General features: G+C 56.9%; 48 protein-coding genes and 1 riboswitch (2 of these 49 running past the window's edge). Of the genes, 34 read left to right on the forward strand and 14 right to left on the reverse strand.

Going from position 1 to position 57,671, the window contains the following annotated elements:
• A protein-coding gene (locus LCM31_RS14330) for a leucyl aminopeptidase (RefSeq protein ID WP_224871177.1) crosses the window boundary here: on the reverse strand, window positions 1-1,064 show its 5' portion. The gene continues 406 nt to the left of window position 1, outside the view; the window shows 1,064 of its 1,470 coding nt (coding positions 1-1,064); the start codon lies at window positions 1,062-1,064; the stop codon falls past the left edge of the window.
• Window positions 1,065-1,365: 301 nt separating this feature from the next.
• Between LCM31_RS14330 and lptF the strand changes: the two genes are divergently transcribed.
• Together lptF and lptG are read left to right on the forward strand one after the other, a co-directional pair.
• Entirely contained in the window at window positions 1,366-2,511 is a 1,146-nt protein-coding gene (gene lptF / locus LCM31_RS14335) for an LPS export ABC transporter permease LptF (protein ID WP_224871179.1), read from the forward strand.
• On the forward strand, window positions 2,498-3,559 hold the full coding sequence (lptG, locus tag LCM31_RS14340) for an LPS export ABC transporter permease LptG (protein WP_224871181.1): 1,062 nt from the start codon (window positions 2,498-2,500) through the stop codon (window positions 3,557-3,559). The genes lptF and lptG overlap by 14 nt, the downstream gene beginning before the upstream one ends.
• Window positions 3,560-3,599: 40 nt before the next feature.
• Here lptG and LCM31_RS14345 read toward each other — a convergent pair whose 3' ends face one another.
• Both LCM31_RS14345 and LCM31_RS14350 read right to left on the reverse strand, forming a co-directional pair.
• Window positions 3,600-4,106, reverse strand: a complete 507-nt coding sequence (locus LCM31_RS14345) for an RDD family protein (RefSeq protein WP_222231801.1) — start codon at window positions 4,104-4,106, stop codon at window positions 3,600-3,602.
• Between the two features lie 84 nt (window positions 4,107-4,190).
• Entirely contained in the window at window positions 4,191-4,691 is a 501-nt protein-coding gene (locus tag LCM31_RS14350; RefSeq protein WP_224871183.1) for a hypothetical protein, read from the reverse strand.
• Window positions 4,692-5,223: 532 nt separating this feature from the next.
• Here LCM31_RS14350 and LCM31_RS14355 point away from each other — a divergent pair.
• From LCM31_RS14355 to LCM31_RS14375, 5 genes are all read left to right on the forward strand, one after another.
• Window positions 5,224-7,938: a family 20 glycosylhydrolase gene (locus LCM31_RS14355; RefSeq protein ID WP_224871185.1), complete on the forward strand. Its 2,715-nt coding sequence runs from the start codon at window positions 5,224-5,226 to the stop codon at window positions 7,936-7,938.
• Between the two features lie 296 nt (window positions 7,939-8,234).
• On the forward strand, window positions 8,235-9,863 hold the full coding sequence (locus LCM31_RS14360) for a GMC family oxidoreductase (RefSeq protein WP_224871187.1): 1,629 nt from the start codon (window positions 8,235-8,237) through the stop codon (window positions 9,861-9,863).
• On the forward strand, window positions 9,860-10,678 hold the full coding sequence (locus tag LCM31_RS14365) for a putative RNA methyltransferase (RefSeq protein ID WP_224871189.1): 819 nt from the start codon (window positions 9,860-9,862) through the stop codon (window positions 10,676-10,678). Before LCM31_RS14360 ends, LCM31_RS14365 begins: the two co-directional genes overlap by 4 nt.
• A 71-nt stretch (window positions 10,679-10,749) precedes the next feature.
• Window positions 10,750-11,184, forward strand: a complete 435-nt coding sequence (gene tadA / locus LCM31_RS14370) for a tRNA adenosine(34) deaminase TadA (protein ID WP_224871371.1) — start codon at window positions 10,750-10,752, stop codon at window positions 11,182-11,184.
• 1 nt (window position 11,185) lies between these two features.
• Window positions 11,186-11,620, forward strand: a complete 435-nt coding sequence (locus LCM31_RS14375; protein ID WP_224871191.1) for a potassium channel family protein — start codon at window positions 11,186-11,188, stop codon at window positions 11,618-11,620.
• Window positions 11,621-11,667: 47 nt separating this feature from the next.
• Here LCM31_RS14375 and LCM31_RS14380 read toward each other — a convergent pair whose 3' ends face one another.
• Window positions 11,668-12,267: an NADPH-dependent FMN reductase gene (locus LCM31_RS14380; RefSeq protein WP_224871193.1), complete on the reverse strand. Its 600-nt coding sequence runs from the start codon at window positions 12,265-12,267 to the stop codon at window positions 11,668-11,670.
• 231 nt (window positions 12,268-12,498) lie between these two features.
• On the opposite strand from LCM31_RS14380, the gene LCM31_RS14385 reads away from it, so the two are divergent.
• The 3 genes from LCM31_RS14385 to LCM31_RS14395 all read left to right on the forward strand — a co-directional run bounded on the left by LCM31_RS14385 (window position 12,499) and on the right by LCM31_RS14395 (window position 15,602).
• Window positions 12,499-13,410 carry a LysR family transcriptional regulator gene (locus LCM31_RS14385; RefSeq protein WP_224871195.1) on the forward strand — a complete coding sequence of 304 codons (912 nt, stop codon included), beginning with the start codon at window positions 12,499-12,501 and terminating at the stop codon, window positions 13,408-13,410.
• A 79-nt stretch (window positions 13,411-13,489) separates the two neighbouring features.
• On the forward strand, window positions 13,490-14,866 hold the full coding sequence (locus LCM31_RS14390; RefSeq protein WP_224871197.1) for a hypothetical protein: 1,377 nt from the start codon (window positions 13,490-13,492) through the stop codon (window positions 14,864-14,866).
• 55 nt (window positions 14,867-14,921) lie between these two features.
• Window positions 14,922-15,602, forward strand: a complete 681-nt coding sequence (locus tag LCM31_RS14395) for an SOS response-associated peptidase family protein (protein WP_224871199.1) — start codon at window positions 14,922-14,924, stop codon at window positions 15,600-15,602.
• Window positions 15,603-15,605: 3 nt separating this feature from the next.
• Here the strand turns inward: LCM31_RS14395 and LCM31_RS14400 are convergent, their stop codons facing one another.
• Window positions 15,606-16,379 (reverse strand): phosphorylase family protein, encoded by a 774-nt coding sequence (locus LCM31_RS14400; RefSeq protein WP_224871201.1) that lies wholly within the window; start codon window positions 16,377-16,379, stop codon window positions 15,606-15,608.
• 152 nt (window positions 16,380-16,531) lie between these two features.
• On the opposite strand from LCM31_RS14400, the gene trxA reads away from it, so the two are divergent.
• The 3 genes from trxA to LCM31_RS14415 all read left to right on the forward strand — a co-directional run bounded on the left by trxA (window position 16,532) and on the right by LCM31_RS14415 (window position 19,091).
• Window positions 16,532-17,386 (forward strand): thioredoxin, encoded by an 855-nt coding sequence (trxA, locus tag LCM31_RS14405; protein ID WP_224871203.1) that lies wholly within the window; start codon window positions 16,532-16,534, stop codon window positions 17,384-17,386.
• A gap of 22 nt (window positions 17,387-17,408) precedes the next feature.
• Window positions 17,409-17,726, forward strand: coding sequence for a Nif3-like dinuclear metal center hexameric protein (locus LCM31_RS14410; protein WP_224871205.1), 318 nt, complete (start codon window positions 17,409-17,411; stop codon window positions 17,724-17,726).
• Between the two features lie 435 nt (window positions 17,727-18,161).
• Window positions 18,162-19,091, forward strand: a complete 930-nt coding sequence (locus LCM31_RS14415; protein WP_224871207.1) for an SGNH/GDSL hydrolase family protein — start codon at window positions 18,162-18,164, stop codon at window positions 19,089-19,091.
• A gap of 77 nt (window positions 19,092-19,168) precedes the next feature.
• On the opposite strand, the gene LCM31_RS14420 is transcribed toward LCM31_RS14415, so the two are convergent.
• Window positions 19,169-20,896 carry a thioredoxin domain-containing protein gene (locus LCM31_RS14420; RefSeq protein WP_224871209.1) on the reverse strand — a complete coding sequence of 576 codons (1,728 nt, stop codon included), beginning with the start codon at window positions 20,894-20,896 and terminating at the stop codon, window positions 19,169-19,171.
• 371 nt (window positions 20,897-21,267) lie between these two features.
• Here LCM31_RS14420 and LCM31_RS14425 point away from each other — a divergent pair, with 371 nt between their 5' ends.
• Window positions 21,268-22,131 carry a carboxylesterase family protein gene (locus tag LCM31_RS14425; protein WP_224871211.1) on the forward strand — a complete coding sequence of 288 codons (864 nt, stop codon included), beginning with the start codon at window positions 21,268-21,270 and terminating at the stop codon, window positions 22,129-22,131.
• An 18-nt stretch (window positions 22,132-22,149) separates the two neighbouring features.
• Here LCM31_RS14425 and LCM31_RS14430 read toward each other — a convergent pair whose 3' ends face one another.
• The 3 genes from LCM31_RS14430 to LCM31_RS14440 all read right to left on the reverse strand — a co-directional run bounded on the left by LCM31_RS14430 (window position 22,150) and on the right by LCM31_RS14440 (window position 25,480).
• On the reverse strand, window positions 22,150-22,686 hold the full coding sequence (locus LCM31_RS14430; protein WP_224871213.1) for an NUDIX hydrolase: 537 nt from the start codon (window positions 22,684-22,686) through the stop codon (window positions 22,150-22,152).
• 78 nt (window positions 22,687-22,764) lie between these two features.
• Window positions 22,765-24,033: an arginine deiminase gene (arcA, locus tag LCM31_RS14435; protein WP_224871215.1), complete on the reverse strand. Its 1,269-nt coding sequence runs from the start codon at window positions 24,031-24,033 to the stop codon at window positions 22,765-22,767.
• 13 nt (window positions 24,034-24,046) lie between these two features.
• Window positions 24,047-25,480: a basic amino acid/polyamine antiporter gene (locus LCM31_RS14440; protein ID WP_224871217.1), complete on the reverse strand. Its 1,434-nt coding sequence runs from the start codon at window positions 25,478-25,480 to the stop codon at window positions 24,047-24,049.
• 390 nt (window positions 25,481-25,870) lie between these two features.
• On the opposite strand from LCM31_RS14440, the gene LCM31_RS14445 reads away from it, so the two are divergent.
• The 5 genes from LCM31_RS14445 to LCM31_RS14465 all read left to right on the forward strand — a co-directional run bounded on the left by LCM31_RS14445 (window position 25,871) and on the right by LCM31_RS14465 (window position 34,966).
• Entirely contained in the window at window positions 25,871-27,217 is a 1,347-nt protein-coding gene (locus LCM31_RS14445; RefSeq protein WP_224871220.1) for an efflux RND transporter periplasmic adaptor subunit, read from the forward strand.
• A gap of 51 nt (window positions 27,218-27,268) precedes the next feature.
• Window positions 27,269-30,430: an efflux RND transporter permease subunit gene (locus LCM31_RS14450; protein ID WP_224871221.1), complete on the forward strand. Its 3,162-nt coding sequence runs from the start codon at window positions 27,269-27,271 to the stop codon at window positions 30,428-30,430.
• Between the two features lie 85 nt (window positions 30,431-30,515).
• Window positions 30,516-31,142 (forward strand): NUDIX hydrolase, encoded by a 627-nt coding sequence (locus LCM31_RS14455; protein WP_224871222.1) that lies wholly within the window; start codon window positions 30,516-30,518, stop codon window positions 31,140-31,142.
• Window positions 31,143-31,209: 67 nt separating this feature from the next.
• On the forward strand, window positions 31,210-33,030 hold the full coding sequence (locus LCM31_RS14460) for an ABCB family ABC transporter ATP-binding protein/permease (protein ID WP_224871223.1): 1,821 nt from the start codon (window positions 31,210-31,212) through the stop codon (window positions 33,028-33,030).
• 193 nt (window positions 33,031-33,223) lie between these two features.
• Complete coding sequence (locus tag LCM31_RS14465; protein WP_224871224.1) at window positions 33,224-34,966, forward strand: dipeptidyl-peptidase 3 family protein; 1,743 nt, start codon at window positions 33,224-33,226, stop codon at window positions 34,964-34,966.
• A gap of 97 nt (window positions 34,967-35,063) precedes the next feature.
• Here the strand turns inward: LCM31_RS14465 and LCM31_RS14470 are convergent, their stop codons facing one another.
• On the reverse strand, window positions 35,064-36,143 hold the full coding sequence (locus LCM31_RS14470) for a DUF389 domain-containing protein (RefSeq protein WP_224871225.1): 1,080 nt from the start codon (window positions 36,141-36,143) through the stop codon (window positions 35,064-35,066).
• Window positions 36,144-36,589: 446 nt separating this feature from the next.
• Between LCM31_RS14470 and LCM31_RS14475 the strand changes: the two genes are divergently transcribed.
• The 8 genes from LCM31_RS14475 (at window position 36,590) to LCM31_RS14510 (ending at window position 46,074) form a co-directional block, all read left to right on the forward strand.
• Window positions 36,590-36,928 (forward strand): hypothetical protein, encoded by a 339-nt coding sequence (locus tag LCM31_RS14475; RefSeq protein WP_224871226.1) that lies wholly within the window; start codon window positions 36,590-36,592, stop codon window positions 36,926-36,928.
• A 41-nt stretch (window positions 36,929-36,969) separates the two neighbouring features.
• Complete coding sequence (locus tag LCM31_RS14480) at window positions 36,970-37,917, forward strand: TolC family protein (protein WP_224871227.1); 948 nt, start codon at window positions 36,970-36,972, stop codon at window positions 37,915-37,917.
• 252 nt (window positions 37,918-38,169) lie between these two features.
• Window positions 38,170-39,666 (forward strand): AlkA N-terminal domain-containing protein, encoded by a 1,497-nt coding sequence (locus LCM31_RS14485; RefSeq protein ID WP_224871228.1) that lies wholly within the window; start codon window positions 38,170-38,172, stop codon window positions 39,664-39,666.
• On the forward strand, window positions 39,663-40,145 hold the full coding sequence (locus LCM31_RS14490; protein WP_224871229.1) for a methylated-DNA--[protein]-cysteine S-methyltransferase: 483 nt from the start codon (window positions 39,663-39,665) through the stop codon (window positions 40,143-40,145). Before LCM31_RS14485 ends, LCM31_RS14490 begins: the two co-directional genes overlap by 4 nt.
• A gap of 113 nt (window positions 40,146-40,258) precedes the next feature.
• Window positions 40,259-40,780 (forward strand): gamma carbonic anhydrase family protein, encoded by a 522-nt coding sequence (locus LCM31_RS14495; RefSeq protein WP_224871230.1) that lies wholly within the window; start codon window positions 40,259-40,261, stop codon window positions 40,778-40,780.
• 51 nt (window positions 40,781-40,831) lie between these two features.
• Window positions 40,832-41,026 (forward strand): DUF1289 domain-containing protein, encoded by a 195-nt coding sequence (locus LCM31_RS14500; protein WP_224871373.1) that lies wholly within the window; start codon window positions 40,832-40,834, stop codon window positions 41,024-41,026.
• Between the two features lie 309 nt (window positions 41,027-41,335).
• On the forward strand, window positions 41,336-44,854 hold the full coding sequence (gene dnaE, locus LCM31_RS14505; protein WP_224871231.1) for a DNA polymerase III subunit alpha: 3,519 nt from the start codon (window positions 41,336-41,338) through the stop codon (window positions 44,852-44,854).
• 263 nt (window positions 44,855-45,117) lie between these two features.
• A complete protein-coding gene (locus LCM31_RS14510) occupies window positions 45,118-46,074 on the forward strand; it encodes an acetyl-CoA carboxylase carboxyltransferase subunit alpha (RefSeq protein WP_224871232.1) in 957 nt (318 codons plus the stop codon).
• Window positions 46,075-46,155: 81 nt separating this feature from the next.
• Here the strand turns inward: LCM31_RS14510 and LCM31_RS14515 are convergent, their stop codons facing one another.
• From LCM31_RS14515 to LCM31_RS14525, 3 genes are read right to left on the reverse strand one after another with little or no spacing between them, the layout of a single operon-like run.
• A complete protein-coding gene (locus LCM31_RS14515; protein WP_224871233.1) occupies window positions 46,156-47,517 on the reverse strand; it encodes an MBL fold metallo-hydrolase in 1,362 nt (453 codons plus the stop codon).
• Window positions 47,514-48,440, reverse strand: coding sequence for a ribose-phosphate diphosphokinase (locus LCM31_RS14520; protein ID WP_224871234.1), 927 nt, complete (start codon window positions 48,438-48,440; stop codon window positions 47,514-47,516). The genes LCM31_RS14515 and LCM31_RS14520 overlap by 4 nt, the downstream gene beginning before the upstream one ends.
• Before the next feature lie 15 nt (window positions 48,441-48,455).
• Window positions 48,456-50,006 carry a thymidine phosphorylase family protein gene (locus LCM31_RS14525; RefSeq protein WP_224871235.1) on the reverse strand — a complete coding sequence of 517 codons (1,551 nt, stop codon included), beginning with the start codon at window positions 50,004-50,006 and terminating at the stop codon, window positions 48,456-48,458.
• A 339-nt stretch (window positions 50,007-50,345) separates the two neighbouring features.
• A riboswitch (TPP riboswitch) is annotated at window positions 50,346-50,444 on the forward strand.
• Between the two features lie 133 nt (window positions 50,445-50,577).
• Between LCM31_RS14525 and thiC the strand changes: the two genes are divergently transcribed.
• The 7 genes from thiC to LCM31_RS14560 all read left to right on the forward strand — a co-directional run bounded on the left by thiC (window position 50,578) and on the right by LCM31_RS14560 (window position 57,495).
• Window positions 50,578-52,512: a phosphomethylpyrimidine synthase ThiC gene (gene thiC / locus LCM31_RS14530; RefSeq protein WP_224871236.1), complete on the forward strand. Its 1,935-nt coding sequence runs from the start codon at window positions 50,578-50,580 to the stop codon at window positions 52,510-52,512.
• Window positions 52,513-52,542: 30 nt separating this feature from the next.
• Window positions 52,543-53,631, forward strand: coding sequence for a glycine oxidase ThiO (thiO, locus tag LCM31_RS14535; RefSeq protein WP_224871237.1), 1,089 nt, complete (start codon window positions 52,543-52,545; stop codon window positions 53,629-53,631).
• Window positions 53,631-53,831, forward strand: a complete 201-nt coding sequence (thiS, locus tag LCM31_RS14540; RefSeq protein ID WP_224871238.1) for a sulfur carrier protein ThiS — start codon at window positions 53,631-53,633, stop codon at window positions 53,829-53,831. The genes thiO and thiS overlap by 1 nt, the downstream gene beginning before the upstream one ends.
• 2 nt (window positions 53,832-53,833) lie before the next feature.
• Complete coding sequence (locus LCM31_RS14545) at window positions 53,834-54,643, forward strand: thiazole synthase (protein ID WP_224871239.1); 810 nt, start codon at window positions 53,834-53,836, stop codon at window positions 54,641-54,643.
• The gene (thiE, locus tag LCM31_RS14550) at window positions 54,640-56,187 is read left to right on the forward strand and encodes a thiamine phosphate synthase (protein ID WP_224871241.1); all 1,548 of its coding nucleotides are present in this window, start codon (window positions 54,640-54,642) and stop codon (window positions 56,185-56,187) included. The genes LCM31_RS14545 and thiE overlap by 4 nt, the downstream gene beginning before the upstream one ends.
• Window positions 56,188-56,210: 23 nt before the next feature.
• On the forward strand, window positions 56,211-56,975 hold the full coding sequence (locus tag LCM31_RS14555) for a HesA/MoeB/ThiF family protein (protein ID WP_224871243.1): 765 nt from the start codon (window positions 56,211-56,213) through the stop codon (window positions 56,973-56,975).
• A gap of 214 nt (window positions 56,976-57,189) precedes the next feature.
• The gene (locus LCM31_RS14560; RefSeq protein ID WP_224871245.1) at window positions 57,190-57,495 is read left to right on the forward strand and encodes a c-type cytochrome; all 306 of its coding nucleotides are present in this window, start codon (window positions 57,190-57,192) and stop codon (window positions 57,493-57,495) included.
• 13 nt (window positions 57,496-57,508) lie between these two features.
• Here the strand turns inward: LCM31_RS14560 and LCM31_RS14565 are convergent, their stop codons facing one another.
• Window positions 57,509-57,671 carry the 3' portion of a type IV pili methyl-accepting chemotaxis transducer N-terminal domain-containing protein gene (locus LCM31_RS14565; protein ID WP_224871247.1) on the reverse strand. Its footprint extends 665 nt past the window's final position, so only the last 163 of its 828 coding nucleotides appear in the window; its start codon lies off the right edge, out of view; the stop codon is at window positions 57,509-57,511.

A 57,671-nucleotide genomic window follows, 5' to 3' on the forward strand; every position in this document is an offset into this window, starting at 1 on the left:
AGCGCGTCACACAGGACCAGTCGGCCTTCCGCATCGGTGTTGAGGATTTCGATGGTTTTGCCGCTCATGGAGGTCACGATGTCGCCGGGCTTGCTGGCACGACCGCTGGGCATGTTTTCGGCAGCAGCCACAACACCCACCACGTTTACCGGTGCGTTCATTTCAACCAGTGCGTTCATTACGCCGAATACGCTGGCGGCGCCGCACATGTCGAACTTCATTTCGTCCATCGCCGCGCCCGGCTTCAGGCTGATGCCGCCGGTATCGAAAGTGATGCCTTTACCCACCAGCACGATCGGCTTCTGGCCGGTTTTGCCACCCTTGTAGTTCATGGCGATCATCGCCGCCGGCTCGTCACTGCCCTTGGCAACGCTCATAAAGGAGCCCATGCCGAGGGATTCCATTTTCTTGTTGTCCAGTACCGTGGTGGACAGTTTTACATGTTTTTTCGCCAGCGCCTTGGCTTCGCCTACCAGGTAGCTCGGGGTACAGATATTGCCGGGGAGGTTGCCCAGTTCGCGCGCGACATTACTGCCAAGCGCCTGGCCACCGCCGAGCTCCACACCGTTTTGCACCGCTTTCAACTGCCTCTTGTCCGATGCATGGACGGTGAACTTCGCCAGTGGGTTCGGCTTGGCGTCGCTGTGGCAGCGGGTGAACTTGTAGCTGGCAAGGCCAGCGGCGAGTGCGATTTGCGCGGCCTGCCAGGTGGCGTCGGCGTCTTTTACTGACACCTCCGACAGGTAAGAGGAGGCGTCTTTGAGGGATTTAACGGCCGTGGCGCTGCTGTTGGCCATTTTGCGGAATTCCGCCTGGGAAACCGGGGTCTTCGGGGTGCGCACCAGTACTACGCGTTCAGCGCCACCCTCCACGGTCGGGACCATCAGAGTGCTGCCCGCAGCGCTGCCAAGGTCGCCGCGTTTCAGGATTTTGGTCAAAAGTCCACCATTTGCCTTGTCCAGTGCGCTGCCGCTCTCGGTGAGACGGTTCTTGTTGTCGACGGCGAGAATCGCGCAGGCGCTGCGCTGCTTGAGAATATCGGTGACCTTGGCGGTAAACTGCATGTAATCGTTTCCTTTATGAATTTTTGCCTGCCGCGGCTTATTTACAGACGAATACTTCGAGCTATTAATTACTGGCTCGGGGGTGTCTTGCTGTCAGTGGGCCAGAGATTGGCTGATGGGCCGAGACATTGCCGGGCTTTTTGGTGATAATGCGCCGCACAAGTTTAACCCGAGAAGGATCGATTTGCTCGGGAACCTCTGAACCGGTGTCCTATTCTGACACTCGCCGATACCGATAAACCGGAATCGCATTTCAAATCGCCCGAAATCAAACAGTGCAATCAGGGAAGCTGGTCGTTCAGTGATAATTTTCCGCTACCTCTGCCGCGAGCTACTCGGTGCAACGCTGGCCGTCAGTGCCGTGTTGTTGCTGATGGTCATGAGCGGCCGTTTTGTGAAGTACCTGGCGGAAGCTGCGGCGGGTGATCTGTCCGCCGGAATCCTGTTTTCCCTCATGGGCTTTCGTCTACCGGGCTTTCTCGAGCTGGTTATCCCGCTCGGCTTCTTCGTCGGTATTTTGCTCGCCTACGGCCGTCTGTATATCGAAAGCGAAATGACGGTGCTGCATGCGTGTGGTTTCAGTGAGCGTCAGCTGCTGGGTTACACCCTGGTGCCTGCCCTCATGGTGGCGGCGTTTGTTGCCGCAATGAGCCTGTACCTGACGCCCACGGGCATTGAACGAACCTCCCATCTGCTTACCGCAGATAAAACCCGCAATGAATTTGATCACCTGGTGCCCAAGAAATTTATCGCCACCAGTGGCAATCGCGCGGTGTACTACGCCGAAGGGCTGAGCGACGACCGCTCCACGATGCACAATGTGTTTCTTGCCGAGCTGGGCAATTCCCGGGGTGATACCGAAACCGACCATCAGATTGTTACCGTGGCCAGTGAAGGGGTGCAGCAGATCGATCCGGAAACCGGCCTGCGCTACCTGGTTTTGCGGGACGGCTACCGCTACGAAGGTGTACCCGGCCAGAGCGATTACCGGCAGATGGCGTTTGCCAGCTACGAGGTGCTGCTGGAAGTGCCGCGCCTGCGTACGAGGGCCAGCGAAAAGCTGCAATCCATGTCCACCGCAGCCCTGTGGAAAAGTGAGGATCCGCGGGAGCGGGTGAACCTGCACTGGCGTTTCAGCCTGCCGGTGCTGGTGCTGATCGTCGCGATTCTGGCGGTGCCCTTGAGTCGCACCAACCCGCGCCAGGGCCGCTATGCCAAGATGATTCCCGCGGTACTGCTCTACATCGTGTATCTGGTTGCCCTGCAGAGTGTTCGTGGCGCCATTGAAGATGGCAAGATCGAGCAGGCCTGGGCTATCTGGCTGGTACATCCTCCGTTCCTGATTCTCGGCCTGATATTGCTCGGAGGGCGCGACCGCAAGCCGCGCAAGCGCGGTGCAAGTAGTGGTGGCACAAGTAATGCTGGAGGTGCCGATGTCTCTGCTTGATCGCTATATAGCGCGCACCGTTACTCTGGCAATCCTTGCGGTACTGATGGTTATCCTCGGGCTGGATATTATTTCTGCCATTGTCGATGAACTGGAAGACCTGGGTGGTAACTACCAGTTCACCAATCTGCTCGAGTACGTGGTGTGGACACTGCCGGAACGCATCTACAGCCAGCTGGGTTTTTCCGCGCTGGTGGGTTGCATGGTGGGGCTTGGCACACTTGCCGGTACCAGCGAGCTGACGGTCATGCGCGCATCGGGCGTATCCATCGGTCGTATCGCCTGGGCGGTAATGAAACCGGTCATTGTGTTGATTATCTGCGGCCTGGCACTTGCCGAGCTGGTGATTCCTTATACCAATCAAACCGCTGAGAGCCGCCGGGCGATTGCCCAGGGTGAACTGGAAAACTCCGGTCTGGAGCATGGGTTATGGCTATTCGACGGCGGGGAGTTCGTGCACTTCAACGCGGCGCTGCCGGGGGGAACTCTGTTTGGTATTACCCGCTATAAGTTCGATGAAAATCGCCAGCTACAACAGGTGGTTTTCTCCGAGCGCGGTCATTTCGAAAGCGGTCGTTGGGAACTGCAGAACAGTCGCCAGACCCGTCTGACGGCAGATCGCGCCAGTAGCAGCCGGGAAGCGCGTTCCACCTGGAGTTCGGACATGTCACCGGAACTGTTCTCTCTGGTGGTGCCGCTGCCCTCAGACCTTTCACCGCGAAACCTCTGGTCCTACGGTCGCTTCCTCGATCGCAAAGGGGAGGCGTCCGCACGTTACTGGCTGGCGTTCTGGAAGAAGGTGCTGCAACCGTTGACCATCGCCGGTCTGGTGATGATGGCGATCTCGTTTATCTTCGGTCCGCTGCGCGAGGTAACCACTGGATTGCGCGTCTTTACCGGGGTAATTGTCGGGATCGTGTTCCAGACGGTGCAGGATATGTTGGGGCCGTCTTCCGTGGTGTTTGGCTTCCCGCCGTTTATCGCGGTGATCGTGCCGATTCTGGCGAGCTTCCTGCTCGGCTGGCTTTTATTGAAGCGGGCGCGTTAAGCGCCCGTTTCTCACTGTTCTTCGTTTGATCAACCGGATCTTACAGCGACTTTTTCTTCTTTTTCTTTGGCAGCTGTCGGACTTCCGAATCTGACGCCAGGTCATGCCAACTGGCCCGATCCGGCCGGAAGTATCCCCAGAAGTACCCGAGTCCCAAACACGCCACAGACAGGGGGCCGACCAGTGCGCGAATACAGCACTGGTACCAGCTCAACTGCACACCGTTGTTGTTTGCCACCATCAGACGCCAGGCGCGCATGCCGATGGTCTGCCCGGCGGCTCGCCATGACCAGAAGAAGTAACCGGCGGTGACCAATAGCAAACCGAACTGATACAGCGGGCCGCCCACGCACGGGGTGTAGTCGATGTGCTCCGGCTGGCATTGCAGGCCGCCAAATGTGGTGGCCACGAGTAGGGCGAAGAAGCCATACACCATCCACAGACCGGCGACGATCAGTGCGTCGTAGATCAGGGCAATCAGTCGAGGTACTACACCTGCGTAGGGAAGGTGGTTGAATTCAGTAGGTGACTTGACGGTGTCGGACACGGGAATCTCCGCCTGTGGAAAAAGTGGCGGAGATTCTAGCAGGTAAATGAGGGAGCGCGCGCCTTGTGGGTGACGGCAGCCGGATCAGAACTCGTATTCGAATGTGAACTTGAACTTGTCGTCGGATAGACGGAAGTCGTAATCCAGTGCGTTACTGAACTTGCCCTCGCTCTGGGTATAACGCAGCAGCGGGTGTTGCTTGTTGCGCTTTTGCTGCGCCATGTAGGTCTTGAAACCCATTTTCAGGATCTCATTGACTGCGCGCCCTCCGGTTTTCTCGGCGTAGTCACTGGGGCGGGTATGCTGCTCCAGCCATTGGTGGTTCAGGCGGCGGTGGATCATGCCCATGGAGTTGTTGCGTAGATTCTCGGCGGATTCGTACAGAGCCTCGTTATCCATACCAAAGGCACTGTCGATGAAAAATGCGTTGTCTGCCTGAAGGTTCAGGGCACTATCGGAGTCGGGAATAAAAATATCGTCGGCAAGCAGGGTTGAAGAAGTTGGGAGCAGTAAGAGACCGAGCACAACTGGTACGGGATTAACCAGGTGCCTTGACGAACGAAACCGAGTACAGCGAGATTCCATTTTGCTACCCCAGGGAATGTTTTCTTGGCTCAGGTGGTTGCTGAACAACCACTGAATTTATTATGGCTCACCCTGTTCAAGCTGTTGTATCTCACAAAAGTCGTGAGGACGCCAACGCCGTTTGCAAACGTTTCTGTGAAACGAGTCATTTTTCCACAAGCCCCATGATTGCTGGATCTCTAGAGTTTTGCCCAGTTCTCAAGGCCTGGGGGGAGCTTTCCGCCAATGTTTTTTAGTATGAAAATGGATTAGTCGCGGAAATGCTTATAAAAACTTTGTCTAGTGATCGTAGCCTTGGATCGATAACCAAAATGGCAGTTCCATCGCTTTCGACTGTTGGCGTCATTTTGGTCGTAAGTCTGTGAGATAAACGTGAACAGGTGATTGTGGTTGGTCATATGTCCCCCGACTTGTTGACAGCGCTGTCTTTTTCGCTATTGTGTTGCTCTGGGTGGACTCTGATATCCGCCATCACAACATAAGAATTCAACGGGTGCTTTGTGCAGTGCACTCACCAATAAAGAGACTATCCATGAGAAGGATCCCACTCTTTGCCAGCCTGGCCCTGTCCGCGGTCATTGCTGCCTGCTCCGACCCAAGATCAACCGAATCCCTAGAGGCCGCTGCGCCGCTGGTGAGCGCCGATTCCCCGGCTGCCGAGCGGATTGCGGCCAACTTTGCGGTGACCCAGGAAGTGCTCAAGAACTTCCAGGGCGTAGACGATGCCCTGCGGGCGCAGTGCAAACAGGCCGGTGGTAGCGGTGCTATCTGCTCTACCTACCGCATCAGCTTGATCAACAATGGTGCAGCGGTAGAAGCCGGCGAACGCGACTGGATCCTGTATTTCCACAGCGTGCGCCGCACCTTTGCGCTGTTGAACAGCGAAGCATTCAAACTGGAGCGGGTGAATGGGGATTTGCACCGACTGACCCCGACTGAGCAGTTCGCTGGTATTGCTAATGGCGAAACCTTGGAACTGGATTTGCTGGCCGAGAACTGGATGCAGTTCGAGTCGGACTTCCAGCCCCGCTTGTTTGTGGTGGACGCCGCCGGCGAACCCCACATCATTCGTGCAACCGACACCGACCACCTGTCGGACCTCGTCTTGCCAATCACCAAGAATGATCCGAATAACTGGAAGCGTGTAGCGAGCGACAGCAATACCCTGGCCACTGCCGAAACCCGCTATCAGCGCTTCACTGCCGATGTTGTGCCGGTGAGCGAAGAAGACTGGCGAGTCCGTATTATCCCGCAACCTGCCAGCGTGCAGTTGAGCGAAGCGCCCGCGATCCAGCTGGGTTCCGGTATCGCATTACTGGCCGACGGACTGGATGCCGGCTCTGTTGCCGCACTTCAGCAGCGTATCGATATCCTGGAACTGACTCCGCAGGGTGAAACTGCTTACCCGGTACAGGTTAAGGTGGAGGCAACGGACTTTGCTGACCAGCCGGCGGGTGCCTACCAGCTCAAAGTGAGTGAGCAGGGTGCCGAAGTTACCGGTGCCGATGCCAGTGGTGCGTTTTACGGCGTGCAGTCCCTGTTGGCACTGGTTGACCTGAAGAGCGGCACTCTCCCACAAGCCTCGGTGGAAGATGCACCGCGCTTCTCCCATCGTGGTATGTTTGTGGATGTGGGCCGCAACTTCCACAGTAAGGAAGTGATTCTTAAGTTGCTGGATCAAATGGCGGCATACAAGCTCAATCGTTTCCACTTCCACCTCTCTGATGACGAGGGTTGGCGCCTGGAGATCCCCGGACTGCCGGAGCTGACCGAGATCGGCAGCCAGCGTTGCTTCGATCTGGAAGAAAACCGTTGTCTGCTGCCGCAGCTGGGTTCCGGCCCATTCGCGGATAACTTTGGCAGCGGTTTCTACAGCGTGGACGATTACGTAGAGATCCTGCGTTACGCCGCAGACCGTCATATTGAGGTGGTGCCGGAATTCGATATGCCGGCTCACGCGCGTTCCGCGGTGGTGGCGATGGAAGCCCGCTATCGCAAGCTGAAGGATTCAGATCCGGAAGCGGCGGCCGCTTACCGCCTGATCGACCCGCAGGATGATACCGAGTACCTGTCGGTGCAGTTCTACAACGACAGCTACATCAATCCCTGTGTGGACTCTACCTATAACTTCGTCGGCAAGCTGATCGGTGAAGTGAAGGCAATGCACGATCGCGCGGGGCACCCGTTGAAGACCTGGCACTTCGGAGGCGATGAAGCGGTGAATATTATGTCCGCAGACTCCTTCGAAGATGCTCCTGGTAATGACCCGGAGAAAGGCGATGCGCCTGCCGAACAGCGCAACAAGCCGTGGACCAACTCGCCTCAATGCCAAAAGCTGATTGCCAGCGGCGAAGTGAAAGCCATCGACGAGCTGGGTGAACTCTACGCCAAGCGGGTGAGCAAGCTGGTGGCCGATGCGGGCGTGCCGACCATGGCCGCCTGGAATGACGGTGTGAAGAAAATCAGTGACGCTAAGCAAGAACTGGCCACGCCACACAATTACGTAAATTCCTGGGCACCGCTTTTCTGGGGTGGTGGCGATGAGAGTGTGCACTTCGCCGAAACCGGTTTTGAGGTGGTGCAGTCTCACTCTGACTTCCTCTATTTCGATATGCCGCAGGAAGTGGACCCCAAGGAGCCTGGTTACTACTGGGCATCCCGTTATACAGATACGCGCAAAACGTTCAGTTATGCTCCACTGAATACCGCGCAGTTGGCCGAGGTGTACCTGAATCGGGATGGGCAGAGCTGGACCGCCAACACACCGGTGGTTGAATTCGCCGACAGTGTACGGGGTATGCAGGGGCAGCTGTGGAGCGAAGTGGTACGTACCGACGAAGTGGTGGAGTATCAGGTATACCCGCGCCTGCTGGCTTTGGCGGAGCGCGCCTGGCACCAGGCCTCGTGGGAGCTTCCGCTAAAAGAAGGGCAGAGCTTCTCTGCCGAAACCTCTTTTGTGGATAAGTCCGCGATGGCGGCAGACTGGGCAGTGTTTGCCGCGGCGCTGGGCAACAAGGAGTTGCTCAAGCTGGACCGCGCCGGTGTTGGCTATCGGGTACCGGTGCCGGGGGCGACGGTTGACGGGGGAAGCGTGAAGACCGCTCTGCCGTATCCCGGGCTATCGCTGGAGTATTTCGATGGCGAACAGTGGCAACCACTGGCCGATGATGTAACCCCGCAAGCGGTGCAGTCATTGCGCGCAATGAGCGCGGACGGACGACGGACAGGGCGCTCTGTGGCGTTATAACAGCCAATCCCTCGTGGATGTTTCGTATAAAAAGGGCCCATTTACGGGCCCTTTTTATATTGTGCTTTTGTTGTTCTTTTGTCCTGGTCACTTGCTATCGATCGGGAGGCACCTCAGCCTCAGGTCTACAATTGCTGAATAAATCCCGGCGATCAGCGCGCTATTCCTCACGGATTTCGGAATTGAAGGTGTTCTGTGAGGCGGGAGTGGGGAAAATACCGCCCGTGTGGTGCTAGATTGCGCGCACAGTGTTTTTCCGATGTCCATCTACCTAATAAGAACGACGAGAGCTGCCCATGGCGAAAAGTAAGGTGTATGACTACGTAATCGTGGGCGGCGGCTCAGCGGGCTGTGTACTGGCGAACCGTCTGAGCGAAGACGAGCAGAATCGGGTTTGTCTGCTGGAGTCTGGTCCCTCAGATCACAATCTGTTGATTCAGATGCCTGTGGGCATTGGCTATCTCGTACCCGGCAAACGCTTCAACCTGCATCACTACACCGAGCCGCAGGAGCATCTCGACGGTCGCCGCCTGTTCTGGCCTCGGGGCAAAGTGCTGGGGGGCAGCAGTGCGATTAACGCCATGTTGTATATCCGCGGCAATGCTGGTGATTACGACACTTGGGAACGCGCCGGTAACCCCGGCTGGGGCTGGGACAGTCTCTTGCCGTATTTTCTCAAGGCCGAGGGCAATGAGCGCGGCAGTGATGCCTGGCACAGTGGCTATGGCCCGTTATCGGTGTCGGACCTCAAGTGGAAGTCGCCCGCAGGCCATGCATTCTTGCGTGCGGCCAAGGAGGCCGGGCACACGCTCAATCCCGACTTCAACGGCCAGCAGCAAAACGGCGTTGGTTTTTATCAGGTAACCCAGAAATCCGGACGGCGCTGCTCTTCCGCCACCGCGTATTTGTACCCCGCCAAAGCGCGCTCAAACCTGAGTATCTATACCCGCTCTCCGGTGGCAAGACTGGAATTTAACGGTGACCGGGTCTGTGCGGTAACCCAGGTGAATGGTCAGCGCATTGTGGCGAATAAAGAAGTCATTTTGTGTGCCGGGGCAATCCAGTCACCGCAGCTGTTGATGCTATCGGGTATTGGCCCGGAGGCGGAATTGAAAAAACTGGGTATCGTGCCTCAGTGCCACTTGCCCGGGGTGGGCGCAAACCTGCAGGATCACCTGGATATCACCCAGGTGGTCGAAACCAACCGTTCGGTTGGGTTTAACGATGCGCTATTTCCGAAAATGTTGGCGGCGTTGCACCTTCCCGAGTACCTGTTTTTGAACCGCGGCAAACTCACCAATAACGTCGCCGAGGCCGGTGGGTTTGCCAGTTCCAGTCTTGCGGGCGGGCATCCCGATATCCAGTTTCACCTCAGTGCGGTGCCACTGTTTAACCACGGCCTCGAAAAGCGCTCGGGTAATGGCTTCTCATTGCACGCTTGTGCGCTGCGCCCAAAAAGTCGCGGGCAGATCAGTCTGGCATCGCGGGACCCACGGGATTTGCCAATCATTCAGCCGAATTACCTGGCGGAACCGGATGATCTGCAGGTGTTGGTGGAAGGCTTCGAAATGTCCCGGGATATTATTGAACAATCGGAATTGAAACAGCTGCAAAAACGCTGGTGGCTACCGGAAGAATCACTCACCAGCAAGGAAGCAATCACGAAGTTCATTCGACAAAAAGCCGAGTCAATTTATCACCCTGTGGGTACCTGTAAAATGGGCCAGGATGAGCAGGCAGTGGTGGATAGTGAATTGCGTGTGCGAGGCGTGGATGGACTGCGTGTGGTGGATGCCTCCATAATGCCCACCTTGATTAGTGGCAATACCAATGCGCCGGTGATCGCCATAGCCGAAAAAGCCGCGGATTTAATCTTGAGTAAATCCGCCGTGCCAAGTACCGAGGAAGTCACCGAAAACGCATGATCTGGCAGTGTCCCCAATGCAACCTTTCCCTTGGCCTCGAAGGGCGAAGCTGGCGCTGCGCCAATGGCCATACCTTCGACCAGGCCCGCGAGGGCTACGTAAATTTGCTGCCCGTGCAGCAAAAGCGCAGCCGTGAGCCCGGGGATTCTGCAGAAATGCTGAATGCCCGTCGGCGCTTCCTTGAAGCCGAGCACTATGCACCCCTGGCAGACGCCATCTGTGCACAGTTAATGCAGGGGCGAGAACAAACTCAATCTCCGGTGTTGCTGGATGTGGGCTGTGGCGAGGGTTATTACGACCGGGCTCTGGTTCAGGCCGGCTGGCCGGAATCTGGGATAACTGGTGTGGATATCGCCAAGGCCGGCGTGCGGCTTGCGGCAAAGAGGCAGGCGCAGGCCCATTTCGCTGTGGGCAGCAGCTTTCATCTGCCGGTTGCCGATAACAGTGTCGACGCCATATTGCGGGTTTTTGCCCCGGGTCCCGCAGAAGAATTATTGCGTGTGCTGAAGCCCGGCGGAATCCTGCTCGATGTATCCCCGGGGCCGGATCATTTGTGGAGCTTGAAAAGCCGCTTGTACGATAAACCACAGCGGCACACTGCGCCGGCGCCTGTAGTCGGCTTTAACCTGGAGAGCGAACTGCGCTGTGAATTCCCACTTCTGATTGAGGGGGGTGAACCGGTGCAGGATTTTCTCGCCATGACGCCGTTTGCGTGGAAGGGGGATGCCGAAGCCCGTCGCACCCTGGAGGAAGCGCCTGGCCTCAATCTCGAAGCGGACTTTCTGCTGCGTCGCTACACCAAGCCAGACCACTGATTTTCACGCTTACAAAAACCTCCTCATCGGCAGATTCAGGATAGCGAACCTTGGCAACACCTCTGGATTTCATGTTTATGCAGCGGGCGTTGGGCCTCGCTGCCAAGGCCGCGGAAGTGGGCGAAGTGCCCGTTGGCGCGGTTGTGGTACTGGATGGCGAGGTGATCGGCGAGGGCTTCAATCAGCCGATTTCCGCATCGGACCCCAGTGCCCACGCGGAAGTGATGGCGATGCGTGCGGCCGCGCGCAAGCAACAAAACTATCGCCTGCCCGGCGCCACCCTGTACGTGACCATCGAACCCTGTACCATGTGCTTCGGCACTTTGATCCACGCGCGCATTGGGCGTGTGGTATATGGCGCAACCGAACCGCGCGCCGGGGTGATCACCAGTCAGCTACAGTTGCCTGATCAGAACTTTTTCAATCACAAGGTGCAGGTGGAAGGCGGTGTTATGGCCGAGGAAGCCGGTGCCTTGCTAAAGGATTTTTTCCGGAAACGGCGTTGATATGCTGATCCCCATTGTCATTAACAGTCTGCTGGTTGCCTTCGCGGTGGTGATCCACCACGAGGTACTCAATACACTGTTCTGGGTGGGGCAGAAGTGGCAGTTGCGCAGGAACATTGGCGTGCTGATTGGTGTTTTCGGCACACTGATCGCGCACGTGATGGAAATCTGGATGTTTGCGGTTGGGTATTACGTGATGTTTCACTCGCCGCTGTTTGGGACCCTGGAAGGTAACTTCGACGGTTCCCTCCAGGACTGTATCTACTTCTCGTTTACCACCTACACCTCACTCGGGCTCGGTGATATCGAGCCCCACGGCACCTTGCGTTTCACCGTGGGGCTTGAGGCCCTGACCGGCCTGGTATTGATCACCTGGTCGGCCTCTTTCCTGTTCCTCAAAATGCAGCGCTACTGGGCTGAAGATCTGGGCGAATAAGCCCGCCGTATTATCTTCCGCGGGCGCTTGCGTCATTTCCCGTGCGATTACGCGGTCGCGTTTTCGCGTTGCTCCAGTGCAGGAATTGCGGCAATGGTTTTCTCCACCAGCGTGCGCAGTTGCGCGGACGAGGATTCATCCACCAGCGCCCCATCGGCGAATGCTGTAAACGACGACGGTACTGCGAGCATGGTCGGGGAGACCCACACGCCCATCGGTTGCAGGATATCCCGCAGGTGGTTGAGTCCGCGCATACCACCCAGGCCACCGGGAGAAGTCGCGAACAGGGCGGCGCGTTTGTTCTGAAAGGTAACGCCGCGGCTGAAGTTTGTGTCGGGACGGGATACCCAGTCGATCAGATTCTTGAGTGCGGCGGTGACGGAGCCGTTGTACTCGGGGCTCGCGATCAGCAGGCCATCCGCGGAAGCAAACAGTGCTTTCAGTTTGCCAGCCGCTTCCGGAGTGGCGGCCACTTCTACATCTTCATCGAACAGGGGCAGGGGGTAGTCGCGCAGATCAATTTCGGTTACCTCGGCGCCTGCTGCCCGGGCCATTTCCGCTGCAGCGCTGGCCAGCTGCCGGTTCCAGGAATCTTTACGCAGGCTACCGGAGAGTGCCAGCAGGTGGGGTTTACGTTGGTTGCTCATGTGTATTCCTCGGGTGCCTGGCCCTGGTTACCTTGGTCGTGTGGGGGCCTTTGAATGGATTGAGGCTATTTTGATCCTTTCACATAAGAACAAAAATTAAGTATATGGAAGGTTTTTGTGCAAATTTGCACAGAAGTGCTGGTCCGGCTAAAGTCCGCAGATCGCCGTCGACTATCTACAACTTCCCACTATTACTTCCCATCCACGAGAGGCGACTTTGAGGAGTGGTAAATGGCAGGTCCATCGGTTAAGGACTGGAACAATTTGCACTACGCGCTGGCGGTGGCCAAGGCGGGTACGCTGTCGGGGGCCGCACTCGAGCTGGATGTGGCCCACTCGACGGTATTGCGCCGTATCGATACGCTGGAAAAAGCGCTAAAAACGCGCCTGTTTATTCGTCACCCCCGTGGCTATGTGCCAACTGAAGCGGGGCGCATGTTGATGGGCGCGGCGGAGAATATGCAGGATCAGTTGGACCTGCTGGTGGGCAGAATGCAGGGGGTCGATGAGACGCTGCAGGGCTCTCTGGTAATCACCACGGTCGGCACACTCATCCCTATGTTGATGCCCATTGTGCGGGGCTTTCAGCGCAAGAATCCGCAGCTGCGACTGGAGTTGGTGGCGGACAGTCGCCGGCTGCGCCTGGAACACGGCGAAGCCCATATCGGCATCCGCCCCGGTGCCAAGCCCTCGGAGCCGGATTACGTGGTGCAAAAGGCGATTTCACTGCACAGCTCGCTGTATGCGTCTGCCGCCTACCTGCGGGAGTGCGGGCCCTTTCAGTCGTTGGCGCAGGTTGCGGGGCATCGCTTTATCGCCCCGATTGATGCTTACGATTTTATTCCGAGCCTCGCATGGATTGCCCGGGCAGTGCCGGAGGAGCAGATCGTGCTGCGTTGCAATGAGTTTTCTGGGTTTGAGGACGCGGCCCGCTGCGATGTGGGTATTGCCGCAATAATCAGCTGGTGTGCCGAGGCCCGGCCCGGACTGCAGCGGTTGATTGAGCCGCCCTCGGACTGGAGCACAGACTTGTGGCTGGTCACCCACCGCGATATGCACCGGACACAAAAGGTCCAGTTGTTTCTGTCCTGGTTAAAACAGGAGTTCGCGCGCTTGCCGTCAGAAATCGGCGCGGTAGCATGAAGCTGGGGTATGCTTGAATACTGATTCCGAAATTCATTTCGTCGACAACAAACATCGTGAACAAATAGCGGGAAACATCGTGAAAAAAATAATCGGCGCCACAGTTTTGTGTGGAATCCTGGGAATATTCACCGCTTGCGATAACAGGCCTCCCGAGAAACAGGTAACGGAAGCACAGGCGCCTGCTGCTGAGTCGTCAGGTTCTAGTGATCCGGCGCAAGCAGCTGCCGATGGCGATCCAGCAATGGATGCATTGGCCGAGCAATATGTGCGGCTGGTGCTGACCCTGGGGAACCACGATAAGAGTTATGTCGATGCTTACTACGGCCCGGCAGCGTGGAAAGCAGAAGCCGAGGCAGACACCGCATCACCGGCGGAGCTTGCCAATCGCGCCGAGCGGCTGCTCGCCCAGTTGCCGCAAACCATTGCACCTGCCGATGACCTGAATAGCTTGCGTAAACAGTACCTGAAGACCCAGCTGGGTGCGGTGGCTGCCCACGCGCATCATATTGCCGACGCCAGCTTCCGTAATTTTCAGCAGGAGGCCAAGGCGCTTTACGATACCGAGCCGCCGGTACAGCAATACAGCGATTTCGACCCGGTGCTCGCGGCACTGGATGCCGAGCTGCCAGGTGATGAGCCCCTGCATACCCGGGTGCAAACGTTTCGCGAGCAATACCGGATTCCCGAAGACAAGCTCGACAGCGTATTCAAAGCGGCCATCGAAGCCTGCAAGGAGCGCACCCAGGCACAGGTTGCGCTCCCTGCCAACGAAAGCTTTCGCCTGGAATATGTCAAAGACAAACCCTGGAGTGGTTACAACTGGTATCAGGGTGACTCGCACAGCCTGATCCAGATCAATGCTGGCCTCCCCATTCATATTGACCGCGCCGTGGACCTCGGCTGCCACGAAGGGTATCCCGGACACCATACCTATAACGCCCTGCTCGAGGAAAAGCTGGTAAAAGATCAGGGGTGGGTTGAGTACAGTGTTTATCCGTTGTTCAGTCCCCAGTCGCTGATCGCCGAAGGCACGGCGAATTACGGTATTGAACTCGCGTTCCCGGGGGAAGAGAAAACCCGTTTTGAACAGGAAACCCTGTACCCGCTGGCCGGGCTCGATCCCGCTACCGCGGAAAAATATCAGCGCGTACTGGATCTGCTGGCGCAGCTAAAGTTCGCGGAAAATATTGTTGCCCGTGAATATATCGATGGGGAAATCGATCGCGCGGAAGCGGTAAAGCGTTTCCAGAAATACACCGCGATGAGCCCGGAGAAGGCGGAGCAGCGGGTAAAATTTGTCGATACCTACGGTGCCTACGTGATCAATTACAACTGGGGCAAGGCGCTGGTGAAAGAGTATATCGAGTCTGGTGCAGACACCCCGCAGGCGCGCTGGCAAAAATTTAGTCGCCTGCTGTCCTCGCCGCGTTTGCCGTCTTCACTACATTGGTAGCCACTTACCGGATAACTACTTCACTGGTAACCACTTAACTAACAGTCAAATAGCCATGTGCAGTGTTTTTGATGTTGATGATGAGGCAGGCTTCGAGCGTTTTCTCGACGAATATGGGGTTGAACACCAGGAGGAAATGATTTTTGGCCGCCGCCGGCGGCCCACCACCAAGGTGAGTATCGTCACCGGTCGCCACGGTGCACATCAGGTGGAAAATGCCATCTGGCACCTGTATCTCGAAAAACAGGGCGACACCTGGAAGCCGCACAAAAAATACTGGTCCATCAACAGTAACTGGAAAAAGCTCGGGCAGCGGCCGGAGTACCGGAAATCACGCTGTCTGATTCCCGCAACCGCCTGGGTGGAGAGTCAGCACGGCAAGAGCCCGGTAGAGTTCCGTTTCGGTCGTCCGTTCTTTTTCTGTGGCCTGTATAAAATCTGGGGTGACTTACTGAGCTGCTCCATTATCACCCTGGCGGCACACCCGGATACCGCCCGGTTCCATGAGAAAAGTTTTCCCATGATTGCGCCGGCAGACCCGGTCTTTGTCGACCAGTGGCTCGATGGCGGCGAGGATACGCACGCGTTTGAACCCTATCTGCACCCGGATATTCGTCTCGGTGATGCGGACCTGCTGGTGCAGCCGCTGCACAAAGCCATGAGCCTGGAATACACCGGGGAAACCCAGCAGGTGAATCAGTACGTACCACCGGGCACGTCACAGAGTCTGTTCTAGCACTTAGCTTTCGTGTTCCGACAACTGGGCCAGGGTTTTCCCCGGCAGATACGCCAGTACTCGCAACAGTTGCATTTGCAGGGATTGCGAGGCTGTAGCAAGGTTGCGCAGAAACTGTTCCTCGGACGTCCCCGGCTGGTCCAGTAGGTTGGTAATCGATTTCACCGCCACCAGCGGTGTGTTTTTCAACATGCACACCCAGGCCACCGCAGCCGCTTCCATCTCCTTGGCAACCGCGCCGAACTGTTCGATCACTTCTACATCCCGTGGATGTTTCTGCAGTGAACTTCCGGATGACACCACACCCGTGGGTAACTGCAGTGCCGACGCCATACGACGCACATTAAACGCCGGGTAGTGACCAACAGCGGATTCGTCGAAGCCGGGTAGAGGCACCAATCGGTCGTGGAATACAAAGCGGTCATCGCTCAGGTAAACGGTGCCGATAGCGGCGCTGCGGGCGGAAAAGCCGCCGGCGGTGCCGGCGCTGATCACCAGGTCGGGGGCGAAGTGATCCACCGTGGTGTAGGCCATCAGGGTAGCGGCAACTGGCCCGATATTGTCTACCGCGTAGCGGTGGTCGTGGCCGCTCACGGTGGCGGAAATTGCCAGCCCGGCAGTTTCGCCGCGGTAGGTCACAAAAGGCAGGTCCTGATCGTGGAGACGGCTATCCGCGCTCAGCCCCAGCGCGTCAATCACCGGGCGTGCTTCTTCCTCCATGGCGAACAGCAGGGAAACCTTGTGGATCGGCGTATCCAGGTCAATTTGTGTGTCCATAGCGTATTGCGAAGCTCATTGAGATTGAAAGGCCGCACTCTACCCCCAATTATTGGCGGAGGAAACGCAATCGGTAACCAATCGGGTATCATGCGCCCATCCGATGGTCGCCGCCTGCGCGGTGACCCGTCAGCAGAACAACAGGAGTAATCGTGGAAGAATTTATCGTCGAGGTGAAGGCAGAGAACGCACAGCAGGTACTGATCGAAGAGTCCATGAAGCGACCGGTGCTGGTCGATGTTTGGGCAGACTGGTGCGAGCCCTGTAAACAGCTGATGCCGGTACTGGAGAAGTTGGCCGCGGAATATGCCGGTCAGTTCCTACTGGCGAAGCTGAACGCCGACACGGAACAGGCTCTGGCAGGCCAGCTGGGGGTGCGCAGCCTGCCCACGGTGATGCTGCTGAAGGATGGCCAGCCGGTAGATGGATTTGCCGGTGTGCAGTCGGAGAAAGAAATTCGCGACATGCTCGACAAGTACCTGCCCAAGACCTGGGATCTGCAATTCCAGCAGGCGCAAACACTGGTAGGGGAAGGCGAACTGGATCAGGCACTGCCGCTGCTGCGCCAGGCGTACGGGGATTCCGGCGAGCGCGCCGATATCGCCAAACAGTATGCCGCGGTATTGCTGGAAAAGAATCGCGCCAAGGAAGCTGAAGAGGTGCTGGGCAAGATTCTGATGGCGGATCAGGATGCCGACTACCAGCAACTGATGGCACAGCTGGAGCTGAAGCAGGCCGCTGCGGAATCGCCTGAGATCAAAGCCCTGCAGCAGGCGCTGGCGGAGAACCCGGACGACAGCGAGTCGGCCTACAAACTGGCGATTCAACTGAGCCAGGCGGAACGCCAGGAAGAGGCTCTGGAAATCTTGCTCAACCTGCTGCGCAAAGATCTTGGTTTTGCCGATGGTACTGCCAAGCAGGCATTCCTGGATATCGTGAAAACGCTTGGTGCCGGCGACCCCGTCGCGACCACTTATCAGCGCAAGCTGATGACGTTGATGTTCTGAAGCCAAACCTCGAGCCTGCACCATGTTTAAACTGTGTATCTATGTTCCCGAGACACATCTGGAACCGCTGAAAGACGCTATTTTCGACGGCGGTGCGGGCCGTATTGGCGACTACGATCGCTGTTGCTGGCAGGTGCTTGGCACCGGCCAGTTTCGCCCGCTCGACGATAGCCAGCCGTTTATTGGCCAGCGCGGGCAGGTGGAGCAGGTGGCGGAGTACCGCGTGGAAACCGTGTGTGCGGATGATGTGGTCGATGAGGTGCTCGCGGCCATGCGCCGCGCGCACCCCTATGAAGAGGTCGCGTTTGACCTCTGGCGACTGGATGACCGCTGTGGCTGAGCGTCTCTTATGAGGCGCCTGTCTTTTGCCGGTCCCGCCACGCGTCACGCTCAGATGCATTGATCGCGATATAAAAAATGCGCCAGACCTTTTATCCTCCTGCGGCTTGTAGAGTTCCTTTTTTGCTCCCTCACTTCTTGTCTAAATCTCCCTTTCGATCTCTCTTTCGATCTTTCATCTGACGCTCTCTACATCCCCCCGGATAGCGGCGCAACCAGTTGTGACGTGGGGCGCAGCGCACTTTTTTGGATCGCTTCCCGTTTGTTGTGCAGAGGTTTTTGCGACCGACTTGCGACCACAATCCCAATTTTGGTCATGGACTAATTGGTCATTCGAATCTGGATGGTAATGGGGCGTTGCGTGCACAACACTTGGGCGGTTCACCGTGATAGCAAATTCGAATAATGGATAAAAACCACGAACGGAGAATTCATCATGCAGAAGTTCAAACTGCTTGCTTCCCTCCTGTTGTTCTTTTCTTTTTCAGCGAACCAAGTTGTAGCCACGCCAGCAAAAGCCACCGCCGCAGGTGACAGTATCACCATGGGGTTTGCCGCCGACTGTACCGGTAATACGTTTTTTACCGGCGGCTTCTTTTGTCTTCTGGGTGGAGACCAGCCCGAACACAGCTGGTTTGACGGCTGGGATGCCAGCGTCAACAGTGTCCACGACAAGTACAAGGCGCTAGATCCGGGTGTAGCCGCCAACAAAGGTGCCGCACGTTCCGGTGCGGAAATGCGAGGAGGCGGTGATAGCTTCAGTGTTCAGGCAGATCGGATTCTTGCCGAGACCTCGATCGCCGATCACGTAGAGGTTGTGCTGGGCGGCAATGATATCTGTAATCGCGACTGTGTCGATGGCGCTAACTGTGGGGACCCGCTGTACACCGACGCGCAATGGCGCGGTGCTGTCCGCGCCGGCATGGACAAGCTGGTGAATGGGCTTCCGACAGGCTCTACGGTTGTGCTTGGTTCTGTGCCGCGCATCCAGGACCTGCGTGCGGCAGGCCTTGCCAAACAGTCCGGCAACTGGCGGGTAAATTGTGAAAGCGCCTGGTCGACCTTCGGTATATGCCGAATCGCCACCGATGGCGGTACGATGAATGGTGAGAACTTCGCAACTCGTCATGCGGGCATTACCGCGGCGCAGAAACGGTATAACGAAATTCTGCAGGAAGAAGCCAGCGCCTATAACGGCACCAACGGCATCGAAGTCGTCGCAGAGTATGCCGGGGAGTCGCAGCCCAGCACCGGTACTTTCCAGTTCGGTAAAAATGATATTGATGGTGGGGACTGCTTCCACCCGAGTGTTGCCGGACAAAATACCGTCGCCGACCTGATGTGGAATGGTAACCCGGACAAATAAGGCCAAACCTTCCGAGACGTAAACGGTGAACGGGCGGGCTCAGGCAGTACCCGCCCTCGTGCACCTACTCTGAAAGGTTACGCGCCGTCATCTTTATCGTCATCGTCATCGTCATCGGTGTCCGGATCTGAATCTTCTTCTCCGTCTTCCCGGTCTCCTGCGCCATCCCCCTCACCGGCAGCCTCGTTGTCATTGTCATTGCTATTGCTGCCCGAGCTGTTGCTATTCTCCGGTGCGCTATCCAGGTCGTCGAAGTAACCGGATTCTGCGACGGTATATTGCAGGCGCTGGGGCAAACCGTTGCGCATAAAGGTTACGTCTGTCACTTCACCGCTCACCAGTGCGTCCCACAAGGGGTTCTGGCCGCTGTGAACCCATTCGTCGTTCACGCGCAACACGACATCGCCTTCTTCGAGTCCCAGCGCGGCAAAAAACTCGCTGTCTGCAATACCTTCCAGGCGCAGTAACTTGTAGCCATCAACTTCGTGTTCGGCGAGGACAAATTTTTTTGCCAGCTCCTCGCGCTCGAGCAGCTGTTGGCGCAGCCACTCTTGCCCCAATGGCAAGACGCCATCTGGTGGGATAAGTTTGCGGGTCTCACCGTCAGGTTGCTCAATACGCTGCATGGTTGCGGCGTCGCGTGGAGTCCGACTGGTTAACGGGGGTAGGTCAGTAGACTCGCTGATTGCACCGCGCAGGTTTAGCCGCTCGATAACACCATGATTATTCAGTATCACATGATCTTTATGGATATAGGTAAGCTGCACGCCCTGCAGTAGTGATGCTCCCGTGGAAAATCGTACTGCCTCCATATCTTCTACCGCAATCAGTGCGCTGGAGTTCTCTGCAGCGGTGGAAAGACTGGTGCCTTCGAGGCGCAAGGGTAACTGCGTGTGCTGAACGCGCGCTTCACCACCTGCGGAATATCTGTCGGCTTGTGGATGAATACTGCCAGAGGCGATCCCAATGCGCCGCAGTTCCCGTTCAACCCACATCGCATAATGCTCATAAGACTTGGGGCCGCGGGTATACAGGCCATTGATCAGAACGACCGGGACATTACCAAAGCCCTGGTCTTTCGCGAGCGCAAGATCAGACTCCACCTGCGCAGACACTGCCGGCTCCCGCATGCACGTTGCTAAATCTTCCGCTCTCAGAGAAAGCTGTTTTGCCAATAGTGGATAGGTTTCACGATCGAGATGGCGCGCTCGCGCATAGAGCCCGTCAGCATAAGCCCAGGGCGAGCCCTGTCTGGCGGCACAACGTGCGGCACGGGCCGCGTTGTGGCCCTCGCGGTGGAAGTGCATGGGGTAATCGATATATCGCAGTGACACCCAGCCCGGGTAGGCATCCAAGAGTGCCAGCAGTTGGGGGTGAACCTGTGCGCAATGTACCGACTGGTAGGAGCAGAAAACCGTAAGTGCCACGGGTGCCTGAGGATTTCCCCGTACGGGACGCTCCCCGGCATTCACTTCGATGCGCGGCGGCTCGGGATAATCCAGTAGCCATTCGACGTCGCCGCCAATTTGGGCCTGCCTGGCATTAACCATCCGAGTCAACTGGGTAAAACGCATTTCATATTCGGAAAGAAGCAGGTCGTAATGCTGTATCTGGATGGCGGTATCCACTTCACGCAGGTAAATAGGTTGGCCACCTACGGTCGCAACGACCAATTCAGTTTGTGCAGCAGATGAGGTGTTGCTTGTTGGTGTTTCGTCGCTACAGGCGCAGAGTGATAGCGACAGTAATGCAAGGAGAGCGAACTTTACGGACAACCAGAAATTCTTCAGGAGTAGGTCTTTCATCGCACTTGGCTCTTTATCGTTCTTGTGCAACCGAGTTTAAACCACTGCATCGGAATCGCTCCAAGTGGGCCCCGTGAAAGTTGTGCACCGTGACACAAATTTAAAGACCTTCAGGCGCCACTGGGTTACAGTAATCCGGATACCTATAACAAATATGCGGGGCCGTATATTTGCTGGTTTGCTGATAGATTCTCAGCACTGGCCCGGTCCTGTTGCAAAACCATTCATAGCAAAACCATTCATAGCAAATACATACCATGCTGCAAAATTGCCGTTTTCCCGGTGTTCGCGCCGTTCTCTCGATTGTTCTTCCGATTGCTCTTCCGCTAGCCTGCTCGGTTTTCCTCAGCGCGTGCGCCCCAGAACCTAAGGTGCAGGAGACCGTAAGTAATGGACAACTCAATCGACAGTCCTATATCAGCGAGGTGGATGGGTCAGAACGTGAGTATTTTGTCTATCTGCCACAGGGTTACGAGACTTCGCCAACTCAGCGGTGGCCATTAATGTTGTTCCTGCATGGCAACGGCGAGCGTGGCGATGGCAAGCAGGATCTGGATTTCGTGCTTACCCATGGCCCCCTGTACGAGGTCTGGGCACAGAAAAGAGATTTACCCTTCATTATCGTCGCTCCCCAGTTGCACATGTTCGGTATGGATCGGAAGTTTGCCTACATTGCCAACCGCAGCCGCGACTCGATACCGGCGCGATTGGAGCAAGGTACTCCGGAGCGGACGTATTTTTCACCACAGGGTGAAATGCAACCTGGCGATATGGTTGATGAGTGGGGGCAGGTGGCGCCGCTACTGCCAGATGGCTGGGAGCGGGTCGAGCAGGATCTGTTGAATATATTGCAGCACACTACCGAGCGCTTGCGGGTGGATCAGAGTCGGATCTATCTCACTGGAATCAGTTACGGTGGCTTCGGTACCTGGTATATGGCGAGTCGGCACCCGCAGACATTTGCCGCGATTGCGCCGGTGGTAGGCTGGGGGCATCCGGATTTTATGCCGCCGATCGCCGAGGCCTCATTGCCGGTGTGGGCGTTTGCGGGTGGCCGCGATACCGCGGTACAGAAGTCCCATTTCTTTGGCGGCATCAACAAGCTGGAGCAGGAAAGCGACGCTGAAGTGCGCTTTACTATCCACGAAGATATGGCCCACGACGTGTGGCGTCGGGTTTACGAGGGGCAGGATATTTACGACTGGCTGTTAAAGCAGCGCCGGCAGCAGGAGTAAGTCCTGGGCCGGCGTTCGTTACAGCTTGCGTTCGATGATGCCGCGGTGCAGGCCGTAGCTTCCTTTTTCGCGGTCACTGAAGTAATGCTTCAGTGTCTGTGTCATCACAGGAAAGGCCATTTCCCGCCAGGGGATGTCCTTTTCGTCAAACAATTCCACTTCCAGGGATTCCGGCCCGGGGCCGAAGTTGGTGTCGGTCAGTTCACCGCGGTACAGCAGGTAAACCTGGTTGATATGCGGGATGTCGTAGACCGAGAAGAGCTCGTCCACGCGGATACTGGCACGTGCTTCTTCCCATGATTCGCGCAGCGCACCCTGTTCGCTGGTCTCACCGTTTTCCATAAAACCGGCCGGCAGGGTCCACAGTCCGTGGCGCGGCTCGATGGCGCGCTTGCACAACAGCACCTGCTCGCCGAGGTAAGGCAAGACGCCAACAATTACCCGTGGGTTCACATAGTGAATGGCGCCGCAATCGTGGCACAGGTGCCGCGGGCGATCATCCCCCACGGGAATTTCAAATACAACGGAGTGGCCACAGTGGCTGCAAAATTTCATGGCGCAAGTATACGCGGAGCACAGAGTGACGTCAGCTCCTTCAGGTGCTCTCGTACCCTGTGCGGTAGGAGCGTTACATTAAAAATCGATCGGATCGCGCTTAATCGGGCAGGTCATGCAATGTCCGCCACCACGCCCCCGGCCAAGCTCCGCCCCAACAATTGTTACTACTTCAATACCTTCTTTGCGCAATTGGGTATTGGTATAGGTGTTGCGATCGTAAGCAAACACCACGCCCGGCTTGGCTGCGACAAGATTGTTGCCACTGTCCCACTGCTGTCGCTCCGAGGCGTAGTGGTCTCCCCCGGTCTCCACCACGCGGAGCTTTTTCAAGTGCAAGGCTCTAGCGACTACATCCACGAATGGCTTGTTTTCCAGAGTGATATGTAGATTTTTTCCCTTGTCATTTGGACGCAACACCAATGTATGTACCTGATTCATAATCTCAGGATACAGTGTGACCACATCGCGGTCGGCGAATGTGAAGACAGTATCAAGATGCATTGCTGAGCGGAGCTTGGGCATGGCTGCGACAATCACTTGCTCCGCTGCGCCTTTTTCAAACAATGCGGTTGCCAGCTGCGAGATGCCCTGGCGAGATGTGCGCTCGCTCATGCCGATAAGCACAACACCGTTACCTACGGGCATGACATCGCCACCCTCCACGGTCGCGAGTCCAAAATTCGTATCCGGGTCTCCCCACCAGATTTCAAAGGTCTCCTTGGTAAACATTGGGTGGAATTTGTATATGGCGGTGGTTAGAAAGGTTTCTTCTTTGCGCGCAGGCCAGTACAGAGGGTTAAGGGTAACCCCGCCGTATAACCAGCATGTGGTATCGCGTGTGTAGAGCGTATTCGGGAGCGGTGGTAGCAGGTATTCAGTCGCTCCGTGGGCCTCGCGGGCAAGCTCCATAAAATCGGACTTGGAAAATCCGTCCGGCAAATCAATCACCGAGAGACCACCAATAAGGTATTCCGCGAGTTCACGCGGCTCGAGGCTTTCGAGGTAGCTCCGCGTATCTTCCATCATACCCAAGCCCACATTATTTGGGGTGACCTTGCGATCAAGCAACCACTTACGCGCTGCCGGTATAGCGACGGTCTCGGCAAGCAGGTTGTGCATTTCGACCACGTCGATGTCGAAGTCGCGCATCTTGGTCATGAAGTCAAAATGATCGCGCTTCGCATTTTGCACCCACAAGACATCGTCAAATAACAGATCGTCGCAGTTGGTCGGGGTCAAGCGGGTGTGTGCGAGGCTGGGTGCACATACCATTACCTTGCGCAGTTTGCCTACCTCTGAGTGTACCCCGAGGGTAGCGTCGGGTTTTGCCTTGGAACTGGCCATGAGCGTTCTCTCTCTACAAGACGATGGCACCGGTTATCAGTGAGTAGATGCCAACGATGGCGCCGATGAGGATCAGGGAAAAAAGCAGAATTTCTTTACCGGTAAATATCCGCAGATTTACCTCTCGCCGGGCAAAGATAAAAAGTAATGTGCCTGGGGCAAAGAGAATGCACGACAGCAAGGCATACTCCAGTCCACCAGCGAGAAGCATAAAAAAGGTATACAGAGTAGCGAGAATGCCAACAATCAATTCACGCCTGCGTGCCCCCGATGGGTCGGCCTCGTAGGTCTCGCCGGTCAACGCCAGCTTTAGTCCGTAGCCTGCAACCAGTAGATAGGGAATTAAGGTCATGGAGCTGGTCAGCTCCAGTGTCAGGTCAAAAGCGTACTGGGCGAAAATGGTAAGGATCAGGAAAAGTTGCACCAGAGAGTTGGTTAACCACAGTGCGGTAGACGGCACACCATTTTCGTTTTCGTAGCCAAAGGCTTTTGGCACCAGATCGTATTTTGATGCGGTGAACAGTGCCTCAGCACAGAGCAATGTCCACGCAAGGTAGGCACCAAGTACTGAGATAATCAGTCCTGCACTTACAAAGACTGCGCCCCATGTGCCAACCACCGCTTGTAATACACCGGCCATGGACGGTTGGCGCAACTCTGCGATTTCGGGTCTAAGCATCACGCCATAAGGCAGCAAGGTGACGAGGATCATGAGGCAGAGCACGCCGAGAAAACCCATTACCGTGGCCCATCCCACATCCGCACGATTCTTTGCGTAGCGTGAGAATACACTGGCGCCTTCGACACCGATAAAGACAAATACCGTAACGAGCATGGTCTGGCGAACCTGCGCCAGAACATCATTCATGTTATAGCTGCCACCGCCCCAGAAATTATCGATAAACAAGTCTTTCTTGAACGCCGCGGCCACAATAATAATGAACAAAATGATCGGGATTATCTTGGCTACGGTGACGATCTTGTTAATCGCCGCGGCCTGTTTGACCCCGCGTAAAATCATGAAGTGAATGGACCAAAGAATGATTGAGGAGATGGCGACCGCTGGAATCGTGTTGCCCTCGCCAAAGGCCGGGATGGCTGCGCCCAGTGTGGACTTTATAAGTACGAAATAGGTGGTGTTGCCAAGGCAGCTGCCGGCCCAAAAGCCGAATGCCGCCATAAAACCGATATAGTCACCGAAGCCATCTTTCGCGTAAGTGAATATACCGGCATCGAGTTCGGGCTTACGTATAGCCAGAGTCTGAAAAACAAAAGCCAGCATTAACATACCAGTGCCGGCGATACCCCAGGCGATCAGCGCACCGAAAGGCCCGGTTGCATTGGCGAATGTCGCGGGAAGGGAAAAAATGCCGGCCCCAACCATTGAGCCGACCACCATTCCCATCATGGTCGTGCGCGTCAAATTCTGTTGGGTCTCTGCACTCATATTGACTTTCAGTCGATTGATCGATGTTTTCAGTCTAGTTGTCAGAGGAAAGATGGCGTGTGCATCATCGATGCGATTTGCTATGAATTTGTCCCTGGATATATCGATTTATTCAAGCCCCATCAAGCCATCAATGACAAATGAGGTGGTTGATCTTTTTGGGGTGTATTCTGTCGCTCTCAGGTGACTCTGTAGTTCGCCATTTTTTTATTGAGACATCAGATGGCCAGAGATACAGTCGTAATCTGGATATCCTCACGTCACGGACCTTTGCCCCTCCACATCCGCTTCCCTTTTTGACACCCTTTTTTTCTTTATGCGTTACCCGCGGGAGTGCGCCATCTATAGTTGAAAAATGAGTTTTGGTGCAATTTGTGTCGTGTGTTGCTGATGTCCAAGTTCTTTTTCCTGTCTCTGCTGGCCAGCGCCTCCCTGTTATTGGGTGTTTCCGCTTGTTCGAAGAAGGAGGAAGAAGCCGCTCCCAAGGCGCCGCCGGTGGAGGTGCTTGCCGTGCGCAAGCATCAGGTCGTACCCCGCTATGAATATGTTGGGCGGGTAGAGGCCACCGACGAATTTAAGGTGCGGCCTCGTGTCGAGGGCTACATCGAAAGCCGCGACTTTGTGGAAGGGCAGTTGGTGCAAAAGGGCGAGCTGCTGTATCAGATCGACCCCAAACCCTATATCGCGGCACTGGATAACCAGCGAGCGAACCTCGCCCAGGCGCGTTCCGCGTTGCGCGTGTCTGAGCGCAACTATCGTCGGGGGCTGCAATTGGTGAAAACCGGTGCCATCAGTCAGGTGCAGATGGACGAACTCACCGGCAACTTTGAGGCCGCCGAATCCACGGTGGCCGCCGCTCAAGCGGACCTGGAGGCTGCACAACTCAATCTTTCCTACACCCAGATTCGCGCGCCCTTGACGGGGCTGATTGGCCGCTCGGAGTTCACTGAGGGCTCGCTGGTGGGGCCCGCCACCGACCCCCTTACTTCAATTGTGCGCATGGACCCGATTTACGTCACCTTTGAGGTGCCGGAAAACCGCCTGTTTGCGGTGCAGGAGGAGCAGGAGCGTCGCCGTCAGACGGGTGAGAGACCGGTCGAACGGGAAATTCAGATCAAGCAGCCCGACAGCAAGTTTTACCCCTATCCCGGCATCATTGTGTTTGTCGACAATCAGATCGACCAGGCTACGGGTTCTGCCTTGGTGCGCGCCCGATTCCCCAACCCCGAGCGTCTGCTGGTGCAGGGACAATTTGCTCGGGTGGTGATCAGCGTGTTCGCCGGGGCCGATGCCATCAAGCCACTGGTACCGCAAGCCGCGGTTCTGGAAGACATGCAGGGACGGTTTGTCTACGTCGTGGACGACAACAATATCGCGCACAAACGCTACCTTGATCTTGGGCAGCGTGAAAATGAACTGTGGGCGGTGGAAAAGGGGCTCAAGGCTGGCGAGCGGGTGATTGTGAATGGTTTGCAGAGGGTGAGTCCCGACAAACCGGTCACCCCACAAAATACCGCACTTGATCCGTATAAAGATCTCAAGACAGAGAAACCACCGCAAGTGGAAAGCCCACTCGACCAGATTCGTTCGGGCGATATCCCACCTGAAGAGCGGCGCGATGGCGGCGCTCGTGAGGGTGCGGATATCGAGCTGTTACAGGAGGAGATGCGTCGCGGTGCCGAGGGCGAGAGCAGGGAAAAATCCAAAGACCCCGATGCCTATTTTGATGGCAAGTGAATGTCGACCATGGGAGAGTGAATAGCAACAACGTGAACAGGGAAAGCGCTTGTGATTAGCGCGACGTTTATCCGCCGTCCACGCTTCGCGCTGGTGATCTCTATTCTGATCTCCCTGGCGGGGATACTTTCGTTACCTCTGCTTCCTATTGCCCAGTACCCGGAAATTTCTCCACCCACGGTGGTAGTGACCGCCAACTACGCTGGTGCCAGCGCCGAAGTCATGCGCGATAGCGTCGCCATTCCCATCGAGTCTCAGGTCAATGGGGTGGAGGGCATGACCTACATGACCTCCACCAGTAGTAATGACGGCACCTACAGTTTGACGGTGACGTTTGAGAGTGGCTATGACGGGGACATTGCTCAGGTAAATGTGCAGAATCGGGTACAGCAGGCGACGCCCAGTCTGCCCGCAGAGGTGAACCGCAGTGGGGTCACCGTCGAGAAGCAGTCCAATACCATTTTGCTAGTGGTTAACCTCTTGTCCGAGGAAGGGGAGTTCGACTCTCTATTCCTGTCCAATTACGCAGAAATATTTATCCGTGATGAATTAACACGGATCGAAGGTGTAAGTAGTGTCGATATTCTGGGCTCCCTGCAATACGCCATGCGTCTGTGGCTCAACCCGGATAAAATGGCAGCGCTGGATGTGACCGCGAATGATGTCATTGCCGCGGTAGAAGCACAGAACCTGCAGGTGGCGGCCGGTAAAATTGGTGCACCACCCATCCGTTCGGATCAGCAATTCCAATACAACATCCTCGCCGAAGGGCGCCTCGTCGACCCGGAGGAGTTCGAAAATATCAGCCTCCGCTCCTCTCCCGAAGGTGGCATCGTGCGCATGATGGATATCGCACGGGTTGAGCTTGGCAGTGCCAGTTACAGTGCGTTTGGTGAACTGGACGGCAAGCCGTCCGCGGTGATCGCGGTTTACCAGCTACCCGATGCCAACGCCATGGATGTGGCGACCAATATCCGCGCGAAAGTAGCAGAGCTTTCCGAGCGCTTTCCCGATGGTCTGCAGTCGAAGATCATTTACGATACCACCACATTTGTTAGTGAGTCGATTAAGGAAGTGGTCATCACATTGGTTGTCGCGCTGCTGCTGGTAATCATTGTGGTCTTCGTGTTTTTGCAGGACTGGCGTGCAACCTTGATTCCCGCCGTGGCCATTCCGGTATCGCTGGTGGGCACTTTTGCGGTGATGCTTGCACTGGGTATGAGCATCAATACGGTGACGCTGTTTGCATTGATTCTCGCCATCGGCATTGTGGTGGACGATGCGATCATTGTGGTGGAAAACACCCAGCGATTAATGGGTGAGGGGCTCGCACCGAAAGACGCGGCGATGGAGTCTATGCGCGAGGTGACCGGCCCGGTGATTGCCACTACCGCGGTGTTGTTTGCGGTGTTTGTACCGGTGATGTTGATGCCCGGGCTGACGGGGAAAATGTATCAGCAGTTTGCAATCACTATTGCCATTTCGGTATTTATTTCCAGTGTGAATGCACTGACCCTCAGCCCCGCGTTGAGCGCGATCTTACTGCGCCCGCCTAAAGGCGGAGGGGAGCATGGCGAGAAAAACCACGGCATCTTTGGCATCTTCAATCGATTTCTACATGGCTCGACCAACCTGTATGTAAAAATTGTTCGCTTCTGCGTGCGCAGGCCACTGGTCGGGCTCGGCACAATTTTCGGCCTGAGCGCCTTTTGTTTCTGGCTATTTTCCGCAGTGCCCACCGCCTTTATCCCTGACGAAGATCAGGGCTATTTCATGATGAACGTGCAGTTGCCCGACGGCGCTTCACTGGAACGAACTGCGCCGGTGGTGAGGAAATTGAGTGAGGATGTTCGCAAGCTCGATGGCGTCGCGCATGTCATGGCGGTACCCGGGTACAGCCTGTTGTCCAATAGTCTCGCGTCCAACACCGCATTTATGATCGTGATCCTGCACCCCTGGGACGAGCGCGAGGCACCGGAGTTAAATCAGTTTGTGATTCTCGATAAGGTGCAGAAAATGGGCGCCGAGGTGCCCGAAGCACAGGTTCAGGCCTTTCCCGTGCCTGCACTGCCGGGGCTGGGCACCATCGGTGGGTTTGAATTCGTGCTGGAGGACTTGCAGGGGCGAGATATTCAAGAACTGGCCGGGGTGCTTTATGCCGTGTTGGGCGAGGCGAATCAACGCACGGAGATTGCGCAGGCATTCACCACCTACCAGGCGGCCTCACCACAGCTCGAGCTCGAAGTCGACAAAGATAAGGCGCACATTCTCGGACTGCGGCTGTCCGATGTGTATCTCACCTTGCAAACCTATCTGGGTAGTTATTACATCAATGACTTTAACCGCTACGGCAAGGTGTTTCAGGTGCTTGCGCAGGCCGATGCGCAATTTCGCGATAGTGAGGACGATCTTACCGGGTTCTTTGTGCGTGCCAATAGTGGAGGGCTGGTTCCCGTCAGTTCGGTTGCCGAAGTGGCACCTGTGGTCGCCCCACAGACGGTACAGCGCTACAACATGTACAACAGTGTCACCATCAATGGTGGGCCGGCGCCAGGTTATTCCAGTGGCGAAGCCATGAATGCCATGGAGGAAATCGGCAAGCAGCTGCCGGATGGCTACGCCTACGAGTGGACCGGTCAGAGTCTGGAGGAAATCAGCGCAGGCAATCTGGCGCCGATTCTGTTTTCGCTGGCGGTGCTGTTTGCCTATCTGTTTCTGGTGGCCCAGTACGAGAGCTGGAGTATCCCGATTGCGGTACTGTTGGCAATTCCCGTGGCGATCTCCGGCGGCCTGTTTGCCAATTTTATCATGGGGCACAACAACGACCTTTACACGCAGATTGGTCTGGTGCTGTTGATCGGTATTTCAGCCAAGACCGCGATCTTGATGGTGGAATTCGCCGCGGTGCAGCGTGCCTCCGGCAAAAGTATCGAAGAGTCGGCATTGGAAGCCACGCGCCTGCGTTTCCGCGCGGTATTGATGACGGCTCTGGCATTTGTACTGGGGATCTTCCCGCTAGTGATTGCCACCGGGGCGGGTGCGGCAAGCCGTGTGTCCCTCGGGCTTGCGGTATTCGGCGGTATGCTTGCCGCGAGTATTGTTTCTACCTTCCTGGTGCCGATTTATTTCGCGCTGGTGCAGTCTGTGCGGGAAAAGTTAACCGGCCACACGGGGGCTGTTGATCAGGGCGAACGCAAAGATTCTGCGACCTGAGCGGGTGTAGCGCGGCGCAGTAACGCGTATAGTGTGGGAAGAGCGGAAAGCAGGAGTACGCCGGTACGGCGAAAATCGTACGAGCATGTTGGACCTTATCGAAAAGCGTTTCGCTGAAATCAAAGATGAGCTGCACGCCCAGGTGCCGAGCGGCTCCAACCTGCATGGTCATGCAGCCGTGTTACTCGCGCTGACCGATGAAAAAGACCCTCAGGTCATTTTAACCCTCCGCTCTCAGCATCTATCGAGCCATTCTGGGGAAGTGTCGCTTCCCGGTGGGCGTTGGGATGATACCGACCCATCCCTGGAATACACCGCACTGCGCGAGACGCACGAAGAAATCGGCCTGCCTGCCGATCAGGTTCGTGTGCTCGGCCCGTTGTGGACCCGCACTACCCGCTGGCAGGTGGAGGTCACGCCGTGGCTCGGTATTGTGCCCGCCGATGCATCCTTGACGCCAAACCCGGGTGAGCTGGATGCGATTTTCCGGGTTCCCCTGTCCTGGTTCTTCGATGATCCGCGTATCCGTACCGACCGTATTACGATCGATAAGCGCCGTATCTACTTGCCCGCCTACAAATACCGAGGCTATGAAATCTGGGGGTTCACCGCCGGGGTTCTGACGGAATTCCTGGTGCGCGTACTGGATGCGCCCATTGGGCGCCGCGATGACGTGCCCGTCCGGGCCCTCGGCGAGAACGAAGATTCGTAGTAGGGTAATCCCCAACTTCGTACGGGTTGATTGGGTATACTGCGCGCCTGATTTACCGAGATTGACCATGCCCAGACCCAAGTCCGCGGTCGCTCTGGAAGATGTCCATTGGAGCGCCCTGAAAACACTATTTCCCTACCTGTTAGAGTTCAAACGCCCGGTCATTCTGGCGCTTTTGTGCCTGGTGGGCGCCAAGGCCGCCAGTGTCGGCCTGCCTTTCCTGTTGAAGCATATTGTTGACGACCTGGACCAGTCCGGGGGCGTAGCCGCGGCGATTGCCCTGCCATTGGGGTTATTGCTTGCCTACGGATTTGTCCGTTTTTCATCGGTTTTGTTCGGTGAACTGCGCGACACCATATTCGGCCGTGTTACCGAACGCGCGCAGCGTCGCGTCGGGCTCGAAGTGTTCCAGCACCTGCACAAGCTCGATCTGGATTACCACCTCAATCGCCGCACCGGCGGCCTGTCGCGGGATATCGAGCGGGGTAATTCCGGCATTGGATTCCTGATGCGCTTTATGGTGTTCAACATCGTTCCTACGCTGGTAGAAATCCTGATGGTGGTGGGCCTGCTGTGGTGGAACTACAACGCCAGTTTTGCCCTGTTGGTGCTGGGGGCTGTCGTTGCCTACATCAGCTTTTCTGTGGTCGCCACCGAGTGGCGGACACGCTTCGTGCGCGAATTAAACCAGGCGGAATCCCAGAGCAGCAGCCGCGCGGTAGACAGTCTGCTGAATTACGAAACGGTGAAATACTTCGGCAATGAGCGACACGAGGCGCAACATTACGACCACGAGCTGGCCGCGTGGGAGCAGGCGCGGCGCAAGAACCGCCTGTCGCTGTTTGGGCTGAATGCCGGCCAGGCGTTTATCACCGCAGCAGCCATGTGCGGTGCCATGGTGATGGCGGCGGTCAATGTCACCAAAGGCACCATGACCATTGGTGATTTTGTCCTGATCAACGCCATCATGATGCAGATCTTTATTCCATTGAATTTTCTCGGCTTTGTGTACCGGGAGATGAAGGGCGCCCTGGCCAATATCGAAAAGATGTTCTCCATCCTCGACGTCAAACCGGCAATTGAAGATGTGCCGTCGGCCGCGAACCTCGACGTACCGCAGGGCGGTATTGAATTCCGCGATGTGCGTTTTGGCTATGGTGCCGATCGGGAAATTCTCAAAGGGGTCAGCTTCCGTGTCGCGCCCAGAGAAAAGGTAGCCATCGTGGGCGCCAGTGGCGCGGGTAAATCGACCCTGTTCAAGCTGCTGTTCCGGTTCTATGACGTCACCGGCGGCAGTATCCTCGTGGATGGACAGGATATTCGCGAGGTAAGCCAGGACACCCTGCGTGGAGCCATCGGCGTTGTGCCTCAGGATACGGTGCTGTTCAATCAGTCCATCCATGAAAACGTACGCTACGGGCGAGTGGACGCCAGTGATGAGGAGGTGGCAGACGCTATCCGTCACGCACAGCTGGAAGACTTTATCCGTCAGTTACCGGAGGGTACAAATACGGTAGTGGGGGAGCGCGGTTTAAAACTCTCCGGAGGAGAAAAACAGCGCGTGGCTATTGCCCGGGCAATCCTCAAGCACCCACCGATTATGGTGTTTGATGAGGCGACCTCCAGCCTGGATAGCCATTCCGAGCAAGGCATCCTGCGCGCGTTACAGGAAATTTCCCAGGAGCAGACCACGCTGGTTATCGCTCACCGGTTGTCCACCGTGGTGGATGCGGATCAGATTCTGGTGATGGATCAGGGGCGCGTGGTAGAACAGGGCAATCATCAGCAGCTGATCGAGGTCGATGGTCACTATGCGGCCCTGTGGCGCATGCAACAACAGGAGCGTGCCCGCGAACAGGGTGCTGAGGCCGCGCCCACCTCACCCTGACAAATCGCTGTCCATTTCTTGGCGTGAATTGTTTTTTCTGTGAGCTGTTCACGCCACGTAAATTTCTTAATTTGCCCATAATTGCAGTCGAATATCCGGTGCCACAGGGGAGCCTCTGGCACTGTGGACATCTTCAGACGCCATATTTAATGTGGCGCGCACAAATAACGAAAACCCTTGGGCGTGAATCTGCATGAAACCTGTACTCTTTGCTGCGTCGGCACTGGCGCTTGTTCTTGCTACCGGCTGTTCCTCCGGTGATAAATCCTCCTCCACCTCGAAGCCGGATGCGCCTGCAGAAACGACGGCGCAACAGGCTGTGGACCCAGAGCAGCAAGCCGTGGAGCCCGCCACTGGCCCGCAGGCTGGCGGTATCGCCGAAGGGGTGGATCCCGCCCGTTTCAATATTTATGCGCCGGTGGAACTCAATGCCGACCTGTCCGCCCTGTCGGACAACCAGCGCCAGCTGATTGGCAAGTTGATCGATGCGAGCAAGATCATGGATCAGTTGTTCTGGTTGCAGTCTTACGGCCCTGCACAGGAGCTACTGAGCGGTATTGATGACAGTGCCGCGCGAAAATTCGCTGAAATCAATTACGGCCCATGGGATCGCCTGAACGACAACAAGCCCTTTATCGCCGGCTATGGCGACAAACCGCTGGGCGCCGAGTTCTACCCGGAAGATATGACCAAGCAGGAATTTGATGCATGGCAGCAGCCGGGTAAAGATGGCCTTTACTCACTGGTGCGCCGCGATGAAAGCGACAACCTGACCCTGATTCCGTACCACGAAGCCTACAAGGCGGAACTGGAAAAGGCGGCGGCGCTGTTGCGTGAAGCAGCCGCGCTGGCGCAGGATGCCGAGTTTGCCGGTTACCTGAAATTACGCGCCGATGCGCTGCTAGATGACCAGTTCCGCGAAAGTGATATGGCGTGGATGGACATGAAAAAGAACCGCATCGACGTGGTGATCGGGCCCATCGAAAACTACGAAGATCAGTTGTTCGCTTACCGCACCGCCTACTCCTCCTATGTTTTGCTGAAAGATATGCAGTGGAGCGAAAAGCTGGCGAAGTTTGCCGCGTTCCTGCCCGAACTGCAGCGCGGTTTACCGGTAGATGACAAGTACAAGTCAGAAACCCCGGGAACCGATTCCGACCTGAATGCCTACGACGTCTTGTACTACGCAGGCGATAGTAATGCCGGCTCCAAGACCATTGCCATCAACCTGCCAAACGACGAAGAAGTACAGCTTAAAAAGGGCACCCGTCGCTTGCAGTTGAAAAACGCCATGCGCGCTAAGTTCGATCAGATCCTGATTCCGATTGGTGGCGTTCTGATCGCCGAAGATCAGCGCAAGCACATCACCTTTGATGCATTCTTCGCCAATACCATGTTCCACGAAGTGGCACACGGTCTCGGTATCAAGAAGACGGTCACCGACGGCGCCAATGTCCGCCAGGCCCTGAAGGAAACATCCTCTGCGCTGGAAGAAGGCAAGGCTGATATTCTCGGCCTGTACATGATTACCGAGCTGCACGGTAAAGGTGAGCTGGAAGACGGCGCGCTGATGGATAACTACGTGACTTTCCTCGCCGGTATTTTCCGCAGTGTGCGCTTCGGCGCGGCCAGTGCACACGGTAAAGCGAATATGATGCGCTTCAACTTCTTCAAACAGGAAGGTGCCTTTACCCGCGACGAAGCAACTGGCCTGTACAGCGTGGACTTCGAAAAAATGCAGGATGCCATGGCGAAGCTATCCAACCTGATCCTGACCATCCAGGGCGACGGAGACTACGAGAAGTCCAAAGCCCTGCTGGAGGAAATGGGCGTGGTTGGTGCCGAGCTCCAGTCCGATCTGGATCGATTGAAAGCGGCAAACATCCCTGTGGATGTGACCTTTATTCAGGGTAAGGAAATTCTCGGTATTCAGTAAGTCGGAAGCTTCTGAGCTTCTGTAAATCTCTACTAAAGAGCCCGAATAAAAAGCCCCGCCAAGAGCGGGGCTTTTTATTTTCCGGCAGAGGCATCACTTAGTGGGCGCTGTCGCCAGATACTCCGGGCGATCCCGATACATCCAGATTCGTGCCCTGGCTGCGAAATATGAGTTCAGGTATTACGCCGATTTCCAGCTGCACGGGTCTTTCGGCCAGTTCCCCCATGCGTTGCTGTAAAGCATCGGCAAATTCCTGTGTGATCACCTCTGCGCCATCCACCACATCCACCCGGATCACAATGCTGTCCTCGTCAAAGCGCGTGGTGATGCTGGTAAAGCGAATCTCAGTATCTGTACCGATAATCGCGTGGCCTTCGGAGATCAGTGAACGCTGGACCATATTGCGCACGAGTAATTCTTCCAGACCGTGCGTAAGAGAAGGGACCACAACTAGAAGGCTGACAAAGGTGCCAGCAAGTGCGGCTATCGCTTTCGGTTGCTTGCGAAAATACTGCAGGAAAAAAACCGCCGTTGCCGCAAAGGCGATTCCCACCAAGTTGGTCAAAAACAGGATGAACGGGCGCTTGGCACTCAGGTAGTCCCACGCCACGCCCACCTCGATACTGGCTTCGTTGTCCAGTGCCAGGGCAATACCCACCGTGCAAAGGGGCGGAACCAGAGCCACGGCAATGGCGATTCCCGCCAGAGTCGCAGAGGTGCTCGGGCGGGTGAGTGTATAGGCCGCCGCCGCACCTGCGGCAATGGCTACGTCGAGGTCGAGCATACTGGGGCGCATGCGTGCCACTATCTCCGGGCCCGCCATTTGATAGCCGATGGCGTGGGTTGTCAGGTATGCGATCACGATACACAGCAGGCTCCCGGAAATCGCAATCAACGCCGAGCGCAGCATAAGGTGCCCATCCCAGGAAACCACTCCGAAGGCGAGGGAGATAATCGGTGCCATCAATGGAGCCACGAGCATTGCGCCGATAATCACCGCTGCACTGTCGGCGAGTAAACCAAGGGTCGCGATGACCGTTGATGCGGTCATCATCAGATAGAAGCTAAGGGATGGCACCGAGCCTGGAATGATGAGGTCGTGTGCTGCTGCCAACGGCAAGGGTTTTTCGATATAGCGTCGCCAGTCAGCGTGGGGCTTTTCCTCCGGTTCTGCCATGAAATGGTCCAGCGTGAATTTGGCTCGATGTTTTTCTTGGTTGCATGCCTTTGCCGAGTACCCAGCGATATACAGTTGTGGGATTCGACGGCCATGGGGTACTGAAATCAGTATATGCGGCCTGCGCCAAGGTGCATTGATCAGGCGTGGGAATTGCTCGCTTATTTTCATGCCGATTGAATGCGTCAAAGTGTGTCGGCATATCCACTTTTCTTGAACACTCGAGTGCCAGTCGCCCTCGCGCTAGCGGCGCCTGACCGCCGGTACTCTACAATCTCAGGGGCGCCTCCCGAGAGCGTTTACCAGTGCGTGTGAAAAGGATAGAGAAATAATTTAAGTGCAATCGTGTGATTAAGAGTTCTTGCGCAACCTCTTCAGTGGTGCATTTTTCGGGAAAAACATAATTTCTCTGCGCCAACGGTTGAGTCGGCAGAAGAGGGTTTTCGATGGGATTCAAGCTCGACCACTGGGACTACCTGAACGTCCTGGTCATTATTGGCGCCTGCCTGTGCATTCTCGTGATTTTGCTGTGGATTGCCGGGCTGCCCGGTCGTATTGCTATTGCTCGCAAGCACCCGGATGCGGAACCGGTGCGCATAATGGGGTATGCGGGGTTCCTCGCTGTGGTGCCGTGGATCAACGCATTTATCTGGGCTTCAAGCGCACCGATACCATTGATATCCGCCGTCTGGCTGACGTTTTTTAAATTCAAATGGATGAAGTTCAATATCGCCCGGGGCATTGTGTCTCTGTCGGTTGGTCTGCATCTGTTGCTGATTTTTTAATCTCCCAGCGTTTTATTACCCCATATTCGACCAATGCGCGAATGATCCAGTACACCATTCAGCTGACCCCGCGCTTGAACGAGCCTACGCTGGTGACTGATGTATTGGTGGAGTCAAATGTATTGGTCAAAAAGGGGCAGCCTCTGTTCCAATTTGACCGCCGCCCTTATGAATACAAGGTGCGGGAATATGAAGCGGAACTGGCGAAGGCCAAACAAAATGTAAAAGTGCTGGAAGCAGATATTCAGCTGGCGTCGCAGAAAGTTGTGCAGAAAGAGGTCGAGCTGGTGCGCACGCTGGAGGTATTACTCGGGCGTTACCCGGCCGCGGAACTCCGTAGTGCAGAGAAATATCCACCGTTGCTGCCGCCAGTATCGGCGGGGTTACCGGTGACCCTGTTGGAACGCCGCCCGGACATTATTGCTGCGGAATATCTGGTTCTGGCAGCATTTCGCAAGGAAGAGTCCGCGCGCCTGGCGCTGTTGCCAGATTTTTCCATCGAGCTTACTGCGGAGCGCCTTGGTGATCACCTGTTGAAAATCCTCCGCTTGAGTCCTTACTGGGCATCTGCGGAGGTCGGTGCAACCATCCCGATATATGAAGAGGGTGCTCTGTGCGCCTACGTACGGATCGCCACTGCGCAGCAGGCGCAGGCGGTGGCCAATTATGGCAGCGTGGTATTGAACGCTTTCCGTGAAGTGGAAATGCTACTGGAGAGTGAATCCCTGTTGGCCAGCGAGCTGTATTACGCACAGCGTGCGTTGCAGGATCGTACCCGTGCAGTAGAAATCGCGATCGAGCAGTATCGTGCGGGTAAGCGGGATTTATTGTGGGTGGGTGAGCTTCAGGCCGAGCAGTTGCTGGTTGAGTCAAATGTAATTCGTTTGCGCAATGCACGTGTTGCCAATCGTATTCGATTGCATCTGGCATTGGGTGGTGGATTCGAAGCGGTCGCACTGGCAGCGCCAGATCCAGGAGGCAGTAAATAAGCCGCCGACCCCATGTGCTCGCAACGGCGCTGATACTGGCGGTTACCACGTTTCTGTTTCACGCCGCGGTATTGCTTGAATTTACCCATCACATGTCGGGGGCACACCAATGGTTTACCGAGCTCCTGGGCACCCGCACCTCTGCCATTTCTTTGCCCGTATCTGGGGCTTCTTGTCGGTTCCGAATCTGACTAGTCTTCTCCGCACCGAAATCATAGACTGCCGGTATGGGGTTTAATTAGTGAGCATACTGTGCAGCCAGATCCGGTCATTTGTAACCGCGCGCGTCTCGCGCGCGACAAGCGCTTCGATGGGCGTTTCTTCACGGCGGTGAAGACCACCGGTATTTTTTGCCGCCCGATCTGTCCGGCCCGCCCACCGCTGGAGAAGAACGTCGAATACTTCAACACCGCAGCGGAGGCCACCGCGGCGGGCTATCGTCCATGTCTGCGTTGTCGGCCGGACGCGGCTCCTGGCAGCGCCGCCTGGGGGCTGGTCTCCACCACGGTGCGACGCGCCTTGGCCCTGATGCGTGCGGAACGCGAAGCGCAGTCCATTGAGCAGCTCGCCGAACGCTTGGGTATCTCTAGCCGTTACCTGCGCAAACTTTTCGCCGAACATATTGGCTTGAGCCCCCTGCAGGTATGGCAGACGGAGCGCGCGTTGTTTGCGTTCGGGCTGCTGCGTGACACCCACCTGCCGGTGGCCGATGTTGCCTTTGCCTCCGGCTTCAATAGCCTGCGTCGCTTCAATGGGGTGTTTAAATCCATTTATCACCGGACGCCCAGCGAAGTTCGTCGAGAATCCGTCAAGTGCGCCAAGCAGCCGGATTCTGGCAATGGAGTGCAGATTTATCTGAGCTATCGCCCCCCCTTCGACTGGCCGGCGCTGCTGGCCTTTTTTGCTGCACGGGCGCTGCCCGGTGTGGAGCAGGTGATAACGGCAGAGGATCCGGAGCAGGGGGAATACCTGCGCAGTTTCGAGCTGCACGGTCAGCGCGGTGTATTGCGCGTTGCGCACGAGCCTGAGAAATGTCGCCTGCGGGTGAGTGTCTTTGGCAGTGAAGGTTGTGGTGCGGTGCTATACCCGCTGCGGGAAAAGTTGCGGCGACTGTTCGATCTGGATGCCGACATCGAGGAAATCCGCGAGCACTTGCAGGCGGATCCGCTGTTACAGCAGGTGTTGCGCGCGACTCCGGGCGTGCGTTTACCCGGCGCCTGGGACCCGTTTGAATACACTGTGCGGGCCATTCTCGGTCAGCAGATCTCCGTTGCCGCCGCGACCACCATTGCCGGGCGTGTGGCCAGGGGGTATGGCGAGGCGTTTAGCGGCCCAGATGGTGAGCAACTGCTGTTTCCCAGCGCAGAACAGCTGCGCGATGCCGATTTCTCCGATATCGGGGTGACCCGTACCCGCGCTGCCACATTGCGCAGTTTTGTGGCGGCCACACTGGCAGGCGAAGTCGACTTTGATGAGCCGGAGCTGGAGGCGTTTTGCAAGCAGATGACCGCACTGCCCGGCATCGGGGACTGGACCGCGCACTACACGGCGATGCGTGGCCTTTCAATGCCGGATGCCTTCCCCGCGTCGGATCTGGGAATTTTGATCGCGCTGGGCGATGGTGAGAAAAAGGCGGCCCCCAAGCAGGCCCAGGCGCGGGCTGAGTCCTGGCGTCCTTGGCGCGCTTATGGGGCGCTGTTGCTGTGGCAATCCCTCAAACTGAAGACCAAAGAGAGCTCCTCAACATGATCAGGTATGAAATCTATCCCAGCGCTTTTGGCGAGCTCGGTATTGCGGCGAACGAAGCGGGGCTTGTGGGTATTGATCTGCAGGCTGGCAAGCGGCCCTTGCCGGTGCGGGAAGACTGGCTGCGCGAGGCGATGCCGCATACGGATTTGGCGTTTGAGCAGCTCGAGGCGTACTTCGCGAGGGAGTTGCAGGCCTTCGACCTACCATTGGGTGCCGCCGGCACACCGTTTCAGCACTCCGTATGGCAGGCACTGTGCGCGATCCCCTTTGGCGAGACCTGCAGTTACCGTGAGTTGGCCGAGGCGATTGGCAACCCCAAAGCGGTGCGCGCGGTGGCCCGGGCCAACGGCGCCAACCCGCTGTCCATTGTGGTGCCCTGCCACCGCGTGATCGGTGCCGACGGGTCGCTGACCGGGTACGCGGGCGGTATCGAGATGAAGGCGCGGCTGTTGGCGCTTGAAGGGGTTCTGATTGGCTGATTTGTCTGGCTGGTCACGGGCTGCTGGGGTGCCTTGAGGGTGGCAATCCAGCCCGGCGGGCGGGATAATACGCGGCTATTTTCAACGACGTATCACTGATTGCCGGAGGTCGCATGCTGTACAGATTGGGCGATAAACAGCCACAGCTGGAGGGCGAGGGCCATTACGTCGCGCCCGGTGCGCGGGTAATCGGCAATGTGCTGATGATGCCCCACAGTTCGGTGTGGTTTAACGCGGTGGTCCGTGGTGATAATGACCTGATCACCATTGGTGAGCGGGCCAACATTCAGGACGGCTCTGTGCTGCACACGGATCCGGGCAAGCCGCTGACCATCGGTACCGGTGTGACCGTGGGTCACAAGGTGACCCTGCACGGGTGCGAGATAGGTGAATATTCCCTGGTGGGGATGAACGCGGTGGTGTTGAATGGGGCCAAGATTGGGCGCTGTTGCATCATTGGGGCGAATGCGCTGGTGACGGAAAATATGGAGATTCCAGATTTTTCGCTGGTGCTGGGTAGCCCTGCCAAGGTGGTGAAAACGTTGGACAAGTCGACGTTTGAGTTGCTGAAATTGAGTAGTGATGTGTATGTGGCGAATGGCCAGCGCTTTGCGGAAGAGCTGGTTGAGGTCTGAGTCATGGCGGAAAGTGACTGGAGCCGCGTGAAGGATAAAGAGCCGGAGCCGATGTTTGAGTTTCCAGTGAAGTCTCCGTGCGTTTCCGTGTGTGCGTTGAACAGTGAGGACATCTGTGAGGGGTGTTTTCGTTCCGGTTCGGAGATCAGCCAGTGGGGGAAGATGAACAACGCCCAGAAGCGCGAGGTGCTGAGCAAGTGCCAAGAGCGGGCGGTTGAGATGAAGCGGGTTTGGTGGACTGATTAGTACTATTTTTGGGGCAGCGGGCCGCCGGGTGGAGCTTTTCAGGACCGCTGTAAACCCATCCCTGGGCGCTGCGGCGCAAACATCCTGTTTGCGACGCTCCTGAAAACCTCCACCCGGCGCCCCACTTTCGCGTTCGCCATCTCACTTCGCTAATGAGCTTTTTATATAAAACGCTTTGACGTTACTTGGGTTTACGAAGTAACGAATTATCAGAATTACACAAGTATCGAAGGGTTTACGCACCTTCGGTGCTCACCCGGATGAGAGCTCCAATAGCGAGAGCCCCGGAACCAAATTAAATAGAAAAATATGACCCAACCCTTCGTACATTTAAGAGTCCACTCCGAATACTCCCTGATTGATGGCCTGGTGCGTATCAAGCCGCTGATCGGCCGCGTTGCGGAGCTGGAAATGCCGGCGGTGGCGATCACCGATCAGACCAACTTCTACGCACAGGTTAAGTTTTATAAAGCCTGTATGGGTGCCGGTATCAAGCCGGTTACCGGTGCAGATTTCTGGCTGAAAGAAGGCGGTGAAGAGCAGCCGACCCTGGTGTCGCTGTATGCGATGAATGCCGACGGCTATCGCAATATCACCGAGCTGATTTCGCGCGCGTGGATGGAAGGGCAATACCACGGCCACGCGTTTGTGGAGCGGGAGTGGGTCAGGGAAGCGTCGGAAGGCGTTTTGATGCTGTCTGGTGCCAAGTACGGTGATGTGGGCCGTGCTCTGATTGCCGGGCGTACCTCGCAGGCCGAGGCGCTGGCTCAGGAGTGGTCCAGCATTTTCCCGGGCCGCTATTACCTGGAGTTGCAGCGCACCGGGCGCGCGGGTGATGAGGAGTACCTGCATGCGGCGGTGGAGCTGGCGGGTAAGATGAATCTGCCGGTGGTGGCCACCAACGATGTGCGGTTTATCGAAGATAGTGAGTTTGAAGCCCACGAAGTGCGGGTGTGTATCCGTGAAGGCCGTGCACTGGACGATCCGCGCCGCGAGCGCCGCTATTCTGCCGAGCAGTACCTGCGTACTCCGGAAGAAATGTGCGAGCTGTTCAAGGATATTCCGGAAGCGCTGGAAAACACGGTAGAAATTGCCCGCCGTTGTTCCTCGCCCATTCAGCTCGGTAAATACTTCCTGCCCCAGTTCCCGATTCCGGAGGGCATGACCGAGAACCAGTTCTTCGAGAAGATTTCGTTCGACGGCCTCTACGAGCGCCTCGAGCATATCCTCGACAAGTCCGCACCAGACTATGAAGCGCGCAAGAAGGAATACGAAGACCGCCTGCGTTTCGAGCTGGATATCGTTATCCAGATGGGATTCCCGGGCTACTTCCTGATCGTAATGGACTTTATCCAGTGGGCGAAGGATCACGATATTCCGGTAGGCCCGGGGCGGGGTTCCGGTGCGGGCTCGCTGATTGCCTACTCGCAGAAAATTACCGATCTCGACCCGCTGCAGTACGATCTGCTGTTCGAGCGATTCCTGAACCCGGAACGGGTTTCCATGCCCGACTTCGACGTTGACTTCTGTATGGAGAAACGCGATCGGGTGATTAACTACGTTGCAGAAAACTACGGCCGTAACGCGGTAAGCCAGATTATTACCTTCGGTACCATGGCCGCGAAGGCGGTAGTGCGGGACGTGGCGCGGGTGCAGGGCAAGTCTTACGGCCTGGCCGACAAACTGTCCAAAATGATCCCGGCCGATGTCGGCATGACCTTGCAGAAAGCCTTTGAGCAGGAAGAAGTGCTGCGTGAATTCCTAGAGAACGATGAGGAAGGGCAGGAAATCTGGGAAATGGCGCTGCAGCTCGAAGGGGTGGCGCGTAACGTGGGTAAGCACGCCGGTGGTGTCGTAATCGCCCCGACCAAGCTCACCGATTTTGCCCCGCTGTACTGTGATGAGACCGGCGCCGGCCTGGTAACCCAGTTCGACAAGAACGACGTGGAAGATGCCGGCCTGGTGAAGTTCGACTTCCTGGGGCTGCGGACCCTGACCATCATCGACTGGGCCAAGGCGATGGTGGATGAGCAGCGCGCGCGCGAGGGCAAAGAGCCGCTGGTGATCGAGGCGTTGCCGCTGGACGACACCGAGACGTTCAAACTGATCAAGCGGGCCGAAACCACGGCGGTATTCCAGCTGGAATCCCGCGGTATGAAAGACCTGATCAAGCGCCTGCAGCCGGATAATCTTGAGGACATGATCGCCCTGGTGGCCCTGTTCCGTCCGGGGCCGCTGCAGTCGGGCATGGTGGACGACTTCATCAACCGGAAGCACGGCCGCGCGCAGGTGGCCTATCCGGATGCCAAGTATCAGCACGAAAAGCTGAAGCCGATTCTCGAACCGACCTACGGCGTTATTGTTTACCAGGAACAGGTAATGCAGATCGCCCAGGAACTCGCGGGTTATACCCTGGGTGGCGCAGATATGCTGCGCCGGGCCATGGGTAAGAAAAAGCCCGAGGAAATGGCCAAGCAGCGGGCCACCTTCGAAGAAGGTGCCAAGGAGCAGGGGGTAGACCCGGAGCTGGCGATCAAGATCTTCGATCTGGTGGAAAAGTTCGCCGGTTACGGTTTTAACAAATCGCACTCCGCTGCCTATGCACTGGTTTCCTACCAAACCGCGTGGCTGAAGGCCCATTACCCGGCGCAGTTTATGGCGGCCACCATGTCTTCGGACATGGACAAGACCGATAAGGTCGTAATCTTTATTGAAGAGTGCCGGGCCATGGGCCTGGACCTGGTGCCGCCGGATGTGAACCTGGGTAGCTACCAGTTCTCGGTGGATGTGGATAACCGCATCATCTATGGCTTGGGTGCGATCAAAGGCCTGGGTGAAGGCCCGATCGATAACATCATTGCCGAGCGTGAAAGCGGCGGTCCGTTTACCGACCTGTTTGACTTCTGTTCACGTATCGATCCGCGCAAGGTCAACAAGCGTGCGCTGGAAGCACTCGTGCGTTCCGGTGCGCTGGATAGCATCGGCCCGGATACCAACAGTGCCGATGGCCTCGACTACTCCCGCGCGGTACTGTTCAACGCGCTGGACGAGGCGGTGAAGTCTGCGGAACAGCAGAGCAAGAACGACAGCGCCGGCATGATGGACCTGTTCGGCGAGGTGGTGCGCTCTGCGTCAGACGGCGATGTGTACGAAGATTTCCGCGGCGCACGCCCGTGGGGTATTCGCGAGCGTTTGGAGGGGGAGAAAAACACCCTCGGCCTGTACCTCACCGGCCACCCCATCGACGAATACGAAGAAGAATTGAAGCATCTGGTGAACGCGCGCATCGCCGACCTGAAGCCGGGCCGGGAGAACCAGAAGGTGGCCGGTCTGGTGGTGGGCATGCGCGTGATGAAAACCAAGCGCGGTGATTCCATGGCCATTGTCTCCCTGGATGACCGCAGTGCGCGCATTGAGGCGGCGGTGTTCAGTGAGGCATTTGGCGAGCACCGCGAGAAGCTGGTGAAGGATTCGCTGCTGGTGCTGGAGGGCTCCATCTCCCACGACGATTACAGTGGTGGTTTGAAGATGAGCGTGAACAACGTTTCCACCCTCGACGACCTGCGCAGTGGCAGCGTGATTGGGGTGACCCTGAAAATCGACAGCGCCCAGGCGATGCCGAAAATGGGCCAGCGCCTGAGTGCCTGCCTGCGACCCTATGTGGGAGGCAGTTGCCCGGTGATGGTTGAGGTGGAACGCAGTGATGCGAAGGGTACTTTCCGTCTGGCGGACGAATGGAAGGTGGAGCCCAATGACCAGTTGATTCAGTCACTGCGTGAGGTAATTGGGCGGGAGCGGGTACAGCTCAACTACAATCAGCGGCAGTAAATTGGGCCTGCCGCCTTCGTTGCAGGGGAGAATTCGCTGTCGCCAGTTTCTCTTTGCTCACGCTCCAGCACACTCGCCAGCAACATAGGCAAATTGGACACAGGAGATGCCGGTTAGTGCGCTGTGCACTCGACTGGCTGGTCCTGGCCCGGTAAGCTAGCGGCCATTTTCAGTAGGCGAGGCCTGTTTGCGACCGTTCGGGGTATTTTGGTCGCATTTTCCAACATTTGGCAGGCCCACAGAATTATCAAGGCGCGAATTACATGAACTTCAGTTTTCTCGAGTTTGAACAGCCGATTGCGGAACTGGAAAGCAAGATCAAGGAGCTTCAGCACGTTGGGGACGACAATGACCTCAACATTGCTGAAGAGATCACCCGCCTGCGGGAAAAGAGCGAGAAGCTCACCGAATCCCTGTATTCCGACCTCTCTCCCTGGCAGATCGTCCAGGTAGCCCGTCACCCTCAGCGTCCTTACGCAAAGGACTACATCGAGCGTATGTTCACCGACTGGGATGAACTCCACGGCGACCGTCACTTCGGTGATGACAAGGCGATCATTGCCGGTATCGGCCGTCTGGAAGGTCGCCCGGTGGCGGTGATTGGTGAGGAGAAAGGCCGCTCGGTAAACGAGAAGGTGAAGCGTAACTTTGGTATGCCGAAGCCGGAAGGTTACCGCAAGGCGCAGCGCGTTATGGAGATGGCGGAGCGCTTTAAGATGCCGGTACTGACGCTGATCGACACTCCTGGGGCCTACCCGGGTATCGATAGTGAGGAGCGCGGTATTTCCGAGGCGATTGCCAAGAACCTGGCGGTGATGTCGCGCCTGCGTACGCCGATTATCTGTACGGTGATTGGTGAAGGCTCCTCCGGTGGTGCACTGGCGATCGGGGTGGGCGACCAGCTGAACATGCTGCAGTACTCCACCTACTTCGTAATTTCCCCGGAAGGTTGCGCAAACATCATTTGGAAAACAGTGGAGAAGGCGCCGCTGGCGGCCGAGGCCATGGGTGTGACTTCCAGTGTGCTCGAGGAGCTGGGCATTGTGGATGAAACACTGCCTGAGCCTCTGGGCGGTGCGCACCGCGATCCGGATCTGATGGCCGCGCGTCTGCGTGACCGTCTGTCTGAGCAGCTGGACAAGCTGACGGCGGTACCTCTGGATGAGCTGCTGGAGAAGCGTTACCAGCGTCTGATGAGCTACGGCAACGTCGTCGGTTGATCGGCTGGCGATTGGCTATGAAAAAGGCGGCAACTTCGGTTGCCGCCTTTTTCATGCCTGTCCATTTTATGCCTGCCCAGGCTAAAGGCGAAGGATCTCCCGGTATTCGGCAACCCGCGCATCAAAGGGTGTGTTGTCATTCAGGTAGAGACGCAGACAGTCAGCGGAATCCGGTTCGCCGTGCACCAGTTGAATCCGGGTGCCAGCCTGCATTTTGGATTGCATCAGCCACTCGCCAAGTTCGACGTAATCCGCATGGGCGGATAGCCCCTCGAGTATTTCAATCTGTGCTTTGCAGGGAACGTATTCGCCGTGAATCTTCACGCTCCTCGCGCCGGCCAGCAGGCGAGCGCCGCGGGTTCCGCCTGCCTGGTATCCCGCAAATAGCACGGTTGCGCGATGGTCGGGCAGCAACCGTTTCATGTGGTGCAGGATGCGGCCACCCGTTGCCATGCCACTGCCGGCGATGATGATGTGCGGATACTGGATATTCTCCAGAGCCTTGGATTGGTCGACGCCGCGAGTGTACTGGATACCGCTGCCCATAAAACTGCAACTTTCGGCGCTCAGGCGGTGCTGTTTCGGATACTGCGCGTAGATTTCCGAGGCATCGATGGCCATGGGACTGTCCAGAAATACCGGTACCTTCGTGATAAGGTTCTGTCGTATGAGATTGAGCAGCAGATATTGCAGAGTCTGCGCGCGCCCCACTGCGAAGCTCGGGATTAACAGGACACCGCCGCGGCCCACCGTGTTATTCACGATTTCGGCAAGTTTTTGCCAGTGGTCAACCTGGGGGTGGCGACGATCCCCGTAGGTGGATTCCAGCAGCAACAGGTCAAGTGCTGGCAACGGGCGTGGCGGGTGCATGATGAAATCGTCCGGGCGCCCCACATCACCGGAAAAGCCCACCCTTTTTCCATCCGCTTCCAGGATGACACTGCCGGCCCCCAGAATGTGGCCCGCGGGTTGAATGTGCAGTGTGGCGCTGCCAATTCGTATTTTTTCATCGAATCTCACCGGTTGGAAAAGCTCCAGACATTGCTCCGCGGTATCGCCGTTGTACAGGGGCTGCGGGTGAGCGTGTTTGCCGATTTTGTGGCGCTGGTAATAGCGCGCGTCCTCTTCCTGGATGTGGCCGGCGTCGGGCAGCAGAATAGAGCAGAGGTCCCGGGTTGCGTGGTGGCAGTAAACGGGACCGCGATAGCCGAGCTGGTAGAGACGCGGAATATACCCTGAATGATCCAGGTGGGCGTGGGTCAGGACGATGCCTTTTAAGTGCCGGTAGTCAAACAGCGGCGCTTCCCAGTTGCGCTCCCGCAGCCACTTGTAGCCCTGGAACATCCCGCAATCGACCAGAAACTCTGTCTTGCCATCATCTACACTGATCAGGAATTTAGAGCCGGTGACGGTACCGGTGCCGCCGAGAAAAGTGATATTCATGATTGTTGGTCTCTGCGGCCTCCATGGTCGATGTCTGCAAGCATTGTATGAATCGCGGGAATGATTAATGGCGACAGGTCAAAGGCGCTGTAATCGCCGGGTATGCTGTTGCTCACCGTGAGCTGGTCTGCGCCGGCATCGAGAATTTTTCGATCCGCGTCTTCGGCGAACACGCCGTGCACCGCCGCGCAGATGATTCGTCCGGCGCCCGCCCGCTTGAGTGCTCCGATGGTTTGCAGCACTGTATGGCCGCTGGAGATTACATCGTCGATGATCACCGAAGTGCGGTAGCGAGCGATGTCGCTGCCCGCGGGCAGCGATACCCGAACCTCGCGGTCGCCATGGCGTTGTTTGTTACCCACCAGGAAGGGCCTGCCGGCCGCTTGTGCCAGGGTCTCTACCCACTGCCGGCTCTCGGCGTCGGGCCCGACCAGCAGCGCATCTGGCTGGTTGGTAATCCAGGCTTTGAGTGCCGGCATGCCGGAAATGGCGAGTGCCGGGATGGAGTAGATTTCGCTGAGACTGTGGTAGCGATGCAGGTGTGGGTCCACCGTTACCAGCCAGTCGACGGTCGAGGAAATCAGCTCGGCAAAGACAGCGGAAGTCAGCGCTTCCCCTGGGTTGAAAATAGTGTCCTGGCGCATATAGCTGAGATAGGGCGCCACCAGCCCGATACTGGCGGCACCCTGTGCGCGCAGGGTATGGGCAAGAAACCGTATTGGCAGAATTTTTTCGTTCGGCTGTAACAGGTTGACGAGCAGTATGCAGTGGCGGCCGCTCACTGGTGACAGGACGCGCAGATAGGATTCGCCGTCGGGAAAGTGGCGCATCTCCAGCGCGCCCTGCTCGGCGTCCAGTCCTTTGTCCAGCGGCGCCTGGAGGGGGAGTGCCGGTTCGAGAGAAAACAGAACTGGATGTGCCATCTGGTGCTCGCCTCCTCAGTCCCCGACGGGCGTATCCACGGGTGTTTCAACAGGCGTATCGACGGGCGCTACATCAAACAGGTCGCGGTTCTGGTGGTAGTACTCCCGTGCGTAGGCGAGCTCACCCGGTGTCTGGGCCAACAGTGTGGCCAGAATTTGCCCGGCTTCGATTTTTTCACCCACTTTTACCCGCAGGCGCAGCCCGGCTTCCGGGGAGGAGGGGGCGCCGGCGACCTTTGCCAGGTGCGCCAGGCGCCGGTTGTCCATACTGCGCAGGCATCCGCCCCATTTACTGCGCAGCTCAATATGGTGACTGGCACTGGGGATGTCGCGAAGACCGCCCTGGGCCTCACAGATATTGAGGAACTGCTGCAGGGCCCTGCCGGAAGTAAGGATTTCCCGTGCATTTCGGTACGCCTGTTCCTCGCTGACGTCACTGGCCATACACAGAAGTTGCGCGGCCAGGAATAGGGCCCGTTCCTTGAGATCCGCAGGCGCGTCCTGTTCATTGTGCAGAACACTCAGCACATCGCGTGCCTCTTCCGCCGGTCCGATACCCCGGCCAATAGCCTGGCTGCCGTCGGTCTGCACGCAGCGAACCTCCACACCGAGCCCTTTGGCCACCGAGTGAAACAGGGATTCCAGCCGCGCAGCCTGTTGCGGGCTGCGTACCTTCGCCGTTGTGCCCACCGGAATATCAATCAGGATATGGGTGGAGCCTGCCGCTATTTTTTTTGACAGCACCGACGCCACCAGCTGCCCTTCACTGTCCAGGTTCAGCGCGCGCTCGATGCGGATCAGCAGGTTATCCGTAGGGCTGAGCCCAACCTCTCCACCGGCAGAAAGACAGGCGCCGGTACGGGTGATCACATTGCGCAATTGCTTCAGCGGCAGGTCGACATTTGTCAGTACCTCCATGGTATCGGCAGTCCCGGCGGGCGAGGTGATCGCGCGGGAGGAGGTCTTGGGGATGATCAGCCCCGCAGCACTGACGATCGCCACAACAATCGGTGTGGTGCGATTACCGGGCAGGCCACCAATACAGTGCTTGTCGAACACACGCTCGTAATCGGGCCAGTGCAGGCGATTGCCGTTGTCGATCATGGCGGTAGTCAGTGTGATGGTTTCGGCGCTGTTCAGGCGTCCGCCGGCACAGGCGGTCAGGAAACTAGCAATCTCGATATCCGAGTACAGGCGGCTGCCTATGTCGCGGATGATACTGGTGACTTCGAGTGCGTTGAGACTGTGGCCATAGATCTTCTTGCGCAGGGCGCTCAGGGATGCCACCAGCGGGGCATGGTGCACCTGTACCAGGGCGTCGCCCTGTAAATCCAGGAATTCCCAGGCGCTATCAGAGAAGCCGATGTGCCCCTGGGGAAGGATCTTCTCGGCAACGATATTGAGTGTGGCGATCAATGTTTGCCTGCCGGCCTTGATTTGCAGGCGGGTATTTGCGGTATACCCTTCAGCGCGGCAGATAGCGCAGTCCTTGCGCATGAATACCACCGGCTCTTCGTGGGTATCTATCCCCATTCTGCAGGCATGTAAAGGTAGTGCACGTGCCATGTATCGCTACCGGATTGTTCGCGTAATGATTCCCGGCCCCATCATCTCGGAAGGGGCGCTGCCGGCGGGCCGGATATCCACCGCATTGAGGGCGTGGTTACGGAAGTATAGGTGGTTACCCCCTGCGACCGGCCGCCCTATTATGTGTCCCCAAATGACCTGTTAGGGACCCGTGACTACTGGGTTTGTGTCTGTCCTGAGGGTAGAACCTCCACTGCTGAAAATCCGGCCAGCGATATCGCTTATGCAGCCGGGGATCACGGGTTACCGCCCGACCATAAACCAAACCCTGATTTCTTAAAAACTTGTCCTGCCAGTCAATCCCCCACTATACTCGGCCCCAACTTGTCGGAGTGCCTTTGGGCTGAGATCGCAGTAGCGAGATCCGTTGAACCTGATCGGGGTAACCCCCGCGTAGGGAACAAGATCTGAATTCGCTTTATTTGAGCATGGTATACACCCGTGATTGCGGTACAGCTTGCTCAATCCCTGCCTTCCCCCGCTCTCTAGATCGCAGAGATACACCCCGCAAGTTATCCAATAAATAAGGATTACAACGCAAGGGGTCAGCATGTCTCAGGTCGCCGAACCGCAGAATCAAACCAATAAAGCAGAAAAAAAAGGCCGCGCCGCACAGCAGAAAAGTGCCAAAGAATTCCTCGATAATTTAACCGCCCAGCAATTTCCCAACTCGCGCAAAGTCTATCTGAAAGGTGAGCAGGAAGGAGTGGACGTCGGCGTTCGTGAAATCTGCCTCGGCCAAAGCCTCGTTGGCGGCGACGAAACCAATCCTATCTTCGAGCCTAACGAGCCCCTGCAGGTTTACGACACCGCCGGTCCTTATTCCGACCCCGACTACAAACCCAACGTCCGCGAAGGCCTACCCAAGCTGCGCCAACAATGGATCGAATCTCGCGGCGACACCGGAATTCTCGACACCCGCCAGGCTGCCTACAGCCAAAAACGCATGGCCGACCAGGGCCTAGACCATATCCGCTTCGACAACCTGCCCGCACCGCGCAAAGCCAAGACCGGCAGAAACGTCACCCAAATGCACTACGCCCGAGAGGGCATCATTACCCCCGAAATGGAGTTTATCGCCATCCGCGAAAACATGGGCCGCGCACAACTGGCTGAGCAGCTTTCTGACGCTGATTACAAAAAGGCCCGGGATGGTATTTATATTCCACCGCAGATCACCCCGGAATTCGTCCGCCGCGAAGTTGCCGAAGGCCGTGCCATTATTCCCGCGAACATCAACCACACAGAACTGGAGCCGATGATCATCGGCCGCAACTTCCTGTGCAAGGTGAACGCCAATATTGGCAACTCCGCGATTACTTCCTCCATCGAAGAAGAAGTGGAAAAACTCGTCTGGTCTATCAAGTGGGGCGGCGACACCGTAATGGATCTGTCCACCGGCCAGAACATCCACGAAACCCGCGAGTGGATCCTGCGCAATTCCCCAGTGCCCATCGGCACCGTACCGATTTACCAGGCACTGGAAAAAGTGAACGGCATTGCCGAAGATCTCAACTGGGAAGTGTTCCGCGATACCCTAATCGAACAGGCAGAGCAGGGCGTCGATTATTTCACCATTCATGCCGGCGTACTATTGCGCTACGTACCACTCACCGCCAAGCGCGTCACCGGCATCGTCTCACGCGGTGGCTCCATTATGGCCAAATGGTGCCTCGCGCATCACAAGGAAAACTTCCTTTACACCCACTTTGAAGACATCTGCGAAATACTCAAAGCCTACGACGTCAGCTTTTCTTTAGGTGATGGCCTGCGCCCGGGCTGTATCGCCGACGCCAACGATGAAGCCCAGTTCGGCGAATTGCGCACTCTGGGTGAGCTGACCGAAATTGCCTGGAAACACGACGTGCAGACCATGATCGAAGGCCCGGGCCACGTTCCCATGCACAAGATCAAGGAAAACATGGACGAGCAGTTGGAGCACTGCCACGGTGCGCCTTTCTATACTCTCGGCCCTTTGACCACCGATATTGCGCCGGGCTACGACCACATTACTTCCGGCATCGGAGCGGCGATGATCGGCAGCATGGGCTGTGCGATGCTGTGCTACGTAACACCGAAAGAGCACCTGGGTCTGCCGAACAAGGAAGACGTAAAAGAAGGTTTGATGGCCTACAAGATTGCGGCGCATGCGGCGGACTTGGCCAAGGGCCACCCGCGTGCGTACAAGCGCGATGACGCGCTGTCTAAAGCCCGCTTTGAATTCCGTTGGGAAGACCAGTTCAACCTGGGTCTGGACCCCGAGCGCGCACGTGCCTACCACGATGAAACCCTGCCGAAGGAATCCGGCAAAATTGCCCACTTCTGTTCCATGTGCGGACCGAAGTTCTGCTCCATGAAAATTACGCAGGACGTGCGTGACTATTCCAAAAAGCTAGAGGCAGCCAAGCAGGAAGCAAAAAAAGGCATGGAAGAGATGTCCATCAAGTTCAAGGACATGGGCGCAGAGATTTACCACAAGGGGTGATCCCCCAATTTGTCGGTTCGGAAGGAAGTTGTGGCACACGTTGAATTCAGTATCGCAATTGCAGGCGCCGGTTTGATGGGGCGCCTGCTGGCCTGGCGATTATCCACAGCGGGTTATCGTGTCAGTCTATTTGACACCGGCAGCCTGGATAACCCCTCGGGTGCATGTTACACCGCGGCCGGCATGATCTCCCCACTCGCCGAGCTGTTTCACTGTCCACTCCCCATTTACGAGCTTGGTATGTGCAGTCTGCAATACTGGCCGCAATGGGTGGCACGGCTCGAACAGGAAGTGGGGGTGTGCGTCGATTATCGTCAGTCCGGCAGCGTGCTGGTTGCCCACCCGCAGGACCGCAGTGAATTGCTGCAATTTCAGCAGGAACTTGCAGCCAAATTGGGTGGCGCCGGCGATGATCAGTTGCGTTGGCTCGATAGTCGTGGCTTGAATGCGCTGGAACCGGAGCTGGATCGCTTCGAGCAGGGCCTGTTTTTAGCCTCGGAAGCGGATGTGGATAACCGCAAGCTGCTTCCGGCATTGCTGCAGGCGGTGATGCAAAATGGGGTAAGGCTACACGAGCATACTGCGGTCGAATGTGCGCCGAACGAAGTGCATACGGCGCGCGGTAGTGAAGCGTTTGATCTGGTGATTGACGCCCGTGGCCTCGGTGCTAAAGACGCTATCCAGGGCCTGCGCGGAGTGCGTGGTGAAGTGATGGTAGTGGAAACCGCAGAGGTACAGCTGCAGCGCCCGGTGCGCTTACTGCACCCGCGCTACCAGCTTTACGCCGTACCCCGGGACAACAATCAAACGGTGATCGGTGCCACCGAGATCGAGAGCGAAGATATGAGCCCGATTTCACTGCGTTCCAGTATGGAGCTTTCCAGCGCGCTGTACTCGATCCACCCGGCGTTTGCCGAAGCGCGTGTGATTGAAACCCGCGTGAACTGTCGGCCGGCCACCATGGACAATCTTCCCGTTGTGGAAAGTACGCCCGGTCTGATTCGCGTAAATGGTCTCTTTCGCCACGGCTATCTACTGGCGCCGGCGCTGGTGCTGCGGGTCGAAGACGCATTGTCCCTATTAATTCAAGAAACTCAAGCAACGGAACAGGTGACCTGATGCAATTACTGGTCAATGGCGAGAGCATAAATTTGAATGACGGCGTTTCGCTTGCCGCGCTGTTGCAGCAGCTTGGTTACACCGGTGAAACCTTTGCGGTGGCGGTGAATGGTGACTTCGTTCCCCGCGCGACCTATGACGCAACAACCATGAACGCCGGTGACCAGCTGGATATCGTCGCGCCAGTGGTGGGGGGCTAAGCATGATGGACACACTCAAACTGTACGGCAAAGCGTTCGATAGCCGCCTGCTGGTAGGTACCGCACTTTACCCATCGCCTGCGGTCATGCGCGAGTCGGTGCATGCATCAGGCTCGCAAATCATTACCCTGTCCCTGCGCCGCCAGAATCCGGAGCAGCAGCAGGGAAAAATGATCTGGGATTACATTCAGGAATCCGGTTGTCAGCTGTTGCCGAATACGGCCGGCTGCAAGACGCCAAAAGAAGTGATTGCTCTGGCGGAAATGAGCCGCGAAATCTTCGCTACCGATTGGCTCAAGCTGGAGGTCATCGGTGATGACTACAATCTGCAGCCCGACCCTTATGGTTTGATCGAAGCGGCGCGCGAGCTGGTCAAGCGCGGCTTTAACGTACTCCCATACTGCACCGACGACCTGGTGGTGTGTCGCAAGCTATTGGATGTTGGCTGTGAAGTGCTGATGCCCTGGGGCTCCCCCATTGGCACTGGCCGCGGTCTGATGAACAAATACAACCTGCAGACTCTGCGCGAACGCCTGCCGGATGTTCCCCTGATTATCGATGCCGGTATCGGCGCACCGTCGCAGGCCGGTGAAGCGATGGAAATGGGTTTTGATGCGGTGCTGTTGAACACTGCTATCGCCAAAGCCCAGAACCCGGTACTGATGGCGCAGGCGTTCAAACTGGCCATTGAATCGGGGCGTGCTGCGCGCAACGCCGGCCTGATGCTCAAGCGTCAGACCGCCAGCCCCAGTACACCGACTCTGGATATGCCGTTCTGGCAGCAAACCGTGACCGTGGGAGAAAACGCATGAGCGAGGCTGGGCAAGCCCGCCCTATAGTGTGGACGATTGCCGGCAGTGATTCCGGCGGCGGCGCCGGTATTCAGGCCGACTTACTGACATTTCAGAATCTCGGTGCCCACGGCTGTAGCGCGATTACCGCAACTACCGCGCAAAACACGCTGACAGTAGCCGCTATCAATGCTGTGTCCGAATCCGCTCTGCAATCACAACTGGATGCGCTGCTCACTGATCTGCCACCGTCAGCCCTCAAAATCGGTTTGTTAGCCAATACTGCGCAGGTTCGCGTTGTGGCGAGCTTTCTGCGTGTGTTGCGAGCTAGCGGCCACCAAGTACCTGTAGTGTACGATCCGGTTGCGGTTGCCAGCAGCGGTGTATCAATGACCGAAGAAAACACTGGCGCGGCGGTGTTGAGCGAGCTGTTACCCCTGTGTGATGTGCTCACTCCCAATCGTGTGGAATTGGAGTGGTTGGTGTCGTCTGAGATAGGCAGTGCCGGCGATATCTTGATCGCCGCGCAAACGCTCGTCGAGACCTATGAGATTGCACTGGTGGCTACCGGTGGACACTTTGATATCGAGCCGGGAACCACCGCAGACCTTCTGTGTGTCACAACGGGTAGTGGCATTAGTAGCGATTGGTTGATCGGCAAGAAAATTGATACCCGCGATACCCACGGCACCGGCTGTACCTATTCTTCTGCCATCGCCGCGCTACTTGCGCAAGGGTATCCACTCAAAGACGCCTGTGTGGTAGCCAATGCCTATGTGCGTCGTGGATTGCGCCTGGGTAATAGCGCGCATATTGGTGAAGGACCGGGGCCGGTAGGGCACTGCGGCTGGCCGTGTACACTGCAGGACTTTCCGGAAATTCTTGTCGCTGGCAGCGAACGAGCCAAACACTACGCAGCCTTCGACGCTGCCGCAGCTAAAACCTATGCGGCTGAATTTGCCCAGCTGGATTCCACCCGCCTGGGGCTGTATCCGGTTGTGGAAACGGTGGCGTGGATCGAAAAGCTGGCCCGCGAAGGCGTACGCACACTGCAATTGCGCATCAAGAATCCTGGCGAGGACCTGCGTGAGCAGATTGAACGCGCAGTAGCCATTGGCCGAGAATTTGATCTGCGCCTGTTTATCAATGATTACTGGCAGCTGGCGATCGAGTGTGGTGCCTACGGTGTGCACCTGGGGCAGGAAGATCTGCAGGCTGCCGATCTGCAGGCGATTCAGCGTGCGGGGTTGAAGCTAGGTATCAGTACCCACGGTTTTTTTGAAATGCTGTATGCCTGGCAGTACCGTCCCAGTTATCTGGCGACGGGGGCCATCTATGCCACCAGCACCAAAGATATGAGCGGACAGCTGCAGGGGCTGAAAAAGCTTGCACGTATGGCCGCGCTTCTGCCAGATTACCCGCTGGTGGCGATTGGTGGAATCAATGTGGAACGCGCGCCGGATATTGTGGCGAGCGGTGTCGGCAGTATTGCTGTGGTTACCGCGATTACCCAGGCGCCCGATTATCAAGCCGCAGTGGCGCAGCTGCGCGCCGTCATTGAATAGTCCGGTTGACTGGAGTCGAGCCCGTGTTAAGTCGTAAACAACTACAGCGTTACAGCCGGCAGATCATGTTGCCGCAAATCGGTGAGGCTGGTCAGCAAAAGCTGGGCTCGGCGCGTGTGCTGATTGTCGGGCTGGGTGGTCTGGGTAGCCCCGCAGCCCTGTATCTTGCTGCTGCTGGTATCGGCGAATTACATCTGGTGGATGGCGATCAGGTGGATATTTCCAACCTGCAGCGTCAGGTGCTGTACAAGACCAATCATCGCGATAAGGACAAGGCTGTGGTTGCCGCGCAGCAATTGACTGCAACCAACCCCGAAATCCGCGTGCACGCCCACAGCCGTATGGCGGATGAAGACTGGCTGTTTTCGTTATTGTCCGAACAGGACTTTGACGTGGTGCTCGACTGTACCGATAACCTGAATATTCGCCACACCATCAATCGCGTGTGCCGGGCGCAAAAGGTGGCGGTAGTGATGGCCTCGGTGCGGGGCTTTTCCGGGCAGCTGGTCAGCTTTGATTTTAGCCATTCAGATTCGCCCTGCTATGCCTGCCTGTTTCCGCCGCCCAGCGATACAACTGATTTACCCGAGGCCGAAAACTGCGCATCCGTTGGGGTGATTGGGCCCGCGTTGGGTATGATTGGCAGCGCTCAAGCATTGGAGGCAATCAAGTCTATTGTGGGCTTGCCGCTAACCAGCTTGAATCAATTACAGCTGTTCGAAGCCGCCAGCCTTGAGTGGCGCTCCCTCGGGCTGTCAAAAAACAGTACTTGCCCCGTGTGCGGATAACCAGTAAAAAAGAGGAATACCTAATAATGATAGGGAGTTCCTCTTGTCGAATCATCCTCTGCCCCGTTCTCTTGCCCGCTCACTTCCTCGCGTTGTAGCAGTCTTCGCACTCAGTATTTTTGCATTGGGCTGTAGTGAAAAAGCGTCTACACCCAGCGCCGAAACGCCGACGGCCGAAACTCAGACTGCAGGTCAGAAAATTGTGGCTGAGGAAATGGCCACGTCGGGGGGCACTGAGACGGCAAGCCAGCCAGCAGCCAAAGCGAAACCGGGCCAGGTTTCCCAAAAGCATCTGGAAATGTATCAGCAGACTTGTGGCAGCTGCCACGAGAGAGGCTTGGTAGGCGCGCCCCGGACTGGCGATGTTGAGGCCTGGAAACCCCGTATGGCGAAAGGTATGGATACGCTTGTTGCCCATGCACGGGATGGCTTCAAAGCGATGCCTCCCGCAGGCCTGTGCTTTAGCTGTACCGATGAGGACTACGTGGCGCTGATTGAACATATGGCAAGCCCCAAGTAGTCCCCGGTCTCGGTTAGCGGGCTGCTACTTCTACTGCATTGAGCAGGTCTGCGTATTGGCCCGTAATTACATTCATATTGCGCAGCATAATGTCGGTGGTGCCGGTAATCACATGGATCTGGCGTGACTCTGACATCTGCATCTCCCCATCGAACCCGCGGCTGGCATAACTCAGG

It is taken from the genome of Microbulbifer agarilyticus (genome assembly GCF_020171345.1).
GTDB lineage: Bacteria > Pseudomonadota > Gammaproteobacteria > Pseudomonadales > Cellvibrionaceae > Microbulbifer > Microbulbifer agarilyticus_D.

Coding starts and splice junctions, on each gene's coding strand:
- LCM31_RS14440 (WP_224871217.1), bottom strand. CDS start 25,480: ATGAGTGCAGAGACCCAACAGAATTTGACGCGCACGACCATGATGGGA.
- LCM31_RS14350 (WP_224871183.1), bottom strand. CDS start 4,691: ATGGAATCTCGCTGTACTCGGTTTCGTTCGTCAAGGCACCTGGTTAAT.
- LCM31_RS14500 (WP_224871373.1), top strand. CDS start 40,832: ATGTTTGAGTTTCCAGTGAAGTCTCCGTGCGTTTCCGTGTGTGCGTTG.
- LCM31_RS14355 (WP_224871185.1), top strand. CDS start 5,224: ATGAGAAGGATCCCACTCTTTGCCAGCCTGGCCCTGTCCGCGGTCATT.
- LCM31_RS14415 (WP_224871207.1), top strand. CDS start 18,162: ATGCAGAAGTTCAAACTGCTTGCTTCCCTCCTGTTGTTCTTTTCTTTT.
- LCM31_RS14420 (WP_224871209.1), bottom strand. CDS start 20,896: ATGAAAGACCTACTCCTGAAGAATTTCTGGTTGTCCGTAAAGTTCGCT.
- LCM31_RS14455 (WP_224871222.1), top strand. CDS start 30,516: ATGTTGGACCTTATCGAAAAGCGTTTCGCTGAAATCAAAGATGAGCTG.
- thiS (WP_224871238.1), top strand. CDS start 53,631: ATGCAATTACTGGTCAATGGCGAGAGCATAAATTTGAATGACGGCGTT.
- LCM31_RS14475 (WP_224871226.1), top strand. CDS start 36,590: ATGGGATTCAAGCTCGACCACTGGGACTACCTGAACGTCCTGGTCATT.
- LCM31_RS14515 (WP_224871233.1), bottom strand. CDS start 47,517: ATGAATATCACTTTTCTCGGCGGCACCGGTACCGTCACCGGCTCTAAA.
- LCM31_RS14375 (WP_224871191.1), top strand. CDS start 11,186: ATGCTGATCCCCATTGTCATTAACAGTCTGCTGGTTGCCTTCGCGGTG.
- dnaE (WP_224871231.1), top strand. CDS start 41,336: ATGACCCAACCCTTCGTACATTTAAGAGTCCACTCCGAATACTCCCTG.
- LCM31_RS14480 (WP_224871227.1), top strand. CDS start 36,970: ATGATCCAGTACACCATTCAGCTGACCCCGCGCTTGAACGAGCCTACG.
- LCM31_RS14365 (WP_224871189.1), top strand. CDS start 9,860: ATGATCTGGCAGTGTCCCCAATGCAACCTTTCCCTTGGCCTCGAAGGG.
- LCM31_RS14465 (WP_224871224.1), top strand. CDS start 33,224: ATGAAACCTGTACTCTTTGCTGCGTCGGCACTGGCGCTTGTTCTTGCT.
- LCM31_RS14545 (WP_224871239.1), top strand. CDS start 53,834: ATGATGGACACACTCAAACTGTACGGCAAAGCGTTCGATAGCCGCCTG.
- LCM31_RS14525 (WP_224871235.1), bottom strand. CDS start 50,006: ATGGCACGTGCACTACCTTTACATGCCTGCAGAATGGGGATAGATACC.
- LCM31_RS14495 (WP_224871230.1), top strand. CDS start 40,259: ATGCTGTACAGATTGGGCGATAAACAGCCACAGCTGGAGGGCGAGGGC.
- LCM31_RS14410 (WP_224871205.1), top strand. CDS start 17,409: ATGTTTAAACTGTGTATCTATGTTCCCGAGACACATCTGGAACCGCTG.
- LCM31_RS14430 (WP_224871213.1), bottom strand. CDS start 22,686: ATGAAATTTTGCAGCCACTGTGGCCACTCCGTTGTATTTGAAATTCCC.
- LCM31_RS14360 (WP_224871187.1), top strand. CDS start 8,235: ATGGCGAAAAGTAAGGTGTATGACTACGTAATCGTGGGCGGCGGCTCA.
- arcA (WP_224871215.1), bottom strand. CDS start 24,033: ATGGCCAGTTCCAAGGCAAAACCCGACGCTACCCTCGGGGTACACTCA.
- thiE (WP_224871241.1), top strand. CDS start 54,640: ATGAGCGAGGCTGGGCAAGCCCGCCCTATAGTGTGGACGATTGCCGGC.
- LCM31_RS14385 (WP_224871195.1), top strand. CDS start 12,499: ATGGCAGGTCCATCGGTTAAGGACTGGAACAATTTGCACTACGCGCTG.
- LCM31_RS14395 (WP_224871199.1), top strand. CDS start 14,922: ATGTGCAGTGTTTTTGATGTTGATGATGAGGCAGGCTTCGAGCGTTTT.
- tadA (WP_224871371.1), top strand. CDS start 10,750: ATGTTTATGCAGCGGGCGTTGGGCCTCGCTGCCAAGGCCGCGGAAGTG.
- LCM31_RS14560 (WP_224871245.1), top strand. CDS start 57,190: ATGGCCACGTCGGGGGGCACTGAGACGGCAAGCCAGCCAGCAGCCAAA.
- LCM31_RS14460 (WP_224871223.1), top strand. CDS start 31,210: ATGCCCAGACCCAAGTCCGCGGTCGCTCTGGAAGATGTCCATTGGAGC.
- thiC (WP_224871236.1), top strand. CDS start 50,578: ATGTCTCAGGTCGCCGAACCGCAGAATCAAACCAATAAAGCAGAAAAA.
- LCM31_RS14445 (WP_224871220.1), top strand. CDS start 25,871: ATGTCCAAGTTCTTTTTCCTGTCTCTGCTGGCCAGCGCCTCCCTGTTA.
- LCM31_RS14400 (WP_224871201.1), bottom strand. CDS start 16,379: ATGGACACACAAATTGACCTGGATACGCCGATCCACAAGGTTTCCCTG.
- LCM31_RS14380 (WP_224871193.1), bottom strand. CDS start 12,267: ATGAGCAACCAACGTAAACCCCACCTGCTGGCACTCTCCGGTAGCCTG.
- lptG (WP_224871181.1), top strand. CDS start 2,498: ATGTCTCTGCTTGATCGCTATATAGCGCGCACCGTTACTCTGGCAATC.
- LCM31_RS14490 (WP_224871229.1), top strand. CDS start 39,663: ATGATCAGGTATGAAATCTATCCCAGCGCTTTTGGCGAGCTCGGTATT.
- LCM31_RS14470 (WP_224871225.1), bottom strand. CDS start 36,143: ATGGCAGAACCGGAGGAAAAGCCCCACGCTGACTGGCGACGCTATATC.
- LCM31_RS14520 (WP_224871234.1), bottom strand. CDS start 48,440: ATGGCACATCCAGTTCTGTTTTCTCTCGAACCGGCACTCCCCCTCCAG.
- LCM31_RS14510 (WP_224871232.1), top strand. CDS start 45,118: ATGAACTTCAGTTTTCTCGAGTTTGAACAGCCGATTGCGGAACTGGAA.